The organism is Streptomyces sp. NPDC013455, from assembly GCF_040632975.1.
Lineage (GTDB): Bacteria > Actinomycetota > Actinomycetes > Streptomycetales > Streptomycetaceae > Streptomyces.
The window spans coordinates 400,493-447,293 of record NZ_JBEYCX010000001.1 but is presented as its reverse complement, the minus strand read 5'-3'; the positions used below and the strand labels follow the sequence as shown (position 1 = coordinate 447,293).

General features: G+C 73.7%; 47 protein-coding genes, 1 other RNA gene, 2 pseudogenes and 1 riboswitch (1 of these 51 only partly in view). Of the genes and pseudogenes, 29 read left to right on the top strand and 21 right to left on the bottom strand.

What is annotated here, in order from left to right; genetic code table 11:
- Positions 1-241: 241 nt before the first annotated feature.
- From ABZ576_RS01980 to ABZ576_RS01970, 3 genes are all read right to left on the bottom strand, one after another.
- Positions 242-880, bottom strand: coding sequence for an SCO2322 family protein (locus tag ABZ576_RS01980; RefSeq protein ID WP_360734742.1), 639 nt, complete (start codon positions 878-880; stop codon positions 242-244).
- Positions 877-2,100, bottom strand: a complete 1,224-nt coding sequence (locus ABZ576_RS01975) for a prenyltransferase/squalene oxidase repeat-containing protein (protein ID WP_360734739.1) — start codon at positions 2,098-2,100, stop codon at positions 877-879. Before ABZ576_RS01975 ends, ABZ576_RS01980 begins: the two co-directional genes overlap by 4 nt.
- 350 nt (positions 2,101-2,450) lie before the next feature.
- Complete coding sequence (locus tag ABZ576_RS01970; RefSeq protein WP_360734737.1) at positions 2,451-3,497, bottom strand: hypothetical protein; 1,047 nt, start codon at positions 3,495-3,497, stop codon at positions 2,451-2,453.
- A gap of 252 nt (positions 3,498-3,749) precedes the next feature.
- Here ABZ576_RS01970 and ABZ576_RS01965 point away from each other — a divergent pair, with 252 nt between their 5' ends.
- From ABZ576_RS01965 to ABZ576_RS01945, 5 genes are all read left to right on the top strand, one after another.
- Positions 3,750-4,343: a helix-turn-helix transcriptional regulator gene (locus ABZ576_RS01965; RefSeq protein WP_360734735.1), complete on the top strand. Its 594-nt coding sequence runs from the start codon at positions 3,750-3,752 to the stop codon at positions 4,341-4,343.
- Positions 4,336-4,914 carry a hypothetical protein gene (locus tag ABZ576_RS01960; RefSeq protein ID WP_360734732.1) on the top strand — a complete coding sequence of 193 codons (579 nt, stop codon included), beginning with the start codon at positions 4,336-4,338 and terminating at the stop codon, positions 4,912-4,914. The genes ABZ576_RS01965 and ABZ576_RS01960 overlap by 8 nt, the downstream gene beginning before the upstream one ends.
- On the top strand, positions 4,914-6,119 hold the full coding sequence (locus tag ABZ576_RS01955; RefSeq protein WP_360734729.1) for an MAB_1171c family putative transporter: 1,206 nt from the start codon (positions 4,914-4,916) through the stop codon (positions 6,117-6,119). The genes ABZ576_RS01960 and ABZ576_RS01955 overlap by 1 nt, the downstream gene beginning before the upstream one ends.
- Positions 6,112-7,524 carry an FAD-dependent monooxygenase gene (locus tag ABZ576_RS01950; protein WP_360734726.1) on the top strand — a complete coding sequence of 471 codons (1,413 nt, stop codon included), beginning with the start codon at positions 6,112-6,114 and terminating at the stop codon, positions 7,522-7,524. Before ABZ576_RS01955 ends, ABZ576_RS01950 begins: the two co-directional genes overlap by 8 nt.
- 211 nt (positions 7,525-7,735) lie before the next feature.
- Complete coding sequence (locus ABZ576_RS01945) at positions 7,736-8,599, top strand: tetratricopeptide repeat protein (protein ID WP_360734723.1); 864 nt, start codon at positions 7,736-7,738, stop codon at positions 8,597-8,599.
- A 40-nt stretch (positions 8,600-8,639) separates the two neighbouring features.
- Positions 8,640-8,860: riboswitch (TPP riboswitch) on the top strand.
- A gap of 217 nt (positions 8,861-9,077) precedes the next feature.
- On the opposite strand, the gene ABZ576_RS01940 is transcribed toward ABZ576_RS01945, so the two are convergent.
- Positions 9,078-9,698, bottom strand: a complete 621-nt coding sequence (locus tag ABZ576_RS01940) for a TetR family transcriptional regulator (RefSeq protein WP_360734720.1) — start codon at positions 9,696-9,698, stop codon at positions 9,078-9,080.
- A gap of 218 nt (positions 9,699-9,916) precedes the next feature.
- Between ABZ576_RS01940 and ABZ576_RS01935 the strand changes: the two genes are divergently transcribed.
- The 3 genes from ABZ576_RS01935 to ABZ576_RS01925 are packed head-to-tail and all read left to right on the top strand — an operon-like array spanning position 9,917 to position 13,199.
- Positions 9,917-11,386: a glycosyltransferase family 4 protein gene (locus ABZ576_RS01935; RefSeq protein WP_360734717.1), complete on the top strand. Its 1,470-nt coding sequence runs from the start codon at positions 9,917-9,919 to the stop codon at positions 11,384-11,386.
- Positions 11,380-12,132, top strand: a complete 753-nt coding sequence (locus tag ABZ576_RS01930; RefSeq protein ID WP_360734714.1) for a class I SAM-dependent methyltransferase — start codon at positions 11,380-11,382, stop codon at positions 12,130-12,132. Before ABZ576_RS01935 ends, ABZ576_RS01930 begins: the two co-directional genes overlap by 7 nt.
- Positions 12,129-13,199 carry a prenyltransferase/squalene oxidase repeat-containing protein gene (locus tag ABZ576_RS01925; RefSeq protein WP_360734711.1) on the top strand — a complete coding sequence of 357 codons (1,071 nt, stop codon included), beginning with the start codon at positions 12,129-12,131 and terminating at the stop codon, positions 13,197-13,199. The genes ABZ576_RS01930 and ABZ576_RS01925 overlap by 4 nt, the downstream gene beginning before the upstream one ends.
- Positions 13,200-13,290: 91 nt before the next feature.
- On the opposite strand, the gene ABZ576_RS01920 is transcribed toward ABZ576_RS01925, so the two are convergent.
- The 7 genes from ABZ576_RS01920 to ABZ576_RS01890 form a co-directional block, all read right to left on the bottom strand.
- Entirely contained in the window at positions 13,291-13,584 is a 294-nt protein-coding gene (locus ABZ576_RS01920; protein ID WP_360734708.1) for a hypothetical protein, read from the bottom strand.
- Positions 13,585-13,741: 157 nt separating this feature from the next.
- Positions 13,742-14,575 (bottom strand): hypothetical protein, encoded by an 834-nt coding sequence (locus tag ABZ576_RS01915; protein WP_360734705.1) that lies wholly within the window; start codon positions 14,573-14,575, stop codon positions 13,742-13,744.
- Between the two features lie 83 nt (positions 14,576-14,658).
- Complete coding sequence (locus ABZ576_RS01910) at positions 14,659-15,630, bottom strand: N-acetylmuramoyl-L-alanine amidase (RefSeq protein ID WP_360734702.1); 972 nt, start codon at positions 15,628-15,630, stop codon at positions 14,659-14,661.
- Positions 15,631-15,652: 22 nt separating this feature from the next.
- Positions 15,653-16,303, bottom strand: coding sequence for a class I SAM-dependent methyltransferase (locus ABZ576_RS01905; RefSeq protein ID WP_360734700.1), 651 nt, complete (start codon positions 16,301-16,303; stop codon positions 15,653-15,655).
- 288 nt (positions 16,304-16,591) lie between these two features.
- Positions 16,592-18,334 (bottom strand): MFS transporter, encoded by a 1,743-nt coding sequence (locus ABZ576_RS01900; protein WP_360734698.1) that lies wholly within the window; start codon positions 18,332-18,334, stop codon positions 16,592-16,594.
- Between the two features lie 646 nt (positions 18,335-18,980).
- Positions 18,981-19,145 (bottom strand): hypothetical protein, encoded by a 165-nt coding sequence (locus tag ABZ576_RS01895; RefSeq protein WP_360734696.1) that lies wholly within the window; start codon positions 19,143-19,145, stop codon positions 18,981-18,983.
- A 96-nt stretch (positions 19,146-19,241) separates the two neighbouring features.
- Positions 19,242-20,552, bottom strand: coding sequence for a hypothetical protein (locus ABZ576_RS01890; RefSeq protein WP_360734694.1), 1,311 nt, complete (start codon positions 20,550-20,552; stop codon positions 19,242-19,244).
- A gap of 187 nt (positions 20,553-20,739) precedes the next feature.
- Here ABZ576_RS01890 and ABZ576_RS01885 point away from each other — a divergent pair, with 187 nt between their 5' ends.
- The 3 genes from ABZ576_RS01885 to ABZ576_RS01875 are packed head-to-tail and all read left to right on the top strand — an operon-like array spanning position 20,740 to position 23,942.
- Positions 20,740-21,576, top strand: a complete 837-nt coding sequence (locus ABZ576_RS01885) for a Nif3-like dinuclear metal center hexameric protein (RefSeq protein ID WP_360734692.1) — start codon at positions 20,740-20,742, stop codon at positions 21,574-21,576.
- A 17-nt stretch (positions 21,577-21,593) separates the two neighbouring features.
- Positions 21,594-22,337: a C4-type zinc ribbon domain-containing protein gene (locus tag ABZ576_RS01880; RefSeq protein WP_360735493.1), complete on the top strand. Its 744-nt coding sequence runs from the start codon at positions 21,594-21,596 to the stop codon at positions 22,335-22,337.
- Between the two features lie 12 nt (positions 22,338-22,349).
- Positions 22,350-23,942, top strand: coding sequence for a bifunctional RNase H/acid phosphatase (locus ABZ576_RS01875; RefSeq protein ID WP_360734691.1), 1,593 nt, complete (start codon positions 22,350-22,352; stop codon positions 23,940-23,942).
- Here the strand turns inward: ABZ576_RS01875 and eda are convergent.
- Entirely contained in the window at positions 23,914-24,576 is a 663-nt protein-coding gene (eda, locus tag ABZ576_RS01870; protein WP_360734688.1) for a bifunctional 4-hydroxy-2-oxoglutarate aldolase/2-dehydro-3-deoxy-phosphogluconate aldolase, read from the bottom strand. The two genes, ABZ576_RS01875 and eda, sit on opposite strands and share 29 nt — an antisense overlap.
- An 84-nt stretch (positions 24,577-24,660) precedes the next feature.
- Complete coding sequence (gene yaaA / locus ABZ576_RS01865; RefSeq protein ID WP_360734685.1) at positions 24,661-25,443, bottom strand: peroxide stress protein YaaA; 783 nt, start codon at positions 25,441-25,443, stop codon at positions 24,661-24,663.
- 164 nt (positions 25,444-25,607) lie between these two features.
- On the opposite strand from yaaA, the gene ABZ576_RS01860 reads away from it, so the two are divergent.
- The 3 genes and pseudogenes from ABZ576_RS01860 to rnpB all read left to right on the top strand — a co-directional run bounded on the left by ABZ576_RS01860 (position 25,608) and on the right by rnpB (position 27,751).
- On the top strand, positions 25,608-26,429 hold the full coding sequence (locus tag ABZ576_RS01860; RefSeq protein ID WP_360734682.1) for an AraC family transcriptional regulator: 822 nt from the start codon (positions 25,608-25,610) through the stop codon (positions 26,427-26,429).
- A 22-nt stretch (positions 26,430-26,451) separates the two neighbouring features.
- Positions 26,452-27,231 (top strand): annotated as a pseudogene (locus tag ABZ576_RS01855) (EamA family transporter); the annotation flags it as partial.
- 115 nt (positions 27,232-27,346) lie between these two features.
- An RNA gene (rnpB, locus tag ABZ576_RS01850) (RNase P RNA component class A) lies at positions 27,347-27,751 on the top strand.
- Positions 27,752-27,918: 167 nt separating this feature from the next.
- Here the strand turns inward: rnpB and ABZ576_RS01845 are convergent.
- A complete protein-coding gene (locus ABZ576_RS01845) occupies positions 27,919-28,440 on the bottom strand; it encodes an NUDIX hydrolase (RefSeq protein WP_360734679.1) in 522 nt (173 codons plus the stop codon).
- On the bottom strand, positions 28,437-29,702 hold the full coding sequence (locus ABZ576_RS01840; RefSeq protein ID WP_360734676.1) for an XRE family transcriptional regulator: 1,266 nt from the start codon (positions 29,700-29,702) through the stop codon (positions 28,437-28,439). Before ABZ576_RS01840 ends, ABZ576_RS01845 begins: the two co-directional genes overlap by 4 nt.
- Positions 29,703-29,932: 230 nt before the next feature.
- Here ABZ576_RS01840 and ABZ576_RS01835 point away from each other — a divergent pair, with 230 nt between their 5' ends.
- From ABZ576_RS01835 to tgmC, 5 genes and pseudogenes are all read left to right on the top strand, one after another.
- Positions 29,933-30,361: an ATP-binding protein gene (locus ABZ576_RS01835; RefSeq protein WP_360734674.1), complete on the top strand. Its 429-nt coding sequence runs from the start codon at positions 29,933-29,935 to the stop codon at positions 30,359-30,361.
- Positions 30,362-30,769: 408 nt separating this feature from the next.
- On the top strand, positions 30,770-31,036 hold the full coding sequence (gene tgmA, locus ABZ576_RS01830; protein ID WP_360734671.1) for a putative ATP-grasp-modified RiPP: 267 nt from the start codon (positions 30,770-30,772) through the stop codon (positions 31,034-31,036).
- Positions 31,036-31,278: pseudogene (locus ABZ576_RS01825) on the top strand (MvdC/MvdD family ATP grasp protein); the annotation flags it as partial. The gene tgmA and the pseudogene ABZ576_RS01825, both read left to right, overlap by 1 nt.
- 16 nt (positions 31,279-31,294) lie before the next feature.
- Entirely contained in the window at positions 31,295-32,002 is a 708-nt protein-coding gene (locus tag ABZ576_RS01820; protein WP_360734669.1) for a hypothetical protein, read from the top strand.
- A gap of 58 nt (positions 32,003-32,060) precedes the next feature.
- Positions 32,061-33,122 (top strand): ATP-grasp peptide maturase system methyltransferase, encoded by a 1,062-nt coding sequence (gene tgmC / locus ABZ576_RS01815; protein WP_360734668.1) that lies wholly within the window; start codon positions 32,061-32,063, stop codon positions 33,120-33,122.
- Positions 33,123-33,401: 279 nt separating this feature from the next.
- On the opposite strand, the gene ABZ576_RS01810 is transcribed toward tgmC, so the two are convergent.
- Together ABZ576_RS01810 and ABZ576_RS01805 are read right to left on the bottom strand one after the other, a co-directional pair.
- Positions 33,402-33,620: a DUF6087 family protein gene (locus ABZ576_RS01810; RefSeq protein WP_360734665.1), complete on the bottom strand. Its 219-nt coding sequence runs from the start codon at positions 33,618-33,620 to the stop codon at positions 33,402-33,404.
- A gap of 59 nt (positions 33,621-33,679) precedes the next feature.
- Positions 33,680-34,297: a TetR-like C-terminal domain-containing protein gene (locus ABZ576_RS01805; protein ID WP_360734663.1), complete on the bottom strand. Its 618-nt coding sequence runs from the start codon at positions 34,295-34,297 to the stop codon at positions 33,680-33,682.
- Positions 34,298-34,365: 68 nt separating this feature from the next.
- Between ABZ576_RS01805 and ABZ576_RS01800 the strand changes: the two genes are divergently transcribed.
- From ABZ576_RS01800 to ABZ576_RS01790, 3 genes are all read left to right on the top strand, one after another.
- A complete protein-coding gene (locus ABZ576_RS01800; RefSeq protein ID WP_360734660.1) occupies positions 34,366-35,700 on the top strand; it encodes an alpha/beta hydrolase in 1,335 nt (444 codons plus the stop codon).
- Positions 35,697-35,885 carry a hypothetical protein gene (locus ABZ576_RS01795; RefSeq protein ID WP_360734658.1) on the top strand — a complete coding sequence of 63 codons (189 nt, stop codon included), beginning with the start codon at positions 35,697-35,699 and terminating at the stop codon, positions 35,883-35,885. The genes ABZ576_RS01800 and ABZ576_RS01795 overlap by 4 nt, the downstream gene beginning before the upstream one ends.
- Before the next feature lie 77 nt (positions 35,886-35,962).
- On the top strand, positions 35,963-36,424 hold the full coding sequence (locus tag ABZ576_RS01790) for a hypothetical protein (protein WP_360734656.1): 462 nt from the start codon (positions 35,963-35,965) through the stop codon (positions 36,422-36,424).
- Between the two features lie 151 nt (positions 36,425-36,575).
- Here the strand turns inward: ABZ576_RS01790 and ABZ576_RS01785 are convergent, their stop codons facing one another.
- Positions 36,576-37,121, bottom strand: coding sequence for a DoxX family protein (locus ABZ576_RS01785; RefSeq protein WP_360734653.1), 546 nt, complete (start codon positions 37,119-37,121; stop codon positions 36,576-36,578).
- Positions 37,122-37,248: 127 nt separating this feature from the next.
- Here ABZ576_RS01785 and ABZ576_RS01780 point away from each other — a divergent pair, with 127 nt between their 5' ends.
- Positions 37,249-37,575, top strand: coding sequence for a nuclear transport factor 2 family protein (locus tag ABZ576_RS01780; RefSeq protein WP_360734650.1), 327 nt, complete (start codon positions 37,249-37,251; stop codon positions 37,573-37,575).
- A gap of 242 nt (positions 37,576-37,817) precedes the next feature.
- Positions 37,818-39,041 (top strand): D-alanyl-D-alanine carboxypeptidase, encoded by a 1,224-nt coding sequence (locus tag ABZ576_RS01775; RefSeq protein ID WP_360734648.1) that lies wholly within the window; start codon positions 37,818-37,820, stop codon positions 39,039-39,041.
- A 340-nt stretch (positions 39,042-39,381) separates the two neighbouring features.
- On the opposite strand, the gene ABZ576_RS01770 is transcribed toward ABZ576_RS01775, so the two are convergent.
- Both ABZ576_RS01770 and ABZ576_RS01765 read right to left on the bottom strand, forming a co-directional pair.
- The gene (locus ABZ576_RS01770) at positions 39,382-40,140 is read right to left on the bottom strand and encodes an SDR family oxidoreductase (RefSeq protein WP_360734645.1); all 759 of its coding nucleotides are present in this window, start codon (positions 40,138-40,140) and stop codon (positions 39,382-39,384) included.
- A 56-nt stretch (positions 40,141-40,196) separates the two neighbouring features.
- Complete coding sequence (locus ABZ576_RS01765) at positions 40,197-41,213, bottom strand: Gfo/Idh/MocA family oxidoreductase (RefSeq protein ID WP_360734642.1); 1,017 nt, start codon at positions 41,211-41,213, stop codon at positions 40,197-40,199.
- A 90-nt stretch (positions 41,214-41,303) separates the two neighbouring features.
- Here ABZ576_RS01765 and ABZ576_RS01760 point away from each other — a divergent pair, with 90 nt between their 5' ends.
- The 5 genes from ABZ576_RS01760 to ABZ576_RS01740 all read left to right on the top strand — a co-directional run bounded on the left by ABZ576_RS01760 (position 41,304) and on the right by ABZ576_RS01740 (position 46,257).
- The gene (locus ABZ576_RS01760; RefSeq protein WP_360734639.1) at positions 41,304-42,608 is read left to right on the top strand and encodes a multidrug effflux MFS transporter; all 1,305 of its coding nucleotides are present in this window, start codon (positions 41,304-41,306) and stop codon (positions 42,606-42,608) included.
- Positions 42,548-43,729 carry a serine hydrolase domain-containing protein gene (locus tag ABZ576_RS01755; protein ID WP_360734636.1) on the top strand — a complete coding sequence of 394 codons (1,182 nt, stop codon included), beginning with the start codon at positions 42,548-42,550 and terminating at the stop codon, positions 43,727-43,729. The genes ABZ576_RS01760 and ABZ576_RS01755 overlap by 61 nt, the downstream gene beginning before the upstream one ends.
- A gap of 23 nt (positions 43,730-43,752) precedes the next feature.
- Positions 43,753-44,748: a small ribosomal subunit Rsm22 family protein gene (locus ABZ576_RS01750; protein ID WP_360734634.1), complete on the top strand. Its 996-nt coding sequence runs from the start codon at positions 43,753-43,755 to the stop codon at positions 44,746-44,748.
- A gap of 32 nt (positions 44,749-44,780) precedes the next feature.
- A complete protein-coding gene (locus ABZ576_RS01745) occupies positions 44,781-45,395 on the top strand; it encodes a TetR/AcrR family transcriptional regulator (protein WP_360734631.1) in 615 nt (204 codons plus the stop codon).
- A gap of 124 nt (positions 45,396-45,519) precedes the next feature.
- Positions 45,520-46,257 carry a bifunctional DNA primase/polymerase gene (locus tag ABZ576_RS01740; protein ID WP_360734629.1) on the top strand — a complete coding sequence of 246 codons (738 nt, stop codon included), beginning with the start codon at positions 45,520-45,522 and terminating at the stop codon, positions 46,255-46,257.
- A 39-nt stretch (positions 46,258-46,296) separates the two neighbouring features.
- Here ABZ576_RS01740 and ABZ576_RS01735 read toward each other — a convergent pair whose 3' ends face one another.
- Positions 46,297-46,801, bottom strand: partial view of a hypothetical protein gene (locus ABZ576_RS01735; RefSeq protein ID WP_360734626.1) — the 3' portion only. 488 nt of this gene lie beyond the right edge of the window; 505 of the gene's 993 nt are visible here — the last part of the coding sequence; its start codon lies off the right edge, out of view; the stop codon is at positions 46,297-46,299.

Sequence of the window (46,801 nt, the reverse complement as noted above, 5' to 3'; positions counted from 1 at the left end):
GGCAGGCTGCCCGCAGTCACGGTGCGATGGCGGTTGCGGCGACCGCGACTCCCCAGGGGCGCGGGGAAGTGCGCGACCAGCCACGACGGGCCCGCACGCGACGCACTTGTCCCCGCACGCGGCAGGCTGCCCGCAGCCACGGTGCGATGGCGGCTGGGGCGAGTGCGACTCCCCAGGGGCGCGGGGAACTGCGCGACCAGCCACGACGGGCCCGCACTGGCACTCGTCCCCGCACCCACACTCAGCCGGACGCATTGCGACGCCGCCTGGTCTGCCACACCGCCGCGCCCGCCAGGAGGGCGACCACGCCGGCGCCGATCGGCAGGCCCAGGGAGGGCCCGCCGTCGGACCCGGTCGCCCCCTTCGCCGTACCGCCGGCCGCCACCCGCTCACCGCAGCCCGCCCCCGGGTAACCGGCGATCGCGCACAGCAGGGCGTTGGCGTCGTAGCGGAGCGGCTTGGCGACGGCGGCCAGCGCGTCCGCGCCGCTCGCCTCGGGGGACACCCGCGCGCACGCCGTACGGCGGGCCGGCGGCACCTCACCGGCCGGCGCGTCCGCCGGCGTACCGAAGTCGAGGACCAGAGCCACCCGCTTCGTACCGGACTTCGCGGGCGTACCCGCGCAGATCGTGTCGAAGTCCGCCGCACCCCGCGGCTGTTCCGCGTCCGCGGAATCCGCGCTCACCGCGAACCGGAAGCCCTGGACCGCGCCGTCGTCGGGACGGACCGACGACGGTCCCTGGGTGGCGTACGTCCAGTGGCCGGCGTCGCGCTCCCAGAAGGACCAGTAGCGGTAGCCGGTGGCACCGGCCGGCGCCGCGGAGCCGAGCAGCAGCAGCGCGGCGGCGAGCACCGGCAGGGCACGGCGGACGACGGTCACGGCTGCCGCTTCTTCCGGCCGCTGAGCAGGAAGCCGATGCCGATGCCGGCGACGAGACCGGCGCCGACGATCCACCAGACGCCGCTGCCGGATTCCTCCGAGTCCGCCTCGTTCGCCGCCGACTCGTGCGCGGCGGAGTCCATCCGCGGTGCCGGGCCGAGTGCGTTGAGGGAGCGGACCAGGCTGGTGCCGTCGAAGTCGCCCGGCTGCTCACCGACGGCGTGCGCGGCGAGGATCAGCTGCGCGTACGCGGCCGGGCCACTCTGTGCCGCCCACGGACCGGCGTTCTTCTCCAGCCAGCCGTACGCCTTCTTCGCCGGCTCGGTCCGGCCGTTCGCGGCGAGCGCGACGACGGCGTCGGCGGTGTTGCCGAAGTCGGGCTGGTCCTCGGCGCCGGCCAGGGCCGACTTCAGGTGACCGGTCTTCGCGACGGCCGCGGCCAGGTAGGCGCCGGCGTTGTCGGCGACCTGCTCCCGGGTGGGGTGGCCGGCCCGGGCGCAGGCGTCCTGCGCCGGCGCCCCGCCGGCCTCCGTCACGAAGCCCTTGCCCAGCGCGCCGAGCAGACCGGCCGCCGTCGCGTCGGCGTTGGCGAGCAGCTCGCCCTTCTTGCCGGGCTGGTAGGCGAGGGCGCCGCCGCCGTCCTGGTCGCACGGGATGGACCGCGCGGCCAGCAGGTCGTAGGGCGTCTTCTCCCCGGTGCGCACCCGCGCGGGGTCCTGGCCGGCCGCGGCGAACGCGCCGATGACGACGCCGGTGGAGTTGGTGTCGCTCGGTCCGCCCGGCGAGTAGCCCCAGCCGCCGTCCTTGTTCTGGGCGTTCGTCAGCCAGACCAGGGCCCGGCGGACCTCCTTGTCGTGCCCGCCGACCGCGCGCAGCGCCTGGACGGCGGCGGCCGTGCTGTTGGTGTCCCGCACCACCTTGCTGTCGCAGTCCCTGGCCGGGGCGGCGCGGAACGCGGCGAACCCGCCGTCGCCGCACTGCTGCCCGACCAGCCAGTCGACCGCCGAGGCGGCCGGCCGGTAGCCGAGCGTGCGCTGGGCGAGCAGGGTCAGCGACTGCCGCCACACACCGTCGTACGTCGGGTCCCCCTTGCCGTACAGCCCGGACGGAACGGTCACCTTCGGGGAGGCGGACGGGGACGGGTCGGCGGCCGTGGCGGGCGCGGCGGCGGCCAGCACGCCTACGGCGGCGAGAGCCGCGGCACTGCGGCGGACGTTCATGGTCGGCGACTGCCTCTCCTGTGGGGAACCGGCAGCGCACGGGAACACCCCGGGCGGCTCGGCTCCGTGTACCTCGACGGTGCCGTGCGCGGCGGGCCGCCGACGCACGCGAGCCGGTCAACGTCCCGCCCGGGGCAGTCCGGCGCACCGCCCTCGGGACGGCTCACGGACCGGGGTGTCCCCGGTTCGAGCGAAGTCGAGAACTCGGGAAAGGGTCAGCGCCGGAATTGCACCGGCTTCCCCCCGTACGGGTGTGATGACGACCCCGTTCACTTTACCGGCCACCCTCACCCGGGCTGCGGGGTGGCCGGGGATACGGGGGCGCGGCGAGCGGAGTCACGGCCGGCGCCTCAGGCCGCGTACGTGTCCGCCGTGGGGGTCACCGTCGCGGTCAGGTGGTCGGCCATGCGGCGCAGGGCCTCGCGGCAGTCGGTGGAGTCCTCGCCCGTCACCACCCAGTGGGCGAGGCGGTCGGAGGTGTCCGCGTGGGGAGCCGCCGTCACCGGGTCGCCGGTCCGCCGGGTGAGGACCATGCGTTCGGCGGACGGCTCGTGTTCGGCGGCGGGGTCCAGGCGCAGGTGGGTCAGGCGGCCGGTCACGGCCGGGTAGGCGAACTGGACCGCGGCGGCCCGCTGCCGGGTCGGGGTCAGCTCCGGGCACCGGCCGGTGGCCAGCGCGGCGGCGGCGCGGGCCAGGTCGACACCGGTGGCCCGCTCCACCAGCAGCGGGATCAGGTCGCCCGGCAGGTGCGGGGCGACACCCAGGACGCGGGGGCCGCGGGCGGTCAGCCGGAGGGTGACGTGGACGACCGTGTGGTTCAGGCCGAGGGCGCGTACGGCCCGTTCCACGCACTGGCGCAGGAAGCGGTTGTGCAGCTCCCCGTCGTGGGCGTGGACGCAGTGCCGCAACGGGCGGCGGGCGGGCGCCGGGCCCGGGGTCGTCCGGGTGAGGGCCACGATCCGGACCTCGTCGTCCAGGACGACGGCCTCGGCGGACACCAGCGGCCCCTCGGTGTCCTCGGGGCCTGCCGCCGGCACCCGGTGCCGCAGCAGCAGCGCCCGTGACTCGGCGGGCTCGGCGCAGACCACGGCCGTCTCGAACGGCAGGCCCGGTAACCCGAGCCGGCCGGTGATCCGCGCGGCGGTGACCAGATGCTCCCGGCACCAGGTCAGCACACCCCCGACCGGTCGCCCGGCCGCGTACCGCAGCACCGCCTCCGCCGTCTGCGCCTCGCGGGCCGGGTCGACGGCGAGGTGCCCGGCCAGGTACGGGCGCGCCCAGGCGGGCGGTTCCGGAGCGGCCAGGACCACCGGGCGGACCGCGGCGATCCGCGCCAGCGGGAACGCGCCGCACGTCTCCAGGCGGCCGGCCCCCAGGAGGACGACGGGCTGCGCCATGGGTGCGCGCACCTCCACTCGGGGGCAAGGCGGACGAGATACACCCCGGGTGCCGCTCCCCCATCGGCGGCACCCGGGGCGGGTCGGATCTTGCTCTCCGTGCCGTGATCCTCACCCACCGCGCCCCCAACTGTCAACGATTGCTGCGTAATTCCGCAGGGAGCCTTGTCACGTCTGGTCGGCGCACGGGCGAGCGGGTAGCCTCGCGTCAGCCCAGCCACCGAACGGACGACACGCCCAGGGGGGACCTCGGTGAGTGACTCCTACGCCTCGCTGGCCGATCTCCTGGACCGGCTGGGCGAGTTGACCGGCCGCCCCGGCCGGCTGCCGGAGACCCTCGACGTGGCCGGCCTCTCCTACCGCACCGGAATCCCCGTCGGCGTCGTCGTCGAACTGCTCTCCGGCGGCCGCGCCCCCGATGCCTGCCTGGCCCAACGCGTGCGCCAGCGGCTGGACTTCATCCGGGAGAGCCGGCGCCGGCCGGACGGCAAGCGGTACTCGCTGGACGAGCTGGCCCGGATCGCCGGCACCAGCCGGCAGTGGCTGAGCGAGTGGCGCAAGAGCGGCATGCCGAGCCTGGAACACGCCGACCGGCTGCGCCGGTTCTTCGGCCTGCCCGCGGGCTTCTTCACCGCGGACGAACCGGAGGCCCTGCACGAGGCGCTCCAGCCGGTGCTCCAGAGCCTGGAGGCCGAGGCGGACCCGCTGCTCCGGCTGCGCGAGAGCGGGCTGGTACGGCTGGCCGCCCGCGCCCCGCAGATGAACGCCCGGCAACTGGCCACCCTGGCCGACCTGGCAGAGATGATCATCGCCTCGGAACGGGCGGGGGACGCCGGGCGTGTCTGAACGGAAGCATTCGAGGTCGCCGAAACGCTTCCTCGACCGGCTCGTGCGCGACACCGCCCGGACCCTCACCCCGCCGACCACGCCGACCGCGTTCCTGCACGCGCTGTGCGCCACGCTCAGCCCGCAGCTGGACCGCCCGGTCCGGCTGAAGTTCGTCGCCTTCCCGCCGGGCCTGGACGTCTCCGGGATCACCCTCGCCCGGGAGGACGACTACATCGTCGTGGTCGAGGAACGGGCCCCGGACGCGCACAAGTTCGTCATCGCCGGACACGAGATCGGCCACATCCACTACGGCACGCTGGACGTCCACTACCCGGCCGGCCTGCCCGCCGCCGCCCGCCGGCTGCTGGCCCGCGCGGACGACGACATCCCCTGGGAGCGGGTGGTCGCCATGGCCACCCGCTCGCCCGCAGCGACGGCGGCCGAGGCCGAGTGGGAGGCCGAGGAGTGCGGGCTGCGGCTCGCGGCGAAGTTCCCCAAGGTCGTCGGTCCGGGCGCGGCCGGCCGGATGACCCAGGACACCCTCACCGACCGGCTCTCGTCCTCGCTCGGCAACATCGGCGGCCCCTGATGCGCTGGGACATCGCCGGCTCCTTCGCCGCCTACACCGTCCCGGCCGCCCTGCTGGCCGTGGCCTTCGTGATCAAAGTGCCGCTGCTGCGGCGCGCGTGGCAGGACCCGATCCTGCGCGCCACCGCCCTGCTGCTCGGCATCGGCGCGGTCACCTTCGCCTCGCTGCCCCCCGCCAACCTGCACCGCATCAACGTGCTCACCGGCATCCCCAACTTCGCGGGCCTGTGGGTGTACTCGCTGCTGACCGCCTACTGCGGCGCGTGCCTGTGGCTCATCATCACCTGGCGCGAGCCGCCGTCCCCGGCCCGCCGCCGGCGCACCCGCCTGGTGTGGGTGGCGTACACCGTCATCATCCTCGGCCTGTGGACGACGTTCCTGCTCGGCGACCACCACGAGGAGCGGCTGCGCGACCTCGACACCCACTACGCCGGCACGCCCTGGATGCGGGAGTTCGTGCTGCTCTACCTCGTCGCCCACCTGGTGTCCGCGCTGGTCGCGGCCGGCATGCTGTGGGCCTGGTACCGGGAGGTCGAGGACACCTGGCTGCGCCGGGCGGTGATCTTCCTCCAGGAGGCGTACGCCCTCGGGCTCCTCTTCGACGTCGCCAAGCTCGCGGCGATCGGCGCCCGCTGGAGCGGCCGGAACTGGGACTGGCTGTCCACCTACGTCGCCCCGCCGTTCGCCATCGCCGAGGCGGGCCTGGTGGCCGTGGCCTTCATCGCCGGCCAGGCCGGTCCGCTGGTGGCGGAGCGCCGGCGGCTGGTGCGCACCCACCGGCGCCTGAAGCCGCTGTGGCAGATCATGCTGACCGTCACCCCGCCGGCGGCGCCCGCGACCGGCCGGGTCAGCGGCGCCGCCCTCCGCCTCGAACTGCGCCGGGCCGCCATCAACGACGGCCTGCTCAAGCTCGGCCCGCACCTGTGCGCGGACCGCCGCGAGCGTGCGGGGCGGGCGGCGAGGACGGCGGGCCACCCGGAGCCCGTCGCGCGGGCCATCGCGGCGGCGGTGGACATCGTCGCCGCCACCGAGGCGCTGCGCGCACCCGGGGACCCCGAGGCCACGCCCGCCCGGCGTCCCGGGCCGCCCGGCGTCCCGGCGAGCGAACTGGAGTGCGTGGCGAACGCATTCCGGCTGCACGCCGCGGACATCGACAGGTTCCGCCGGGAGGCGGCCGCCACGGAAGGTTCCACCACACGTGCCTGACAGACCCACCGCCCGCCGTACCGCACTGGTCATCGGCGGCAGTACGGCCGGCCTGCTCGCCGCGTCCGTGCTCGCCGCCCGCTTCGACGAGGTGACGGTCGTGGAGGCCGACCGGCTGCCGGCGGGCCCCGAGCCGCGCAGGGGCCTGCCCCAGGCCCACCACGCCCACCTGCTGTGGTCCGGAGGCGTGGCCGCCCTGGAGGAACTGCTGCCGGGGATCACCGGGGAGCTGACCGCCCAGGGCGCCGGACTCCTCGGCGCGATGCGCGACCTGGTCAGCAAGGCGCCGTCCGGGCAGTGGTTCCGGCGGTTCACCGACTCCCGGCACCACATGATCGTGTGCAGCCGGGACCTGCTGGACGCGGTGATCCGCGCCGACGTCCTCGCCCGGCGCCGGATCACGCTGCTCGACGGCGTCCGGGTGGCGGGACTGTCCGGCGACCGCCGCCGGGTCACCGGCGTCCGCCTGCCGCCCGGCCCGGACGGCCGGCCCGCCACCCTGCGGGCCGACCTGGTGATCGACGCCAGCGGCCGCGGCTCCCAGGCGGACCACTGGCTGCGCGCGCTCGGCCACGCCCCGGTCGAGGAGCGGGTGGTCGACGCGGGCGTCGCCTACGCCAGCCGCGTCTACGCGGCTCCCATCGACGCGGGGCTGCTGCGCTACCCGGTGGTGAACGTCCAGGCCGACCCGCGGGACGCGCCCGGCCGCGGCGGGATCGTCGTACCGATCGAGGGCGACCGCTGGCTGGTCACGCTCTCCGGCACCCGGGGCGGCCGGCCCACCGCCGACCCGGAGGCGTTCGAGCACTTTGCGCTCACCGGTCTGAAGGACCCGGTCATCGGCCGGCTCCTCGCCCGGGCGAAACCGCTGACCGACCCGGTGACCACCCGCAGCACGGCCAACCGCCGCCGCTACTACGAGAAGAGCGAGACCTGGCCGGAGGGGTTCGCCGTCCTCGGGGACGCCGTCGCCGGCTACAACCCGGTCTACGGCCACGGCCTGTCCGTCGCCGCGCAGAGCGCACTCGCCCTCGGCCGGGCCCTGGACCGCCACGGCCCCACCGCCCCCGGCACCGCCCGCCGCGTCCAGCGCGCGGTGGCCCGGCCCGTCGGCAACGCCTGGAACCTCGCGGTCGGCCAGGACGCCTACTACCCCGGGGCCGCGCCCCAGCCGCCGACCTTCGTCGAACGCCTGCTGACCGCCTACGTCGACAAGGCGGTGGCCGCCGGCTCCGAGAATCCGCACGCCCTGCGCGGCCTGCTCGACGTGATGAGCCTGCGCACCCCGCCTGCCCGCCTGTTCGCCCCCGACATGCTGTGGCACGTGGTCACCGGCCCGCGCAAGGGGCCCCTGCCCGGCCCACCACTGACCGAGGCGGAACGCGAGGCGGCGGGCCTGGACTGACCTCGGCCACGGCCGTCCTGCGCTGCGCCGCGACCGCCACCGCCCGTGCGGCCGGTGAGCGGTTCCACGGAGCGCACCCGGAGCACAGGACGGTCCGCCTCCCGGCCGGGGCCCAGCCCGTGGGCGCCCGCCGGCACAGGGAGGGCCGGCCGAGCCGCGGGGTACGCTCCTGCGGTTTTCGACGAGCTACCGACCGGGTGAGGAAGACAGCGTGCACACGTCCGAGGCCGAGCAACTGATCGAGCAGGCGTACCAGGCGTGGGACGCCGAGGACTGGCCGACCGCGGCCGGTCTCCTGGAGCGGGTGCTCGCCCACTTCCCCGACGAGGAGCGCAGCGCGGTGTGGTGGTACGACGCCGCGCTCGGCCACAAGTTCCTGCGCAACTGGGCGAAGGCGTACGAGCTGGGCCGGGAGGCCGCCGCCCGCGCCCCGCGCGGCGAGGGCGATCCGGCGTTCTGGAACCTGGGCATCGCGGCCACCATCCAGCGGGACTGGGCCACCGCGCGACAGGCCTGGGAGGGCTTCGGCATCCGGCTGCCGCAGGGGGAGGGCCGGATCGACGGCCGCTTCGGTCCGGCCTGCGTGCGCCTGGACACCGGCGGCGAGCGGGAGGTCGTCTGGATCGACCGGCTCTGCCCGACCCGCGGCCGCGTGATGAACGTGCCCGTCTCCGGCGGCCGCCGCTTCGGCGAGATCGTCGTGCACGACGGCGAGCCGACGGGCCGCCGGGTGGTCGACGGCCGTGAGTACCCGGTCTTCGACGAACTCCTGCTCTTCGAAGCCTCCGACCTGCCGACGCTGAGGGTGACGGTGCATGCGGGCGAGGCCGCCGACGTCGAAGCGCTGGCCGACTTCTTCGGTGAACAGGGATACGGCGCCGAGCCCGCGAGCGGCTTCGAGCTGCTGTGCGCCTGCTGCAGCGAGGGCACGCTGGAGCAGGCGCCCAGGACCCACGCGGGCACCCAGCAGGTGTGCCTTGCGGCCCCGGAGGAAGAGGCCCGCCGCCTGCTCACGGAGTGGGCCGGCGGCAACGGCACAGGCAGGAGCTGGAGCGGCTTGGCGCCGGTCGACTGAAGAGTCCGGCCCCGGCGTTGGCAATTGGTGGGAAATGATGGGTTCAGACAGGGGGTGCCCGTTGTATCCTGAAATCAGCCTACGAGGCGAGTGAGGGAGTCCCACCGGAGTAGCCGACTCAGGCGAGATGCGCAGGTATCCGCCCGGGCCGACAGCGACGGTAGGGCTGAGAGGTCGAAAGGCAGCAGTCAGGCCGGACGACGACCCCCATTACCTGATCCGGACCATACCGGCGAAGGGAACCCGTCTCGTAGGTCTTCTCGTGCCCGGGTCTTCTCGTGCCCCGGTTTTCTCGTGCCCCGGTTTTCTCGTGCCCCGGTTTTCTCGTGCCCCGGTTTTCTCGTGCCCGCCGGCCTTCCGTTTCGCCGGCGGGTTTTTCCGTGCCCGCAGGCCCGCCCGGCGCAGCGCGGCGCGCGCGGTGCCCGGACAGGTGTCCGGACAGGTGCCCGGGGTGCCGCGGCGGCGCGGGCGGCGGTGGTCAGGGACCGGTGGCCGGGTCCGTCAGGTCGATCAGGCGGCAGGCCGTCTCGATGTCCCTCTTCACCTGGGCGATGGAGGCGCGGCCCGAGAGCCAGGTGATGAGCGCCGAGTGCCAGGTGTGCTCGATGACCCGGACCGCGGAGAGCTGCTCGGGGCCGGGGTGCTCCAGCCCCATCGCGTCCAGGATGATCGCCGTCGTCTGGCGGGAGACCTGGTCGACCTCGGGCGAGACGCTCCGGTCGGCGAACGTGAGGGCGCGGACCATCGCGTCGGCCAGCTGCGGCTCGCGCTGGAGGGCCCGGAAGGCGCGCATCAGGGTCTCCGCGACCCGCTCCGCCGCCGTGTCGCCCGCCGGGGGCTTCTTGCGCAGGGTGCCGTGCATCTGCTCCAGCTGGTCCTGCATGGTGGCGACCAGCAGGTGCACCTTGGACGGGAAGTAGCGGTACAGCGTGCCGAGGGCGACCTGCGAGGACTCGGCGACCTCCCGCATCTGCACGGCGTCGAAACCGCCCCGGCCGGCCAGCTGCGCGCTCGCTTGCAGGATCCGGCGGCGGCGGGCCGCCTGCCGTTCCGTGAGGGCCGGCGAGGCCGGGCGGGAGGAGCTGGCTTCCGCGGGCATGGGTCCCGTCCATGGCAGTCGGTGAGGCCGTTCGCGGGCTCGCGGTCACCCGGCGCGGCCGGGTCGCCGGCCGTGGCGCGAATCACCTGATCCACTGCTCACAGCACCCCTACCTGCCGGTAGATTCAGAGCCTCTTGAACGATCAAGTCTGAAACTTGTTCTAGATTAGCGTCCCGTCGTAGTCTCGCGGGGCAGTGCTGGCAGAAGGGGGCACGGAGTGACCGCTGAGGCCCGGGAAGCGGGCGCCCAGGAGGACCCCGCGGCCGGTGGGCGTCCCTCCCGTCCAGGCGCGGCCGGCAGGGGAGAGGAACGACCGCTCAACATCGCGCTCCTCACCTACAAGGGCAACCCGTTCTGCGGCGGCCAGGGTGTCTACGTACGGCACCTCTCGCGCGAACTGGCCCGCCTCGGCCACCGGGTGGAGGTCATCGGTTCCCAGCCGTATCCGGTGCTCGACGACGGCTACCCCCGGCTCACCCTCACCGAACTGCCCAGCCTGGACCTCTACCGCCAGCCCGACCCCTTCCGCACTCCGAAGCGGGACGAGTACCGGGACTGGATCGACGCCGTCGAGGTCGCGACCATGTGGACGGGCGGCTTCCCCGAGCCGCTGACCTTCTCGCTCCGCGCCCGCCGCCATCTGCGCGCCCGCCGCGGCGAGTTCGACGTCGTCCACGACAACCAGACCCTGGGCTACGGGCTCCTGGGCGACATCGGCGCACCCCTGGTCACCACCATCCACCACCCCATCACCGTCGACCGGCAGCTGGAACTGGACGCGGCCGCGACCTGGCAGCGCCGCTACTCGGTGCGCCGCTGGTACGCCTTCACCCGCATGCAGAAGCGGGTCGCCCGCCGCCTGCCCTCGGTCCTCACCGTCTCCGGCTCCTCCCGCCAGGAGATCGTGGACCACCTCGGCGTCCGCGACGACCGGGTCCACGTCGTCCACATCGGCGCCGACACCGACCTGTTCGCGCCTGATCCGGCCGTCCCCGAGGTGCCGGGCCGGATCGTCACCACCTCCAGCGCGGACGTGCCGCTGAAGGGCCTGGTATTCCTCGTGGAGGCGCTCGCCAAGGTGCGCACCGAGCACCCGGCCGCCCACCTCGTCGTCGTCGGCAAGCGCCCGCAGGAGGGCCCGGTCGCGCGTGCCGTCGAGCGGTACGGCCTCCACGGCGCCGTCGAGTTCGTCAAGGGCATCTCCGACGCCGAACTGGTCGACCTGCTCCGCTCCGCCCAGGTGGCCTGCGTGCCCTCCCTCTACGAGGGCTTCTCGCTGCCCGCCGCCGAGGCCATGGCCACCGGCACCCCGCTGCTCGCCACCACCGGCGGCGCGATCCCCGAGGTCGCCGGCCGCGACGGCGAGACCTGCCTGGCCGTACCGCCCGGTGACGCGGGGGCGCTGGCCGCCGGCCTCGGCCGGCTCCTCGGCGACCCGGAGCTGCGCATGCGGCTCGGCCGCGCCGGCCGCGAGCGGGTGCTCCGGCACTTCACCTGGGCACGGGCCGCCGAGGGCACGGTGGCCCGCTACCGCGAGGCCATCGCCCGCTCCGCGGGCCCCCGCCGCGCGGCGGCGGGCGACAGCCCCCTCGCGCCCGGCAACTCCCCCGTACCCGACAGCCCCGGCCGTCCCCCGGCCCCGGCAAGTGTTGCAGGCGTCTCCTCCGAAAGCAGGGCCACGTGCTGACCGTCGACTTCTCCCGGTTCCCGCTCGCCCCGGGCGACCGTGTCCTGGACCTCGGCTGCGGGGCCGGCCGGCACGCCTTCGAGTGCTACCGGCGCGGCGCCCAGGTCGTGGCCCTGGACCAGAACGGCGAGGAGATCCGCGAGGTCGCCAAGTGGTTCGCGGCGATGAAGGAGGCCGGGGAGGCCCCCGAGGGCGCCACGGCCACCGCGATGGAGGGTGACGCGCTGGCGCTGCCCTTCCCGGACGAGTCCTTCGACGTCGTCATCATCTCCGAGGTGATGGAGCACATCCCCGACGACAAGGGCGTGCTCGCGGAGATGGTGCGCGTGCTCAAGCCGGGCGGGCGCATCGCCGTCACCGTGCCGCGCTACGGCCCCGAGAAGGTCTGCTGGGCGCTGTCCGACGCCTACCACGAGGTCGAGGGCGGCCACATCCGCATCTACAAGGCCGACGAACTGATCGCACGGATCCGCGAGGCGGGCCTCAGGCCGTACGGCAGCCACCACGCGCACGCGCTGCACTCGCCGTACTGGTGGCTGAAGTGCGCGTTCGGCGTCGACAACGACAAGGCGCTGCCGGTGCGGGCGTACCACAAGCTGCTGGTCTGGGACATCATGAAGAAGCCGCTCGCCACCCGCCTCGCCGAGCAGGCGCTCAATCCGCTGATCGGCAAGAGCTTCGTGGTCTACGCGACCAAGCCGCACCTGCCCCGCCTCGCCGAGAACGCCGGGGTGGCCGGCCGGTGACCACCCCCCGGACGGAACACCTGGTGCTGCCCGGGGTCCTCACCGCAGAGCAGGCCGCCGCGACCGTCGCCGGCATCCTCGCCGTACAGCGGGAGGACGGGGCGATCCCGTGGTTCCGGGGGCACCACCTGGACCCCTGGGACCACACCGAGGCCGCCATGGCCCTGGACGCGGCCGGTGAGCACGAGGCCGCCGAGCGGGCGTACGACTGGCTCGCCCGGCACCAGAACGAGGACGGCTCCTGGTACGCCGCCTACGCCGACGGCGCCCACGACGACGTCACCGACCGCGCCCGCGAGTCGAACTTCGTCGCCTACATAGCCGTCGGCGTCTGGCACCACTACCTGTCCACGGGCGACGACACGTTCCTGGACCGCATGTGGCCGACCGTCTACGGGGCCGTGGAGTGGGTGCTGCGGCTCCAGCAGCCCGGCGGCGAGATCGGCTGGCGCCGCGAGGACGACGGTACGGCCACGACGGAGGCCCTGCTCACCGGCAGCTCCTCCATCCACCACGCGCTGCGCTGCGCCCTCGCCATCGCCGAGCAGCGCGAAGAGCCGCAGCCGGACTGGGAGTTGGCGGCCGGGGCGCTGCGCCACGCGATCCGCCGGCACCCCGAGCGCTTCCTGGACAAGGACCGTTACTCGATGGACTGGTACTACCCGGTCCTCGGCGGCGCCCTCACCGGGGTGGAGGCCAAGGCCCGCATCGAGGAGTCCTGGGACCGCTTCGTCGTCCCCGGCCTCGGCGTGCGCTGCGTGGTCCCCAACCCGTGGGTGACCGGCGGCGAGTCCAGCGAACTCGCCCTGGCCCTGTGGGCGGTGGGCGAGTCCGACCGGGCCCTGGAGATCCTCCAGTCCATCCAGCACCTGCGGGACCCGGAGAGCGGCCTGTACTGGACGGGCTACGTCTTCGACGACGACGCGGTCTGGCCGCGTGAGCTGACCACCTGGACGGCCGGCTCCCTGCTGCTGGCCGTCGCCGCACTCGGCGGCCACGACGCCACCTGCGCGGTCTTCGGCGGCGAACACCTGCCGGCCGGCCTCGACCCGGAGTGCTGCACCTGACCACGGGACCGCCTCCGGGGGGTGCCCCCGGACCCCCGGGTCGTGCGACCACGGTGTTCCGGGGGTCCGGCGGGGTGTGTTGTTCGGCCGTTCAGTGCCGGTGCATGCGGTTGGCGATGGCGTGGCCCACGAAGAGGTAGACCACGGCGGCCAGGCCGTACCCGGCCACCACCCGGGCCCACGCCGCATCGAAGGTGAACAGGTCATGCGACCACCCGGCCAGCCAGGAGGCCGCGTCATGGACGAACTGCACCAGGTCGTTGCCCCGGTTCGCGTCCAGCAGGTACATCAGGATCCACAGGCCGAGGATGAGGGCCATGATGTCGGCGACGACCGCGATGACCGTGCCGGCCTGATTCGCGCCGTTGCGATATCGAGGAGACATACCTTGCGGGTTGCCGGGCGACGCACCGTGAAACCCGGCCGCCGCTTCCCCCCGGCGTCCACCTGTTGACGCATCGTCAGACGTCGTGCGTAACACGGCCGTACGGCAACGGCCCCCCGCCCAGAAGGGCGAGGGGCCGGTGTGCTTGCGGGCCGGGTCAGCCGCGCTGGATGCCGGACGTGTCCTGGAGCACGCCACGGCGGCCGTCCTGGGTCTGGGCGACGAGCGCGGCACCGCGCTGCTCGACGGCCAGGTACCAGGTGCCCGGCGCCAGTTCGGCGATCTGGTTCTGCGAGCCGTCCTCCGCGAACAGCGGGCGCTGCACCGGCACGGCGAACCAGAAGGGGGAGAACTCACCGGCGGTCGGCTGCGGCGCCGGGGCACCCTGCGGCGCCGGCGGCTGCTGACCGTACGGCTGGCCCGGCTGCGGCTGCGCGCCGTACGGCTGCGGCTGCTGCGGCTGGGCACCCGGGTAGCCGTAACCACCGGGCGGCTGGGCGCCGTAGGGCTGCGGGGCGACCGGCTTGGGGGCCGGGACAAGGGCGGCCTGGAGAGCGGGGACCAGCGGGGTGGCGATGGCAGCGGCGGCCATGACCAGGGTGGCGATGAGTGCGAGGATCAAGCCCGTGCCGGCGCTCGGACCGTCGCTGGAGCCGCCGCCGACGTTGTTCGCACCGCCGGACGGGTCGAAGATGTTGCCGAGCGCGCTCCACGCGGCGAACACCGCGAACGCGGCGCCCAGCGTTCCGAGTTCGAGACCGGCCACCTTGCGCGGCTGCGGCAGCGACCGGGCGAGGACGATGAGCACGGCGCCGAAGATCCCCGCCAGCACGACGCTCATCAGGACCGGTCCGCTTGCCCAGAGGTTCGGGAGATCGTAGTCGTCCGGGGCGCCGTCCACGGAGTAGTTGTCGAGGAACGACGCGATGAACAGCAACACCGCTGCTCCGATCACCACGCCGTCGCCTCTAGTGAGGGAGCGGATATTCACTTCAGGTCCTTCGTAGGTCGTCTCGTCGTCGGTAGACACTACCGTCCGCAAGATCCGGCTGTCCGGCCGGTTCCGCCCACCGGTCAGGACCGACGCAGGAAACTCACGATTCCCTCAGACATCCCTTGCGCCGCCTTCTGCCGCCAGGCTCCGCTGGTCAGCAGTGCCGCGTCCTTGCTATCGCGCATGTTGCCGCACTCGATGAACACCTTGGGAACCGTTGACAGATTGAGACCACCCAGGTCCGTACGCGTGACGAGACCGGTACCTTCGCCGAGGTAGTTGGAGGGCGGCTCACCGGTCTCGCGCAGGAAGGTGCCCGCGATGCGCACCCCGAGGTCGTGGGACGGGCCGACGATGGCGCGGGTGTCGGCGGCACCGGCGTGCACCGATCCCGGCAGGATGACGTGGAACCCGCGGTTGCCCTCGGCGGAGCCGTCGGCGTGGATCGAGATGGCCGCGTCCGCGCGCGCGGTGTTGCCGATCCGCGCCCGCTCGTCCACGCACGGACCCCAGGCCGGGCTGTCGCCGTCGCGGGTCAGCTTCACCGTCGCGCCCTGCTTCTCCAGGAGCGTGCGCAGCCGGTGGGCGACGTCGACGGTGAACTCGGCCTCGGTGTAACCGTCGTTGGTGGAGGTCCCGGTGGTGTCGCACTCCTTGCGGTTCGTGCCGATGTCCACCTGGCGGTTGATCTCGGCGGTGTGCCGGAAGTTGCCCGGGTTGTGCCCCGGGTCGATGACGACCACCTTCCCCTTGAGCGGCCCGGAGCCGCCCGGCTCGGCCGAGGGCGACTTCGACGGCGAGGCGGACACCTTGCCGTCGTCGCTCGGGGAGGAGGCCGGGGCCGAGGACGCCGGGGAGGACCCGGCGGCGGTGCTGGAGGCCTTCGTGGGGGAGGCCGTACGGTCCTCGCCGTCGGGCCCGCCGCCCACCGCCTCGTACACCAGCCAGCCGAGCAGCGCGCCGGGCACCAGCGCCGCGAGTGCCACGGTCAGCGGGCCGCGCCGGGTCCGGCGCTGCTGCGGGGGATCGAAGTCCGGTCCTGTGTACGACACGTCTGCGACTCTAACCGGAGCCTCAGATCCCCGCCCCCGTTCGCCGCAGGACACGCAGCGAGCCGGCCACCGCCACCTCCGTGAACGCCCCGGATTCCAGGGCCCGCAGGTACACCCGGTACGGAGCCTGGCCCGTGAACTCGTCCTCCGGATGGGGGAAGACGTCGTGGATGACCAGCAGGCCGCCCTCGGCCACGTGGGGGGCCCAGCCCTCGTAGTCGGCGCTCGCGTGCTCGTCGGTGTGGCCGCCGTCGATGAAGACGAGGCCGAGCGGGGAGTTCCAGATCTCCGCGATCTGCGGGGAGCGGCCGACGAGGGCGACGACGTGCTCCTCCAGGCCCGCCCGGAACAGCGTGCGCCGGAAGGCGGGCAGCGTGTCCATCAGCCCGATCTCGGGGTCGACCGTCTCCGGGTCGTGGTAGTCCCAGCCGGGCTGCTGCTCCTCGCTGCCCCGGTGGTGGTCGATGGTCAGTGCCGTGACGCCGGCCGCGCGGGCCGCGTCGGCGAGCAGCACGGTGGACCGGCCGCAGTACGTGCCGACCTCAAGCAGCGGCAGCCCGAGCCGCCCGGCGCCGACGGCGGCGTCGTAGAGGGCGAGCCCCTCGTCCAGGGGCATGAACCCCTTCGCCGCCTCGAACGCGGCCAGGATCTCGGGCTGGGGAGCGGCGGGCATGGGGCGCCTTTCGGTCGTACATCAATCCGACCGCCCATGCTGCCGCACCCCCCGCCACCCGGGTGACGGGGGGTGCGTGCAGCGCCCGGAAGGAGTGCGGCGAACGGCGCGGCAGCCCGCGCCGCAGCCGCAGTCGCAGCCGCGAGGGGCCATCGCGCGGCAACCCACGATGTAGCCGTAGCCGTAGCCGTAGCCGTAGCCGTAGCCGGAGCCGTAGCCGTAGCCGCGGCGGCATTCCGCAGTCGCAGTCGCAGCCGCGCGATGCCGTTGTGCGGTACCGCGCAGGAGCTAAGCGGTCACCGTCTCACCCGGCAGGGAGAGATCCAGGTCCACGGCCCGCTCCTCACCGGAGTGCGTGGCGGACGAGGCGAGCGGCGCATGGCCGGAGGCCGTCGCGGCGAGCACGTAGGCCCCCTCGCCCGGCACCGCCAGGACGTAGCTGCCGTCCGTGCCGGTGAGCGTCGCCCCCGCCTGCCGCCCCCGCCGGTCGATCAGCGTGACCTTGGCCCGCGCCACCGGGACGCCGTCGGCGCCCAGGACCCGTCCGCGGAAGCCCCGCAGTACCTCCTCGGCCCGCTCCAGTGCCGCGTCCTCCTCGCTGGCGGCCCGCAGCTGCGTGTGCTGCGCCGGGCGGGGGGCCTTCGGCAGGAAGACCGCCAGCAGCAGGCCCACCGCCACCGCGGCGGTCGCGATCAGGAACGAGACCCGGAAGCCGTGCATGGTCGGGATCTGGACGCCGCCGACGTCGTTCGCGGTGTTGGCCAGCACCATGCCGATGACGGCGCTCGACACCGAGGTGCCGATGGACCGCATCAGGGTGTTCAGACCGTTGGCCGCGCCGGTCTCCGAGGCCGGGACCGCGCCGACGATCAGCGCGGGCAGCGAGGAGTAGGCGAGGCCGATGCCGGCGCCGAGGATGACGGAGGTGACGATCGTCTGCCAGGCCGCGTCCATCAGGCCGAGGCCGCCGCCGTAGCCGAGCGCGATCACGAGCATGCCGATGATCAGGGTGACCTTGGGGCCGTAGCGCGCGGACAGGCGGGCGTAGACCGGCGCGGTGAACATCATGGTCAGGCCGAGCGGGGCCACGCACAGGCCCGCGACGACCATGGACTGGCCGAGGCCGTAGCCGGTGGCGGAGGGCAGCTGGAGCAGCTGGGGCAGGACGAGCGAGACGACGTAGAAGCTGACGCCGACCATGATCGAGGCGAGGTTGGTGAGCAGCACCTCGCGGCGTGCGGTGGTGCGCAGGTCGACCAGGGGTGCCTGGACGCGCAGCTCGTACAGACCCCACAGCAGCAGGACGACGACGGACGCGGCGAACAGGCCGAGCGTCGTACCCGACGACCAGCCCCAGTCGCTGCCCTTGGTGATGGGCAGCAGGAGCAGGACCAGGCCGGTGGAGAGGCCGAGCGCGCCGAGCAGGTCGAAGGAGCCCGCGGCGCGCATCGGGGACTCGGGCACGACGAGGAGCGTGAGCGCGATCGCGAGCGCGCCGAGGCCGGCGGCGCCGTAGAAGAGGGCGTGCCAGTCCGCGTGCTGGGCGACGAGGGCCGCGGCGGGCAGCGCGAGGCCGCCGCCGACGCCGATCGAAGAGCTCATCAGGGCCATGGCCGAGCCGAGCTTCTCGCGCGGCAGCATGTCGCGCATCAGGCCGATGCCGAGCGGGATCGCGCCCATGGCGAAGCCCTGGAGGGTGCGGCCCACGATCATGGTGAGCAGTTCGCTGGTGAGCGCGCTGACCAGGGCGCCGACCACCATGACGGCGAGGCTCAGGACGAGCATGCGGCGCTTGCCGTAGAGGTCGCCGAGCCGGCCCATGATCGGGGTGGCGACGGCGCCGGACAGCAGCGTCGAGGTGAGCACCCAGGTGGCGTTGCTCGGGGCGGTGTCCAGCAGCTGGGGCAGGTCCTTGATGACCGGCACGAGCAGGGTCTGCATCACCGCGACGACGATGCCCGCGAAGGCGAGCACCGGGACCACGGCCCCGCCTGCTCTCCGGGCGGGCTGGTCGGTCGTCGTGTCTGTCATGGGTTGAGGCCTTCCGCGTGTCATGGGTGCCGGGTAAACCTCGTATGCACAGGCAACTATTCCGTTGCTTCGGGCCCCTAATGAATTCTTGACCGATCCATGGGTTTCTGAGGGAGTGTCAGGGCGGGGGAGTGTTCCTGAGGGGTTGGGAGGAGTGCCGTCGCCGCCACGGTCCATCTCGGCCGACACGGTGTCAGGAGCCTTCACGGCCGCGGAGGGCTCGGCTATGCAGGGGAGGCCGGGCTGGAACGCGTTCTGGATCGGCCCGAGGCGACCCCGGTGCGGCCGACGGTGCGGACGTCCGCGCCGGCGTCTTCTGCCGTCATCGGCCGTCATGAGTCTTATGAGCCGTCATCAGCCGTCATCAGCCGTCATCGGCCGTCATGAGCCGTTGTGGGCCGTCGTACGCCGTCACCGCCCAGGAGCCGCACGTCCTGCCGAGCTTCGTCACCGTCGCCGGCCGAGCAGTGGGTGCGGGGCACGGTGGGCGCGGTCGAGCGGGGCGACGCGCCGGTCCTCGAGGATGCCGTCGCGGAGCACCTTTGAATCCGGCGTTCGCCGGGGCCAAGGCGCCGGGGCCGCGGCGCGGCCGGGGTCCGGGCATGGAAAAGGGGGGCGCCCGCATCGCGGGCACCCCCCTGCTCACTTACCGCCAGGCGCCTGCCTCGGCCGTCTCCTGGGCCGGCTTGCGGTGCCGGCCGTGCGGAGTCGTCTCGCTTTCCTGGGCCGCGACCGGGCCCCGGTGCCGGCCGTGGCCGGCGGTCTTCTGAGAGTCGGCAGACAGCTGCTCCGTCGTGCTGGTGTCGCTCATCGGACGTATTCACCCCGTCAACATGATCTTTCGTACAGCCGGGCGAGTTTAACCGGCGCACCACGGGCCGAATCCAGGCGCACACGCCAACCGGCACTACTTCGTTACAAGACGCCCCAGAGGCGCCTGCTGCAACGGCACGGGACGCGTCATCGGCGGTACGGCAGAAGCGAGTTCACCCGCTTCGCCCGTCGGCAGCGGCACTTCGGGTGCCGCCGGGACGACGGGTTGTGCCGCCGGGACGACGGGTTGCGTCGCCGGGTGAAGCGCTTCGGCAGGGTGGGGTGCCGGGTGGGGTGTACGGGGTGCGGTCGGTGCTGCCGGTGCGACCGGTGCCGGTGGTGTGCCGTCCCCCGCCGGCCCGGTGCCGGCGCTCGCCGCTTCTCCCGGTGCCGGCACCTGCGCCACGCCGCACGGAGTCGTCGAGGTGGCGTACGGCAGGCGCAGGACGCCGTCCGCCGTCCACAGCCCGGCGCCCGCCAGCCAGCCCTCGGGCGCCGGGAGGTGCCGCAGCCGCCGTTCGGCCGGCCGCCAGGTGCCCACCCAGCTGCCGAACGCCCCGTCGACACGCAGCGCCACCCCGCAGCTCTCCGGCACCAGCACCTGCCCCGGCTGGATCGCGAAGGGAGTCACCGTGCACTCCGGCACCCGCAGGCACTCCGGGAACCGCACCGGCAGGGTGCTGCCGAGCACGCCCCAGCCCAATCGTTCCTGCCCGGGCGACGGCGCGTCGGAGGAGATCAGCAGCAGTCCGCTGTCGGGATCGGCGAGCAGCAGCCGGTCGTCGCTGCCGTCCGCGATCTGCAGCAGCGGCGAGACCTCGCCGGCGCGCCCCAGGTCCACCACGACCGTCTTGGTACGGCCGCCCAGCTGCCGGTCGAGCGCCAGCAGCCGTCCGTCCCGGTCCAGCCAGACCCCGCCCGAACAGCGCCCCGGCACCTCCGCCAGCCGCTGCGGGCCGAACGCCCCGCCCGCCACCAGCCACACCGCACTGGAACGCGGGCCGGCGGCGAGGGCGTACGCCTTCGTGCCCCCCGGCGCCGGCGGCAGCAGCCCGAGCCGGGTGCCCGGCTCCGGGCACTCCACCGAGCCCAGCGGCAGTTCTCCGGTACCGGGCCCGGTCGGGTACAGCAGCGAGAAGGCGTGCCGCCCGTCCACCAGACGGTGGATCAGCACCCGCCCGTCGCCCATCGGCTGCACCCCGGTGCCGGGCTCCTCCGGCTGGTTGCCGGGCAGCGGCACCGCGTAGGGCTCCGGTCCGTCCAGGGTCCAGCGCTCCGGGAACCAGGAGTCACCCTCCCGCGCGAGCCGGGCCGCGTACGCGCCGTCCGCCGTGATCACGCATCCCGCACCCGGCGCGCCGTCGGCCCCCCTCGTGGAGGGGGGGTCGATCGCACAGACCGTCATCGTTCGGTCACCTCCGGCGACGAAGCTAGTTTTCGCACGCACAGGCGGGGGACCGGCCGTCCACCGCTTCACACGTACGGGTGGCGCAGAAGCGATTCACCAGAGGAAACCGGGGCTTGTGTGCTGACCGGGGCCAGACCGGGCCGATGCGGTACAGCCCCGCCGATCAGCCAGGTAGCCTTGCCCCGTGCCCCGTCTGTCTGAAGTCATCGCCGCGCTGGAGAACCTGTGGCCCGCCGAGCGGGCCGAGTCCTGGGACGCGGTCGGCACGGTGGTGGGCGACCCCGAGCAGCAGGTCACTCGGGTCCTGTTCGCCGTCGACCCCGTCCAGGCGATCGTCGACGAGGCGGTGCGGCTCGGCGCCGATCTGCTGGTCACCCACCACCCGCTCTACCTGCGCGGTACGACGACGGTCGCGGCCACGCACTTCAAGGGCCGGGTCGTGCACACGCTGATCAAGAACGACATCGCGCTGCACGTCGCCCACACCAACGCCGACACCGCCGACCCGGGCGTGTCCGACGCCCTCGCCGGCGCGCTGGACCTGCGGGTCGTACGCCCCCTCGTGCCGGACCCCACCGACCCGCACGGGTGCCGGGGCCTCGGCCGGGTGTGCGAGCTCGACCACCCCCTCACCGTCCGGGAACTGGCCGCCCGCGCCGCCGAGCGGCTGCCCGCCACCGCGCAGGGCATCCGGGTGGCCGGCGACCCCGAGGCCGTCGTCCGCACGGTCGCCGTCAGCGGCGGCTCCGGAGACAGCCTCTTCGACCGGGTCCGCGAGGCCGGCGTCGACGCCTTCCTCACCGCCGACCTGCGCCACCACCCGGCGTCGGAGGCGGTCGCCCACAGTCCGCTCGCGCTGCTCGACGCGGCGCACTGGGCCACCGAGTGGCCCTGGTGCGAGCTGGCCGCGAGCCAGCTGGACGAGATTTCCGACCGTCACGGCTGGGACCTGCGCGTCCACGTCTCCAAGACGGTCACCGACCCCTGGACCGCCCACGCGGCGTCCACCCCTACCGACTAACCCCTGGGAGCCCCCAACTGAACGCCGCGCCCGCCGACCAGATCCGACTCCTCGACGTCCAGGCCCTCGACGTCCGTCTCCAGCAGCTCGCGCACAAGCGGAGGTCGCTTCCCGAGCACGCCGAGATCGAGTCGCTGACCAAGGACCTCACGCAGCTGCGCGACCTGCTCGTGGCCGCGCAGACCGAGGAGAGCGACTGCGCCCGCGAGCAGACCAAGGCCGAGCAGGACGTCGACCAGGTGCGCCAGCGCGCCGCCCGCGACCAGCAGCGCCTGGACTCCGGCGCGGTCAGCTCGCCGAAGGACCTGTCCAACCTGCAGCACGAGATCGTCTCCCTCGCCAAGCGGCAGGGCGACCTGGAGGACGTCGTCCTGGAGGTCATGGAGCGCCGCGAGGCCGCGCAGGAGCGGGTGAACGAGCTGACCGAGCGGGTCTCCTCGGTGCAGTCGAAGATCGACGACGCCACCGGCCGCCGGGACGCGGCCTTCGAGGAGATCGACACCGAGACCGCCTCGGTCACGAAGGAGCGCGAGGTCGTCGCCGCCTCCGTGCCCGCCGAACTCCTGGGTCTCTACGACAAGCTGCGCCGGCAGCAGGGCGGCATCGGAGCGGCCAAGCTGTACGCCCGCACCTGCCAGGGCTGTCGGCAGGAGCTCGCCATCACCGAGCTGAACGAGATCCGCCGGGCCGCGCCGGACACCGTCGTGCGCTGCGAGAACTGCCGCCGGATCCTGGTGCGTACGGCCGAGTCGGGTCTGTAGGGGGCTTTCGGGGTGCGGGAGTTCATCGTCGAGGCCGACGGCGGGTCACGGGGCAACCCCGGGCCCGCGGGCTACGGCAGCGTGGTCCTCGACGCGGTGACGGGTGAGACCCTGGCGGAGGCGGCGGAGTACATCGGCGTCGCCACGAACAACGTCGCCGAGTACCGCGGCCTGCTGGCCGGGCTCCGCGCGGCGCACGCCCTCGACCCCGGTGCGGCGGTCCACGTCCGGATGGACTCCAAGCTCGTCGTCGAGCAGATGTCGGGCCGCTGGAAGATCAAGCACCCCGGCATGAAGCCGCTGGCGGCCGAGGCACGCACGGTCTTCCCGCCGGAGCAGGTCACCTACGAGTGGATCCCCCGCGAGCGGAACAAGCACGCGGACCGCTTGGCCAACGAGGCGATGGACGCGGGGGCGAAGGGCCGGCAGTGGTCGCCGTCGGCGTCCCGCGCGGACCTGGACACCCCCGCCGTGCCCGAGCCGTCGGGTCCGCCCGGGGACGCGGCGGCGGGCGCGGCGAAGGCCCGCGCGGCCCTGGCGGAGGGCCGGGCCGCGGCTCCGGTACGGCCCGCGGCTCCGGTACGGCCGGTGGCCGCCCCGGCCGCGGACGACGTCGAAGCGGAAGCGGTGCGTCAGGTCGAAGCGGAGGCGGCACGTCGGGCTGAAGCGGGGGCCGTGCGTCAGGTCGAAGCGGAGGCGGCACGTCAGGCCGAAGCCGAGGCGGCACGTCAGGCTGAAGCGGGGGCAGCACGTCAGTCCGAAGCCGAGGCGGCACGTCAGGCCGAGGCGGGGGCAGCACGTCAGTCCGAAGCGGAAGCGGTGCGTCGGACGGAGGCCGCCGCGGGTGGTCGTACCGCCGGGGCGGCGTCCGTCCCGCGGGGCGCGGCACCCGCCGGGGAGCGGCCCGCCGGCCCCGACGGCGCGGCCCCGGGCGAGCAGCGCACCAGTGCGCCCGGCTGGAGCGCCGCCCCCGACCTCGGCGCCCCCGCCACCCTGGTCCTGCTGCGCCACGGCGAGACCCCGCTGACCCCCCAGAAGCGCTTCTCCGGCAGCGGCGGCACCGACCCGTCCCTGTCCGCCGCCGGCCGGGCACAGGCGCAGCGCGTCGCCGCGGCCCTGGCCAGGCGGGGCACCGTCCAGGCCGTCGTCACCTCCCCCCTCGCCCGCACCCGCGAAACCGCCGCCATCGTCGCCGGCCGCCTCGGCCTGGACGTCACCGTCGAGGACGGCCTGCGTGAAACGGACTTCGGCGCCTGGGAGGGCCTCACCTTCGGCGAGGTCCGCGAGCGCTACCCGGCCGACCTGAACGCCTGGCTCGCCGACCCGGAGGCCCACCCCACCGGCGGCGGCGAGAGTTTCGCCGAGACGGCCACCCGGATCGCCGCCACCCGCGACAAGCTGGTCGCGGCGCACGCCGGCCGCACGGTCCTGCTGGTCACCCACGTCACGCCGATCAAGACCCTGGTCCGTCTCGCGCTCGGCGCCCCGCCCGCGGCGCTGTTCCGGATGGAACTGTCGGCGGCCTCCCTGTCGGCGGTGGCGTACTACGCCGACGGCAACGCGAGCGTACGGCTCTTCAACGACACGTCCCACCTGCGGGGCTGAGCCCGGCCGCGGCCCGCGCCAGCTCCTCGATCCGGCCCCAGTCCCCGGCGGCCACCGCCTCCGCCGGGACCATCCAGCTGCCGCCCACACAGCCGACGTTGGGCAGCGCCAGGTACTCCGGCGCGGTCCGCGGGCCGATCCCGCCGGTCGGACAGAACCGGGCCTGCGGCAACGGACCGGCGAGCGACTTCAGATAAGCCGTACCGCCCGCCGCCTGCGCCGGGAAGAACTTCATCTCCCGCACCCCGCGCTCCAGCAGCGCGACGACCTCCGAGGTGGTCGACACCCCCGGCAGGAACGGCACCCCGGCCCCGCGCATCGCCGTCAGCAGGGCCTCCGTCCAGCCGGGGCTGACCAGGAAGCGCGCCCCGGCCGCCACGCACGCGCCCACCTGCTCCGGCGTGATCACCGTGCCCGCCCCGACCACGGCCCCGGGAACCTCGGCGGCGATCGCCCGTATCGCGTCCAGCGCGGCCGGGGTCCGCAAGGTCACCTCGACCGCCGGCAGCCCGCCCGCCACCAGCGCCCGCGCCAGCGGGACGGCGTCGGCCGCGTCGGCCAGCACCACCACGGGGACGACGGGCGCGAGGTCCAGCACGGAGGCGGCCGGGAAGGAGGGCAGCGGCGAGGTCATGCCCTCATCGTGCCCAGCCCCCGCACCACTCGCAATGAGCGTTGCGCATGCTGCAACGCATGGGGGCGCCGGTCGTGCCCGTCCTCAGTGCACCTCGTCCACCAGCACGTCCAGCGACCAGGCCTTGCCCGCCCTGCCCGGCGCCTCCGCCTCCACGGCGTACCCCAGCTCCCGCAGCGCCTCCACCAGCTCAGCGGGGTCCCGCGGCGCGTTCCCGGACGTCAGCAGGCCGCGGACGATCCGCCCCTTGGTCGCCTTGTTGAAGTGGCTCACGACCTTCCGCGTCGGCGCGTGCAGCACCCGCACGGTCGCCGTCCGCCCCGCCACCTCGCCCTTCGGCCGCCAGGCCGCCGCGTAGGCGGAGGACCGCAGATCCAGCACCAGTCCCTCGCCGGCCGCCTCCGGCAGCACCTCGGCCATCGGCGCCCGCCAGTGCCCGGCCAGCGCCCCGAGCCCCGGCAGCTTCACCCCCATCGAGCAGCGGTAGGAGGGGATCGGGTCCGTCACCCGCAGGGCACCCCACAGCCCCGAGAAGACCAGCAGCGACTCCGCCGCGCGCCGCCGGGCCGCCGCGTCCAGTGTGGCCAGGCCGAGGGCGTCGTACAGGACACCGGTGTAGATCTCCCCGGCGGGGCGGGTGCCGGCCGTGCGCAGCCCGGCGTTCTTCGCCACCTCGCCGCGCAGCCCCTCGCTCAGCCCGAGCACCTCGCGGGCCTTGCCCTCGTCGCCGGAACACAGCTCGACCAGCTCCCCGAGCACGGCCTCCCGCGCGGCGGTCAGCCCCGGCAGGGACAGCGACCGGAGCTCCAGCGGGGCACCCTCGCCCGAGTTCGCCTTGCCTTCGGAGGGCGGCAGCAGGACCAGCAACACGTACTCCTTACGTAGACCTCCGCGCCAGGGTACGGCGTACCACCCGCCCGCCCCCGACCCGCGCGCCCCGCAGCCCGGTCGCCCCGGCCCGGCCCCGGCATGGATGCGGGGCATCCGCGCGTTGCACCCTGAACAGGCGGTACGGCACGGGGGGAGTCGTCATGGGGGAACAGGCACGGTGGACGCGCGCCCGGCTGGGCCGCTGCGGGCCTCCGCTCGACATGCTCACCGCCAGCTTCCGCCGGCACGTCTACGCCCCGCACGCGCACGAGGAGTACACGATCGGCGTCTGCGTCGGCGGCTCCGAGATCATCGACTACCGGGGCGGCCGCATCCGCACCGGGCCCGGCACGATCGTCGTCCTGGAACCCGGCGAGACGCACACCGGCGGCCCCGGCAACGCCACCGACGGCTACGCCTACCGGGCCCTGTACGCCGAGCCGTCCCTGCTGGCCGACGGCACCCTCGGCGGCCTCCCGCACTTCCGTGAACCGGTCCTCGACGACCCCGCGCTGGCCCGCGCCCTGCGCACCGCCCACACCGAACTCAGCGCCTGCCCCGACCCGCTGGAGACCGAGTCGGTCCTGCCCTGGCTGCTGACCGCCCTGGCCCACCGCCACTCCGCGGCACGGCCGGCCCCCGGCCGCGTCCCCGGCGCGGACGCCATAGCCCGCACGGTCCGCGACCGGCTGGCCGGCGAACTCACCGACCCGCCCTCCCTCGCCCTGCTCGCCACCGACCTCGGTCTGTCCCGCTACCAGCTCCTGCGCGCCTTCCGCACGACGATGGGCCTGCCCCCCTACGCCTGGCTCGCCCAGTACCGGGTGGCCAGGGCGCGCCACCTGCTGGAGACCGGTCTGCGCCCGGCCGACATCGCCCCCCTCGTCGGCTTCGCCGACCAGGCGCACCTGACCCGCTGGTTCCGCCGGGTGCTCGGGGTGACGCCGGCGGCCTACCGCAACAGCGTTCAAGACACCCCTTGAGGCGGCGGCCGAGACTCACCGCATGACTGCACGCGGCTGGTTCCTGTTCTCCCTGATGGGAGTGGTCTGGGGCATCCCCTATCTGATGATCAAGGTGGCGGTGGACGCGGTGTCCCCGCCGGTGGTGGTGTTCACGCGCTGTGCGCTCGGCGCGGTCCTGCTGCTCCCCTTCGCCCTCCGCCAGGGCGGCTTCGCCACGACCGTACGGGTCCACTGGCGCCCCCTGCTGGCCTTCGCGTGCCTGGAGATCATCGGCCCCTGGTTCACCCTCACCGACGCCGAACGGCACCTCTCCAGCTCGACGGCGGGCCTGCTCATCGCCGGAGTGCCGATCGTGGGCGTGATCGCGGCCCGCCTCCTGGGCGACACGGAACACCTGGGCGTCCGCCGGACCGCCGGTCTGGTCCTGGGCCTCGCCGGCGTGGCGGTCCTCACCCTCCCGCACCTCACCGGCGGGGACACCCGCTCGCTGGCCGAGGTCCTGCTGACCGTCCTCGGCTACGCCACGGCCCCCCTCATCGCCGCGCGCCGCCTCAAGGAGGTTCCCTCCCTCCACCTGACGGCCGCCTGCCTCACCCTGGCCGCCCTGGTCTACGCCCCCGCGGCCGTCCTGGTCCGGCCGTCCGCCGTCCCCGCCCCCACCGTCCTGGCCGCGCTGACCGGCCTCGGGGTGATCTGCACGGCGGTGGCCTTCGTGGCCTTCCTGGAGCTGATCAAGGAGGTCGGCCCGACCCGTTCCACGGTCATCACCTACGTCAACCCGGCGGTCGCGGTGACGGCGGGCGCCCTCTTCCTCGACGAGCCGCTCACCCTTCCCGTCCTGGCCGCCTTCGCGCTCATCCTGGCGGGCTCGGTCCTGGCGACGGCCACCGGTCCACGGCGGCGCGGTCGCCCGGTACCATGGTCCACACGGCAGACGAGCCGGGCGGACGGCCGCGTGGAGTCCCCCTAGGGGGCTTCCCGAGGAACGTCCGGGCTCCACAGGGCAGGGTGGTGGCTAACGGCCACCCGGGGTGACCCGCGGGACAGTGCCACAGAAAGCAAACCGCCCAGCACCTCGGTGCTGGGTAAGGGTGAAACGGTGGTGTAAGAGACCACCAGTGCCCAGGGTGACCTGGGCAGCTAGGTAAACCCCACCCGGAGCAAGGTCAAGAGGGGCGCCGTCACAAGCGCCCTGCGCGGACGTTCGAGGGCTGCCCGCCCGAGTCCGCGGGTAGACCGCACGAGGCCGGCGGCAACGCCGGCCCTAGATGGATGGCCGTCGCCGGCGGGCCCGCGAGGACCCACCGGAACAGAACCCGGCGTACAGCCCGACTCGTCTGCCGCTTAGGGCTTCTGGCCAGCGAAAACGCAGGTCAGGGGCCCTTTGTCGCGTGCTGGCGGGCCTCGCTGCCCTCTGGTCCGCACTGGTGCGAACGGGATCGCACGGCGACGTACGCAGCCATGAAAGCAGCCAAGCCTCGGGCGCCGGAGCTGGGCGACGTGATCGTCATATGAAGAGTGCGCCGTCGTGGAGGTACAGCGGGTGGCCCGCGTCCAGTGCCTGCAGAGCGTGCTCGAACCGGCGCCGGGTGCGGTCACGGAGGCGACCGGCGGCTTCGGTGGCCGTGACGAAGGCGGCTTCGGACAGCTCGTCGTCCCGTGGCCGTAGCCGGCCGGCCTGCTCCTCGTCCAGGGTGCCGCCGTCGAAGATGAACGCGAGCTGATCGTCCCAGGGACCGTGCGGGGCCACCCAGTCCACCACCAGCAGACTGTGCAGCGTGACACGTAGGCCGAGTTCCTCCATCAGTTCACGGCGTACGGTGTCCTCTGGCGGCTCGTTGGCCTCCGCCATCCCGCCGGGCAGATCCCATCCCGGTTTGTAGGTGGGGTTCACCAGGAGCACACGGCCGGACGGGTCCCGCAGCAGCACATCGGCCGCCACGCGCTTGCGGGCCTGCTTGGCGTTGCCCTCCGCGAGGTACGCGTTCCACGCGTCGGTGTCGGCGGGATCGGGTGTCGTGGGCCTCATGCGGTGGTGCCTCCCGGGGGTGGCGGAATCAGATCGGCCAGCAGGAGCATTCTGGCGCGGCGTGCATCATTGAACCGAACCAGGTACTCCCGGACCGGCCGGTACCCCCGGTGCGGCTCCAGCAGCCGTCGTAGCCCGTCAAGCTGCTGCACCACCCGGACCGAGCCGAGGGTCGGGCTCGTACTGAGCAGGTCGTGGCCGACGCTCACCGCAGCGTCCAGGTCACCTCGGCGCACGTGGATGTCCACCAGCATGATCCGGCTGAGGGCCAGGGACCGCGCCCGCCCCGCCTCGCGCAGCGCAACAGCTTGTTCGGCGTGCGACAGGGCATCGTCGTACTGCTCCAGGTCACGCAGGACCAGAGCTGACTCGCTGGCCAGCGCGGCGGCGTCGAACGGGCTCAGCCACGGGTGATCAGCAGCGGACGAAGCCTCCAGGTCGCGGTGCGCGGCCTCCAGCGCGTGGGTGGCCGGGGTGCGCTGAGACGCGACCGCCAGTGCACGGCCCTGCATGGTGTGCAGCCGCGCCGTCAGCGCGGGAATCCGAGGCCCCTGCGCGGCGAGGTCGAGCCCGGTCCGCGCCCAGCCGACGGCCCTGGCCGCATCCCCGGTCTCAAGGGCGAGGTGGCTGCTGCTCGCTGCGACGTGCGCGGCCAATGGGAGATCACCAGAGGTGCGGGCCAGAGGGAGAGCGCGGGCGAAGTGCCGGGCCGCGCGGTCGTCATGACCGGAGTCGTGGGCCATCCAGCCCGCCATCTCGGTCAGCGCGGCTGCGGCGGCGAACACCTGCGGACCGCTGCCGATGTCGACCAGCCGGGGCGCCACCCGGTCCGACAGGTGCCGGACGACAGCCCCGTACAACCTGCCGCCGCCGGTCTGCCGGTCAGCGCTGCGGAAGTGATCCATCGCCACCAGGTCGTCACCGTCGGGCGGAGGCCGGTCCGTCCGCTCGTGCTCGGCGGTCGCCGGCGCGGGCTCCCACGAGCGTCGAGCCAGCCCCAGTAGATGGCCAGGGATGTGGAAGGCGTCGGCGATCTGCTCGAACAGGGTCAGCTTCTCCACCCGGCTCTTGCCGTTCATGTAGTCGTACAGCCGCCCCTGCGTGATGTCGACGGCGGCAGCGATGCGCCGCGTACTGACACCGCGCGCATTGAGCAACCGGAACACAGCGCCCATGTCCCGCTCGGCGCATGCACGGAGCAGACGTTCATCCCCGAGCAGACCGGCGACGACCTCACACGGATCCGGTGACAGACGGTCCATCTGCAACTCCCCCGGGTAGCGAATGGAACCGATGCTAAGGCCAACCCCGCTGACCTGACTCCGCGTTGGAGTCACCTTCTGGAGTCTCCCCATCCCCTTCTCGGCGCGTTGACTGTCAGCCGCCGGGAGGCGCACCCGTGAACGCACCTCGGCGCCGCCCCGCCCGCAGGCTTCTCCCCCGAGGCACGCGGGCGGGGCCTCCCCCCAGCCGCCCAGACCAAGGCGTGACGATGACCATGACCAACGAGCGAGTGAGACCAGGCCAATACCCGCGCCAGAGCGCCACCCTGGCGAGCGAGGCCGCCGCTGTTCCGGTGGCGCGTCAGATAGTCCGGGAGGCATGCGCGGAGTGGGGCATGGACCAGGATGCCGTAGAGACCGGCACGCTCCTGATCTCCGAAATCGTCACCAATGCAGTCCGCCACGGTCGCTCTCACAGCGTCCGGGTGATCGCCGAGCAGCCGCGCTCCGACCGGCTCCGCGTCGCCGTGGTCGACAAGTCCCGCCGCATGCCCGAGCTGAACATCGTTGGACCAGACGCCATCGGCGGCCGTGGTCTCCTCCTGGTCGACGCCCTCTCCGACCGCTGGGGAACCGATCTCTTTCCCTGGGGTAAGCGCGTCTGGGCCGAGATCGCGATCAAGGTCGGCGACCAATGACCGGCCGCCACCGCATGCTGCAAGCCGACGGGGTAACCGCCGGCACAGGGCTCCTGGGAGCCGTCGCCGTTGGGCTCGGGCTGGTGGTGTCCATGGTCTTCGACGAAGTCCACACGGATTCTGCCCCGAATACCTACTCCGTTCCCGACAAGGAGCCGCACGTGGCGACTCTCGCCACACCGGACCGCCCCCATAGCCGTCCCTGGCCGGTGTGCGCAGCGGTCCCTCAAACGCGAGGGGGACCGCAACGGCCGCCCGCCCTGTCTCCTGGGGCGGATGGCCCAACTACTGCCCCAGCCGGGGCACAACGCTCGTTCACATCCACTGCCCCGGCCGAGCCCCTCTCGCCGTCCGGAAGCTCCGGGCGGCGGCTGCCACTGTCGGATCACCTGAGAGACGAGGAGACTCATGCAACAGCCCCTGACATCACTGGACCAGGTCAAGCCCTGGGGACTCGGACGCATGCGGCCCTACCCGACTGCGGCCGTCCTCTCCGCCGCCCGGCCCGTCCTCGACCCGCACACGCAGGTCCCCGCGTGGGTCGGCCCCGACAGCGCACCGCTGACGGCGGAGGCCAAGCACAAGCGGTCGGAGACGTCGCAGGAGACGAGCACGAAGACCAGCCTGGACGGCACCCCGGACCAGGGCAGCGACCAGAACGGGGACTCTGACTGATGGCTGTGGGTGGGCCGCCCGTCCTCGTCGTCACGCGCCTGGACGACACGACCGCGGATGAAGTGATCACCGAACTGAACCGGCGTCGCGTGCCAGTGGTTCGCCTGGACCCCGGCGACTTCCCCCGCGAGGTGACTCTGTCCGGCACCTTCGACAGCATGGGGACCGGCGGCACTCTCGCCACCGCGTCCCGGAGCATCGACCTGGGGAACGTCCGCTCGGCGTACTGGCGGCGGCCCACCCCCTACACCGCCGACCTTGCCATGGACGAGCAGACCGGCCGATGGGCCGTCGAAGAAGCCTTGCTACGGGCTCGGCGGCATCCTCGCTGCTCTCGCCGGCGCGCACTACCTGAACCACCCATGGCGCAACCGGGACGCCGAGTACAAGCCGGCACAACTGGCCACGGCTGCCGCCTGCGGCTTCACCGTGCCACCCACGCTCATCACGAACGACCCCGACCGCGCCCGCGCCTTCGCCGCCGAACATGGGCCGGTCATCTACAAGCCGCTCAGGCAAACCGAGTACACCGACGACACCGGCCGCGCGCTGACCGTCTGGATCGAGGACGTCACGCCAGGCCAGATCGACAACCATCTACGCCACACCGCGCACCTGTTTCAGCAGCGCGTCCGCAAGTCCGCCGACGTCCGCCTCACCGCCGTTGGCGACCACCTCACCGCCGTCCGCATCGACGGTTCACCCGGCGTGGACTGGCGCCGTCATTACGACCGACTCACCTACACACCCGTGCCCGTCCCCCCGGCCATCGTCAAAGGCGTGCGCGCCTACCTCGATGCTTTCGGACTCACCTTCGGCGCCTTCGACTTCGGTCTGGACCGTGAGGGCGTCTGGCACTGGTATGAGTGCAACCCCAATGGTCAATGGGCCTGGTTCCCAGGCCACATCACTGCTCCCATCAAGCACGCCATCGCCGACCGCCTACAGCACGGAGCCCTCGCATGACCGACCCCGCCGAGCTGCGCCGCCAACTCGCCGCCGCCGTCCCCGTGGACGACCCGGCATGGCGCACAGCCCTCGAAACGGTGCCCGCGAACTCTTCCTTAGCAACGGCCTGTTCCAGTTCGACGGCCGCCAGTGGACCCCCGTGCACCGTGACCGGACCGATCCCGGAAAGTGGCTGGGGCTCGTTTACCAGGACACCACCTGGGTCACCCAGGTCGACGGCACCACCGCCGTCGACGCCACCGGACCCGTCACCGGCCGCCCCACCTCGTCCGGCACGCTGCCCTCCCTGATCGTGCGCATGCTCGACGTCGCCGGGATCAGCGAGGGTCACAAGGTGCTGGAGATCGGCACCGGTACGGGCTATTCCACCGCCATCCTGTGCAGCCGCCTCGGCGACAACAACGTGTACTCCATCGAGTACGACCCGGGCCTGGCCGCCGCGGCGGCCGACCACATCCACGCCGCCGGGTATCACCCCACGCTGATCACCGGCGACGGCCTAGCCGGGCACGAGGACGACGCCGAATACGACCACATCGTGGCCACCTGCGCCGTCCGCCACATCCCCCCAGCCTTGCTGTACCAAGTGCGCGCCGGCGGAACCATCACCACAACCATCAGCGGATGGATGCTCGCCTCCGGACTCGTCCGCCTCACCGTCCAGGACGACGGCACCGCCACAGGCCGCTTCCACCCCGACGAGATCGGCTACATGCTCGCCCGCCCCCACGAACGCCCTCCCCGACCCACCTTCCGCCAGTATCCCGGCCACACCCGCGCCACCCGCGTGAACCCCGCACTCCTGGACGACTGGACCGGGCAGTTCCTCGCTCAGCTCGCCGCACCGTCCGCCGAACTCATGACCACCGGCACGGGCGTGATCCTCGTGGACGTCGCCACCGGATCACAGGCGTGGACCGAACCGGACGGATACGGCTGGACGGTGCACCAGCACGGCCCTCTTCGTCTCTGGGATCAGGTGGAAGACGCTCTCACTGCCTGGCTGGACGCGGGCTCACCCCCACACTCCGACCTCGGCCTGACCGTGGACCCGGACGGTACCCAACAGGTGTGGCTCGGAGCACCCGACGGCCGCTCCTGGAACCTGCCGGTCTGACCCACCGATCGCAAGAGCGTCCGTCACAAGCTGGGGGCGGGTACCGTCCGGACGGCACCGGGGCTGGGGCCACTCGTTACGCAGCCAACAAGGTAGCCATCAAAGCGCCCTTCCTGGACGTCTGTGCAGGTCATTGCGATGTGGTGACTCTCCCCGGCGTACAGCCCGACTCGTCTGCCTCCCAGGGGCTGCGTCGGTTGACCATCAGGGCGCCGGAGGCTTCCGGTGTCTGCCCGTCCCGGGACCGAGCTTCGGTGTGATCTCAGGGGCGGGGGCAGCCTAGGTGCGGGGAAACAGGATGCGTCTTGCCTCCGCGAGGTCCGCCGCGAGGCCGTGCGGCTCCCACAGGTGTCCGATCCACCGCTGGATCGCGCGCGGCGCGTCGGGGTTCAGATGCGATGCCCTCGGGCCGTCGCCGCTCCCCAACGGTACGGCGCGGAGCTGCCCGATCCTCGTGTCCCGGCGCTCGGCCCACTGCGAGAGCGGTTCGTCGTCCATGGCCGGAGGGTAGTGCTCCGGCCGGAATCGGGAGAGCCCGGATACCGGCCCCGATCCTGTCACCGAGCGAGTTCGGCCTGGCGAAGGCTGCGGAACACCTCCGCGGTCGTCCATCCGCGCAGCGTGGCGTGGATCGACGAGCGGAACGCGGCCTCGGCCGTGGTGGCGTGGAGGGCCCCGGCCAGTTCGAGAGTCACGAGCCCGTGCAGGGTGGCCCAGATCGCCAGGGCGATCGCCGTTGCGTCGCCGGCGAGGACGGACGCCGTCAAGGCGCGATCGATCGCCGCGAGGAGCGGACGGACCGGGTCGACGGCACCGACCTCTCCCGACGGGTCGAAGGACTGCACCCCACCGAACAGCACCGTGTACAGGTGGCGGTGTCCGCACCCCCATCGGCGGTAGGCGACGGCCAGCGCGTAGAGGTCGGCGAGGGGGTCCGCGGAGGTCTGCACCGCCGACAACTCCTGGAACAGGCCGACGACGGCTCTGTCGCGCACAGCGCCGATCAGCCCGTCCTTACCGCCGAACAAGGAGTACACCGCCGTCGTCGACGCCTCGGCGGCAGCGGCCACGGCGCGGACCGTGACCGACTCTCGCGGACGGGTGGCGAGCATCTCGGTCGCGCACTCCACAAGCCGCTCTTTGACGGCCTCGTCGTTTGTTCTGGGCCTGCCCACGGTCAGCAGCCTACCTCCTCTGATAACGTCGTTTTGAAACTGCGTTCTGAAACTCTCGGAGGCCCGCCGTGCCCACGTCCGCCCTGCGCCTCGTCCGCTTCGCCGGACGCTTACTGCCGGCCCTGGCCGCCGTCGCGACGCTGGTCGTCGTCTTTCTCGCACTGATCGCCCTCACGGACGGGGCGGGGTCGGGGCTTGCCGCGTGGTCGACGACCTTCGGTGCCGGGACTGTCCTCGCGCTGTGGCGAGGCCGGCACCGCACCTGGCCGGTGCGGCTCGTGCCGTTCCTGCCGGTGATCGTCGCGGCGGCGCTGACGGCGACGGTCTGCATCCCGACCGTGCCGACGGCCCGGCACTACCCGCCCCCGCTGCCGTTCGTGTCCACTCAGCACTGGAACCTGGCCACGGGCAGCCGGGTCGCGGTGTATCACTACGCGCCCGCGAACCCCGGCACCCGGCATCCCGTCCCGCTCGTGTACCTCCACGGAGGACCCGTCCGCGGCATCTCGGTGCAAGACCACCGGTTCCTGCGACTCCTGGCACGCCAGGGCCACGACGTCTACGCCTACGAACAGGCCGGCGGCGGACGAAGCGACCTGCTCCCGATGGACCAGTACACGATCTCCAGGTCGGTCCGTGACCTCGCCGCCTTCGTCGACCGCCTGGACAAGGGAAAGGCCGACATCCTCGGATTCTCCGGAGGCGCGGTCGTGCTCACCCGGGCCCTGGCCGACCCTGGAGTCGCCGCTCGCCTGCACCGGGTGGTCATCGCCGAGCCAGGGCCCATGGACGGCCCCACCGCACACCTCGGCGGGCACAAGGGCCGAGCGTCCGCACGGGGCCTCGCGCCGGACCCGACCGGACCGCGATCGACGCACGTTCCCCGGTACGCCGTGGCGTTCGGCCTCATGCGACTCGGACTTCTCACCCCCGACACCGGACTGATCGGACAGGCCGAAGGCGACAACGCCTTCACCGCCGCCGACCTCGGCAGCGACACCGCATCCGCCTACTGTGCGCGCGACGCGCACCGCATCCCCACCGAGGACACCGTACGGAACTTCTCCTTCAGCCCCGCCGCCAGCCTCCGCGTCCAGCAGACAGTCAAGGATTCGCCCTCCATAGCCCCGCAACTGAGGCAGGCCCGGACCCCCGCGATGCTGATGATCGCCGAGTGCTCCTCCCAGGTCCGTCAATGGGCGACCGCCGTCCTTGCCAACGCCCCCGCCATCCAGCGCACGCAGTACATGCCCGGGGTCGGACACCACATGTGGAACGGTCTCGACGACAACAACGACCGGGCCGCCGCCGTGATCACTGCGTTCCTCCAGGACAAGCCGGCCCCCCTGCCGAACCACCCGACCCGCGACGAGATCCCTGCCTTTCTGCGCGACCACGAATGAAGACGTGGCAGGCCATCCACACCAGGGCGCCGAACGCCAGGGTGGTCCTCATGGGCTGCCCGCAGCTGGTGGAGGACGACCACGGCTGTCTGCCCGGCGCCTGCGAGGACGTCGAGGCCCAGTGGGTCGTGACGCTGGGGAACACCCTCGCGGCCGAGATGAAGGGAGCCACCGAGGGGCTGTGAGCAGCATGTGATGTGTCCGAGGGGCCTGAGTACCCGTGCTCAGGCCCCTGCTGCCGGCGCTTGAAAGGCTTACCGGCATGGAACCCCCCACCACCGGACCCCGGCCGGTGATCACGCAGGCGGCCGGAGCGGCCGTCACCGGCGCGGTGCTGTCCTTCGCCGCCTGCCGGGCACTGGACGCGACCGCGCGCCACCGCGAACAGGCGTGCGCGACGACCGACGGCATGTGCTTCACCTGGTGGGACGTGGCCGTCCTCCCCCTCCTCTTCGCGGTGGCCGCGGTCGTCCTGGCGCTCGTCTGCAAGCGCCTGGGCACCGGCCCCAGGATCGCGGTCGTCCCGCCGAGCCTGCTGCTCGCGCCGCTGCCTCTCGCCGCCGCGCAGTCGGCCGGCGGCTGGGCGGCCGCCACGGTGGCGGGCGGAGCATGGGCCTGCTCCCTCACGCTGGCCGCGCGGGACCGCCACCGGGCGCTCGGCCTCATCCTGGCGGCCGCGCTCCTGCTGGCCTCCCTGATCGTCCTGTACCGCCCGGGCGGGTGATCCGCGCCCTCCTCCCCGGCGGTGTGGCGGTTGCCCCGGGGCGAGCCCGGCTCGCCCGCCTTCACCACCCCGTCCGCCGTCACCACCCCGTCCGCCGTCACCACCCCGTCAGGGCAGGCGCCCCGGCCAGGCGTTGGCGCGGAGGCGCCCGCTACTCCTCGAACAGCACTTCCTGTTCGCCCTCCCGGCCGGCCCGTAGCCGCTTGTTGCGGGCGCCGATGACCACGGCCGTCGCCGCCGCCGTCACGCCCAGGGCGACCGGGACCATCCAGCCGCGGTCGAGGACATGGCCGAGAGCGTGGTCGAGGGAGAGGCGGCCGGGGCCCGCGACCGCGAGGCCGGCCGCGGTCAGGCCCAGGCTCGCCGCGTGCTCGTAGCCGCCCTCCTGGGCGAAGAAACCGCTCGGCAGGTGGACCGCCGCCGCCCCCGCCATCGCGCCGGCCGCCGCCGCGCCCGCCGCCGGGGTCGCCAGGCCCAGCGCGAGCAGCACACCGCCGCCCGTCTCCGCCAGTCCCGCCGCCGTCGCGCTCGCCTTGCCGGGCGCGTAGCCGACGGACTCCATGAACTGGCCGGTGCCCGTGAGGCCGTGGCCGCCGAACCAGCCGAACAGTTTCTGCGCGCCGTGAGCCGCCAGTACCCCGCCGGTGCCCAGCCGGAGCAGCAGCAGGCCCAGATCACGTCGGTCGTAACAGCTCACGGTGACTCCCATGCGGCAGGCGGACGGACAGACCCCCTGCTCCCACTCTGGCACCCGGGGCCCCGTCCGGCCCCTTCTGGCTGCCGTTCGGGTGGCGGGCGCGCGGGGGCGGTGTGAGCCTGGCGCCATGACGATTCAGCCAGCCAAGCTCAGCGATCCGGCCGTCCGGGCCTTCGTCCACGCCGTCAACTCGCACGACCGCGAGGGGTTCATGTCCCTGCTGGCGCCCGGCGCCACCATGTCCGACGACGGCTCCGACCGTGACCTCGCCGACTGGATCGACCGCGAGATCTTCTCGTCCCACGGCCACATGCAGGTCGACAACGAGTCCGACGGCGGCCGCACCGTCCTCGCCCGTTACAGCAACGACACCTGGGGCGAGATGCGCACCAAGTGGCGCTTCACCGTGGACGACGACGGCCGGATCTCGCGGTTCGAGACCGGGCAGGCGTGAATCCGGCCCGGTCCCGCCCCCCGTCCCGCCGGCGGCTCCCCCGCGGTTCCCGGGTGGTTCCCGGCGCCCGCCGCGGGCGCGGGCACGGGTTGCGGAGGAACCGGTGAGCGGCCCTGGGGGAGAGGGGTGCGGGAGCTGAGGGAAGGGGGGTGACTCATCGGATTCTCATCACGCGGCAAATTCCGCGCCGTACCGGCCCACGAAGCGCGAAACCCCTGCTCGGCGCGGTGTACGGTCCCCGAGTGCGTGAATGTTCCCGGCTCAGCCGACGTGCCGTCCTCGGGCTGACGGCCGCCGCCCTGCCCCTGTCCGCGGCCACCGGAGCCGCCGTCGCGTCCCCCCGGCTCCCGGCTCCGCCCGAGCGGGGAAGCGCCCGCATCGGCGGCGAGCGCCTGGCCCGCCCCGGCGTCCAGGTACGGGGCGCCGCCCGACCGCCCGAGAAGCTCACCGCCCGCGCCTGGCTGGTCGCGGACTGCGTGAGCGGGGAGGTGCTCGCCTCCTTCGGCGCGCACCGGCGCCTCGCGCCCGCGTCCACGCTGAAGATGCTGTTCGCGGACACCCTGCTGACGAGGTTCGACCTGACCCGGCGTCACCGGGTCACCGACGCCGATCTCGCCGACGTCCCGGCCGGCTCCAGCCTGGTCGGCATCAAGCCCGGCATCACCTACACCGTCGAGCAGTTGTGGCAGGGCGTGTTCCTGCGCTCCGGCAACGACGCCGTGCACGTGCTGTCCCGCATGAACGGCGGCATCGCCAGGACGGTCGCCGAGATGCAGGCCCAGGCGGTGAGCCTGCAGGCCCTGGACACCCACGTGGTCAGCCCGGACGGTTTCGACCACAAGGGGCAGCTCTCCTCGGCGTACGACCTCACGCTGTTCGCCCGGCACGGCCTGAAGGACGCCGACTTCCGCCGCTACTGCGGCATGAGGACCGCCGACTTCCCGGCCGGCGGCAAGAAGACCTTCCAGATCCAGAACACCGACCGCCTGCTGACCGGGGCGTGGGGCCTGGAGCCGTACGACGGGCTCTTCGGCGTCAAGAACGGCTACACCAGCCACGCCGGCAACACCTTCACCGGCGCCGCGACCCGCGGCGGGCGCACCCTGCTGGTCACCGTGATGCACCCCGACTCCGGCGGCAACGCCGTCTACGAGGAGACCGCCGCGCTGCTCGACTGGGGCTTCGCAGCCGGGCGTTCGGCGCGGGCGGTGGGCACCCTGGCCGAACCGCTCGGCGAGGGCGGGGCGGGCGGGAGTCCGGCGTCGCCCGCGGGCGGGACCGTGCAGGCCGCGGCCGGGCCGCCCGGCGCGGCGTCCGCGGGCGGCTCGGGGTGGCACGCGGTCGAGGGCGCCGCCGGGGCGCTGGCGCTGCTCGGCGCGGGTGCCTGGGCCCTGCGCCGCCGGGCGCGGACGGCGGGCGTGCCGCAGGAGGAGGGCCCTGCCGCCGGATCCGGACGCCGTCACTGAACGGAGCCTGTCCCGGGCGCCGTGCCCGACGGCCGGTGCCGTGCCCGACAGTCGGCGTCCTGCCCGTCGTACGGCGTCCTGCCCGTCGTGCGAGGGCGTGCCCGTCGTACGACGTCGTGCGGCGGCCGTCGCACCGGCCGGCGTGTACCGCGCGGTCAGCCGCGAGGTCCACCCCCTACTCCGGCCCGGTGGAACGGCCGCCGCTCCCCCCTCGGAATGGTCGCGGAACCTTTGTGCTCCAACTGTGAAGCTGTGGTGGAGGGAAGTTGAGCACAGGTCCGTGACTGGCCGCAATAGTGCGGATGTTGGAGTTCCGCTTGTGCGGCCCGGAACCCGCGGCTCAGCCCCGCCCGATGTACGGCATCGTCGTCGCCAGTACCGTCGCGAACTGCACGTTCGCCTCCAGCGGCAGCTCGGCCATGTGCCGGACGGTGCGCGCCACGTCGGCCACGTCCATCACCGGTTCCGGGGCTACCTCCCCGTTTGCCTGGAGGGCACCCGTCTGCATCCGGGCCGTCATGTCGGTCGCCGCGTTGCCGATGTCGATCTGCCCCACCGCGATGCGGTACGGCCGCCCGTCCAGGGACAGCGACTTGGTCAGCCCGGTCAGCGCGTGCTTGGTCGCGGTGTAGGCGGCCGAGTGCGGGCGGGGGGTGTGGGCCGAGACGGAACCGTTGTTGATGATCCGGCCGCCCTGCGGGTCCTGCTCCTTCATCCGCCGGTAGGCCGCCCGCGCGCACAGGAACGCCCCGTTGAGGTTGGTGTCCACCACGTGCCGCCAGGCGTCGTAGGACAGCTCCTCGACCGGCACCCCGCCGGGCCCGAAGGTGCCCGCGTTGTTGAACAGCAGGTCCACCCGGCCGAACCGCTCCGCGGCCGCGGCGAACAGGGCGTCCACGTCGTCGGGCACGGACACGTCGGTGCGCACGGCGAGCGCGGCCCCCTCCGGCGCCAGGGCCGCCGTCTCCTCCAGCGTCTCGGGGCGCCGGCCGGCCAGCGCCACCGACCAGCCGTGGCGCAGCAGCTCCACGGCGACGGCCCGGCCGACACCGGAGCCGGCGCCGGTCACCACCGCGGTCTTCGATTGCCTGTCAGTCATGGCTCCGCAGCCTAGGTGCGGAGTCCGTCATGCGGAATCAGATGTCCGCCATACGGTTACCTGGTGAGAGCGGCCGCGTCCTCACCCGGGTAGCGCACTCCGATCCGCTCCCGCACCGCGTCCAGCGTGCGCATCACCGCGAGCGTGCCCTCCAGCGGCACCAGCGCGGACTCCTTCTCGCCCGCCCGCAGCGCCCGCATGACCTCCAGCGCCTCGTGCCGCAGGCTGGTCCGCGGCCCGTCGGCCGGGTCGGCGGTGAACTCCTCCGGGTCGCGGCCGTCCCGGTGCAGCACGAACCGGTCCGGGTGGAAGAAACCGGCCGGGACGTCGATGCGGCCCCGCGTGCCGGTGACCGAGGCGGTGACGGCCGTACCGCCCACGATCGAGCAGTGCACCGAGGCCAGCGCGCCGCTCTCCCATGACAGCACGGCACCGGTCTGCAGGTCGACGCCCTCCGGGGACAGCACCGCGCTCGCCGCGACCCCGTCCGGCTCGCCCAGCAGCAGCTGCGCGAACGACACCGGGTACACGCCCAGATCCAGCAGCGCCCCGCCGCCCAGCGCGGGGTCCCGCAGCCGGTGCGCCGCCGGGAAGGGACCCGCGAGACCGAAGTCCGCGTGCACACTGCGCACCTCGCCGACGGCCCCGTCCGACACCAGCGCCTTCAGCCGCCGGACCAGCGGATTGCAGTACATCCACATCGCCTCCATCAGGAAGCGGTCCCGCTCCCGGGCCAGCGCGACGAGCTCCTCCGCCTCCCGCAGGTTCAGCGTGAACGGCTTCTCGCACAGCACGTTGCGCCCCGCCTCCAGGCACAGCCCGGCCGCCGCCCGGTGCGCGACATGAGGAGTGGCGACGTACACCACGTCGACGTCCTCGTCCGCCGCCAGCGACTCCCAGTCGCCGTACGCCCGCGGCACCCCGAACCGCTCCGCGAACGCCTCCGCCGACTCCCGGCGGCGGGAGGCCACCGCCACGATCTCCGCGTCCGGCAGATCGACCAGATCCGCCGCGAACGCGGCCGCGATCCCGCCTGTGGCCAGGATCCCCCACCGCACGCTCCGCTCCGCCATCGCGCCCCGCCCTCGCTCGTGTGTGCCTCGGCAGTGTGTACGAGCTGAGAGCATAGGGGCCCGGTCCAGTACGAGAGGGAGGGACGACCCATGCCCGAGCACCGGGCGGCATCGACACCGCAGACGGAGCACGAGTCCGGCGCCGCGCGGCCCCCGGCCACCACCCGCCGTACCGGCCTGCTCGTCGTCCTCGTCCTCGGCGGCCTCACCGCCACACCGCCGCTCGCGATGGACATGTACCTCCCGGCCCTGCCGGAGGTGACCCGCTCGCTGCACGCCCCCGCCGCCACCGTCCAGCTCACCCTCACCGCATGCCTGCTGGGCATGGCCCTGGGGCAGCTGGTGGTCGGCCCGATGAGCGACCGCTGGGGCCGCCGCCGGCCGCTGCTGACCGGCCTCGCCGTCTACCTCCTCGCCACCGCCCTGTGCGCGGTGGCGCCGGACGTCGAGACCCTGGTCGCCCTCCGGCTGGCCCAGGGCCTCGCCGGCGCGGCCGGCATCGTCATCGCGCGGGCCGTCGTACGCGACCTCTACGACGGCGTGGCCATGGCCCGCTTCTTCTCCACCCTGATGCTCGTCTCCGGGGTCGCCCCGATCGTGGCGCCGCTGATCGGCGGACAGGTCCTCCGGGTGACCGACTGGCGCGGCGTGTTCGTCGTCCTCACCGTCGTCGGAGTCCTGCTCGGCGCCCTGGTCTGGCTGCGGCTGCCCGAGACGCTGCCGCCCGCCGACCGGCACGGCGGGGGAGTGGGGCAGGCCCTGCGGTCGATGCGCGCGCTCCTCGCCGACCTGCCGTTCACCGGCTACATGCTCGCGGGCGGCTTCGCCTTCGCCGCGCTCTTCGCCTACATATCCGCCTCCCCCTTCGTCGTCCAGGAGATCTACGGCGCCTCCCCGCAGACCTTCAGCCTGCTGTTCGGGCTCAACTCCGTCGGCCTGGTGGTCGCCGGCCAGGTCAACGGCAAGCTGCTGGTCGGCCGGGTCAGCCTGGACAAGGTGCTCGCCACCGGCCTGACCGTGATCGTGCTCGCCGCGACCGCCCTGCTGCTGATGACCTCCGGCGTCCTCGGCGAGCCCGGTCTCGCCCCCGTCGCCGCGGCCCTGTTCGTGCTGATGTCCGCCATGGGCATCACGCTGCCCAACGCCCAGTCCCTCGCCCTGCTGCGCACCCGGCACGCCGCCGGCTCCGCCTCCGCGCTGCTCGGCACCTCCTCCTTCCTCGTCGGCGCGGTGGCCTCCCCGCTCGTCGGCGTCGCCGGGGAGGCCACCGCCGTGCCCATGGCCCTCGTCCAGCTGGTGGGAGCACTGGTCGCCGCGGCCTGCTTCGTGGGAATGTGCCGTCCCTGGACACCACGGGGAACCATCCGTGCCGGCTCGGAGGGAGACGAGAGCTGAGCGCCCCGCGACTGCGCGCCGGCACACCGGAACGCGCCGGGCTGGACCCCGGCGAACTCGGGCGGCTGGTCGGCGCGGCACACGCCCTGACCGCCGGCGAGCGCCCCTGGGCGGCCGGTGCCGTCGTGCTGGCCGGCCGCGGCCCCGTGATCGCCGTGGCCGAGGCCGCGGGCTGGGCCGTGCGCTACGCCTCCTACGACCCGGAGACCGACAACGGTGTCGAGCTGCCGCCCGACGCCCGCGTCCCGGCCACCCTCGACACCCGCTTCGACCTGGCCTCGCTCACCAAGCTGTTCACCTCCGTCGCCGCCGTGCAGCAGATCGAGCGCGGCACCCTCGGGATGGACGCCCGGGTCGGCTACTACCTGCCCGAGTTCGTCGGCGCCGCCGCCTACGGGGTCACCGTGCGGCAGCTGCTCACGCACACCTCCGGCCTGCGCCCGGAGCTCCCGCTGTACGCCTGCCCGGACGACCGGGCCCGGCTCGCCCTGTTGCGGGCCGAGGCGCCGACGGCGGAGCCGGGCACCTACCGGTACTCCGACCTGAACATGCTGCTGCTCCAGTTCGTCCTGGAGCGCATCACCGGCCGGACCCTCGACGTCCTCGTCCACGACGGCATCACCCGGCCGCTCGGCATGACCGCCACCGCGTTCGGGCCCTGCCCCGGCGCCGCGGCCACCGAGGACCAGCGGCGGCCGTGGGCCAAGGCCGACCGCGGCATGCTGCGGGGCGTGGTCCACGACGAGAACGCCTGGGCGCTCGGCGGGGTCGCCGGGCACGCGGGCCTCTTCTCCACCGGGCCCGACCTGGCCGTCTTCTGCCGCGCCCTGCTCGCGGGCGGCTCCTACGGCCCCGCGCGCATCCTCGGCCCCGACTTCGTGGAGCTGCTCCTCACCCCGCCCGGGCTGGGCTTCGCCCTGGACCAGCCGTACTTCATGGGCGAGCTGGCGGGGCGGGGCGCGGCCGGTCACACGGGCTTCACCGGCACCTCCCTGGTCCTGGACCCGGCCACCGACACCTTCCTGATCCTGCTGGCCAACACCGTCCACCCCCGCCGCCGCCCGCCGGACAGCGGACCGCGCGCGGCGCTGGCGACCCGGCTCGCGCGGGCGGTGATCTGAGCACGGCCTCTTACAATCGGCAGGTGAACCACCCCGCACCCCCGGCCGAAACCCTGCGCGCCGCCCTCGCCGACCTGCTCGCCGGGCTGCCGCCCACCCAGGTCGCCGGAGCCGTGGACCGGCTGATCGCCAACTACCGGGGCGACACCCCGACCCACGCGCCGATCCTCCGCGACCGCGCCGACGTCGCCGCCTACGCCGCCTACCGGATGCCCGCCACGTTCGAGGCCGTCCGCTCGGCGCTGGCCGCCTTCGCCGACGCCGTGCCCGGCTGGACCCCCGGCAGCCACGTCGACGTCGGTGGCGGAACCGGCGCCGCCACCTGGGCCGTCACCGCGACCTGGCCCGGCGAGCGCGCCGTCACCGTGCTGGACTGGGCCGAGCCCGCCCTCGCCCTCGGCCGGGAGCTCGCCGCCGCCCACCCGGCCCTGAAGGACGCCCGCTGGCGGCGCGCCCGGATCGGGACGGACCTCACCCTGGACGCCACCGACCTCGTCACCGTGTCCTACGTCCTCAACGAGCTGGCCGAGCCCGACCGCGCCGCCCTGGTCGACGCCGCCGCCGGCGCCGCGCGGGCCGTGGTCGTCGTCGAGGCCGGCACCCCGGCCGGCTACGAGCGGGTGATCGAGGCCCGCGACCGGCTGATCCGGGCCGGCTTCCACATCGCCGCGCCCTGCCCGCACAGCGCCGCCTGCCCCATCGCGCCCGGCACGGACTGGTGCCACTTCTCCGCCCGGGTCGGCCGCTCCTCCCTGCACCGCCAGGTCAAGGGCGGCTCACTGGCGTACGAGGACGAGAAGTTCGCCTACGTCGCCGCCACCCGGCTGCCCGCCGAACCGGCCACCGCCCGGGTGGTCCGGCGCCCGCAGATCCGCAAGGGCCAGGTGCTGCTCGACCTGTGCGAGGCGGAGGAGCGGCTGCGCCGTACGACGGTCACCAAGCGCCACGGCGACCTGTACAAGGCGGCCCGGGACGCCGACTGGGGCGACCCCTGGCCGCCGGACGACTCCGCGTCGTAGACCGCCGTCGCCCGCTTGTTACTTTCGTGTCCATGGTCGACAAGCCCGCCCCCGACGCCACCCGCCGCAGCGAGAAGTCCCGCCGGGCGATCTACGCCGCCGCCCTCGCCCTGGTCGGAGAGGTCGGCTACCCGAGGACCACCGTCGAGGCGATCGCCGCCCGGGCCGGGGTGGGCAAGCAGACCATCTACCGCTGGTGGTCGTCCAAGGCGGACGTCCTGCTGGAGGCGTTCCTGGACCTCGCCGAACAGGCGGCCCAGGCGGCGGGGCACGAGCCGGACGCCATCCCGGACACCGGCGACCTGGCCGCCGACCTGAAGGCGGTGCTGCGGGCCACGGTGGACGAGCTGCTCGACCCGCGCTTCGAGGCGCCGTCGCGGGCGCTGGCCGCGGAGGGCGTGGTCAACGAGCAGCTCGGCCGCGAGTTCGTCACCAAGCTCCTCGAACCCCAGCTCCGGCTGTACGCGGCCCGCCTGCGCGCGGCACAGGCCACGGGCGCGGTACGGGCCGACGTCGACCCCCGCATCGCGCTGGAGCTGTTCGTCTCCCCGCTCGCGCAGCGCTGGCTGCAGCGGACCGGGCCGGTCTCCTACGCCTACACGGACACCCTCGTCGAGTACGCCCTGCACGGGATCGCACCCCGCTGAACCGGCCGCCGGCCCGTCCGGGACGGCCGTCCTTCCCTTCGGCGACCCCCGGAGCACCGGAAGATGGGACGATGAGGCATGCTGTCCGCACAGCAGCGAGGCGACCAGCGGACCGAGGGGATAGATGAGCGCGACGTTCGGCGGCCGGTCCGGCCGGCAGGGCAAACTCTCCCAGTGGCTGCTCGGACGCCGCCCGAAGGAGGCCGCCGCCGACGAAGGCGGCCGTGAGGCCCTGCTGCTCGCCGCCGCCGGTGCGGGCCTGCCGCTCGCCCCCGCGGCGCACCCCGCCCCCGGCTACCGCTGCTCCTGCGACCGCGTCGGCTGCCCCACCCCGGCCCGGCACCCGGTGTCGTTCGCCTGGCAGACGCAGTCCACCACCGACCGCGCCCAGATCGAGCGCTGGGCCCGGAACCAGCCGCAGGCCAACTTCATCACCGCCACCGGCATGGTGCACGACGTCCTGGACGTGCCCCTGGAGGCCGGGCGCGAGGCGCTGGAACGGCTGCTCGGCTCCGGCGTGGAGGTCGGCCCGGTCGCCGAGAGCGACGACGGGCGGATGCTGTTCTTCACCCTCACCCGCGGCACCCCCGAGGACGAGGACGAGTGGTGGCCCTGCGAGCTGGACTGCCACCCCGAGACCATGGACGAGCACCCCGGCCTGCGCTGGCACTGCCGTGGCTCCTACGTCCTCGTGCCGCCCGCCCGGCTGCCCGGCGACGACCAGCGGGTGCGCTGGGTGCACGGCCCGGAGCACCCGCTCCCGGACCCGCTGAGCCTGCTGGAGGCGCTCACCGACGCCTGTGCCCGGCACGTGGGCACCGAGGCCGGCCAGGACGGCGCGGCCTGGCCCCTGCGGCACTGAGCCGGGCGGTCACCCGGCCCGCGGCACCCAGCCGGGCGGTCACTCGCCCTGCGCGGACGTCAGTCCCTGGATCCGCCCCAGCATCCGCACCGGCCCGCTGCCGGCCGGGTCCAGCACGGCCTCGTTGGCGATCGACTCCAGCGTCAGGGACTGCTTCACCTCGCCCTTGACGAGCGCCTGCACGTCCTTCTTCGGGGCCGGCACGGTGGCGCCCGCGGAGGCGGTCTGCTTCTCGAAGTGGTGCGTGGTGAAGAAGACCAGGGCGCCGCCGTCGGCCGTGCGCAGCGCGAGCGGCGCGTAGTCGCCGTGGGTGAGCGGCTCGTCGATGAACTGCCGGACCAGACCGGGCTTCTCGGCCGCCTTCGCGCGGTCCGCGCGCAGCCCGCTGGTGTCGCGGCCGTCCGCGAAGGTCCGCCCGCCGCTCTTCAGGTAGGCGGCGTACGTCCTGCTCAGGTCCGCGGGCCGGACCGCCAGTTGCGTGGTGTCGGCCGGAACGGCCTCGGCCCAGCCGTCCTCGTCCGTCCTGAACTCGGGGACCGTGCCG

Coding starts and splice junctions, on each gene's coding strand:
- ABZ576_RS01940 (WP_360734720.1), bottom strand. CDS start 9,698: ATGCCCGCGGAAGCCAGCTCCTCCCGCCCGGCCTCGCCGGCCCTCACG.
- ABZ576_RS01895 (WP_360734696.1), bottom strand. CDS start 19,145: ATGAGCGACACCAGCACGACGGAGCAGCTGTCTGCCGACTCTCAGAAG.
- eda (WP_360734688.1), bottom strand. CDS start 24,576: ATGACCTCGCCGCTGCCCTCCTTCCCGGCCGCCTCCGTGCTGGACCTC.
- tgmA (WP_360734671.1), top strand. CDS start 30,770: ATGCAACAGCCCCTGACATCACTGGACCAGGTCAAGCCCTGGGGACTC.
- ABZ576_RS01905 (WP_360734700.1), bottom strand. CDS start 16,303: ATGCCCGCCGCTCCCCAGCCCGAGATCCTGGCCGCGTTCGAGGCGGCG.
- ABZ576_RS01890 (WP_360734694.1), bottom strand. CDS start 20,552: ATGACGGTCTGTGCGATCGACCCCCCCTCCACGAGGGGGGCCGACGGC.
- ABZ576_RS01765 (WP_360734642.1), bottom strand. CDS start 41,213: ATGGCGGAGCGGAGCGTGCGGTGGGGGATCCTGGCCACAGGCGGGATC.
- ABZ576_RS01970 (WP_360734737.1), bottom strand. CDS start 3,497: ATGGCGCAGCCCGTCGTCCTCCTGGGGGCCGGCCGCCTGGAGACGTGC.
- ABZ576_RS01745 (WP_360734631.1), top strand. CDS start 44,781: ATGGTCGACAAGCCCGCCCCCGACGCCACCCGCCGCAGCGAGAAGTCC.
- ABZ576_RS01740 (WP_360734629.1), top strand. CDS start 45,520: ATGAGCGCGACGTTCGGCGGCCGGTCCGGCCGGCAGGGCAAACTCTCC.
- ABZ576_RS01840 (WP_360734676.1), bottom strand. CDS start 29,702: ATGGACCGTCTGTCACCGGATCCGTGTGAGGTCGTCGCCGGTCTGCTC.
- ABZ576_RS01860 (WP_360734682.1), top strand. CDS start 25,608: ATGGGGGAACAGGCACGGTGGACGCGCGCCCGGCTGGGCCGCTGCGGG.
- ABZ576_RS01975 (WP_360734739.1), bottom strand. CDS start 2,100: ATGAACGTCCGCCGCAGTGCCGCGGCTCTCGCCGCCGTAGGCGTGCTG.
- ABZ576_RS01835 (WP_360734674.1), top strand. CDS start 29,933: ATGACCATGACCAACGAGCGAGTGAGACCAGGCCAATACCCGCGCCAG.
- ABZ576_RS01795 (WP_360734658.1), top strand. CDS start 35,697: ATGAAGACGTGGCAGGCCATCCACACCAGGGCGCCGAACGCCAGGGTG.
- ABZ576_RS01760 (WP_360734639.1), top strand. CDS start 41,304: ATGCCCGAGCACCGGGCGGCATCGACACCGCAGACGGAGCACGAGTCC.
- tgmC (WP_360734668.1), top strand. CDS start 32,061: ATGGCGCACAGCCCTCGAAACGGTGCCCGCGAACTCTTCCTTAGCAAC.
- ABZ576_RS01845 (WP_360734679.1), bottom strand. CDS start 28,440: ATGAGGCCCACGACACCCGATCCCGCCGACACCGACGCGTGGAACGCG.
- ABZ576_RS01955 (WP_360734729.1), top strand. CDS start 4,914: ATGCGCTGGGACATCGCCGGCTCCTTCGCCGCCTACACCGTCCCGGCC.
- ABZ576_RS01900 (WP_360734698.1), bottom strand. CDS start 18,334: ATGACAGACACGACGACCGACCAGCCCGCCCGGAGAGCAGGCGGGGCC.
- ABZ576_RS01780 (WP_360734650.1), top strand. CDS start 37,249: ATGACGATTCAGCCAGCCAAGCTCAGCGATCCGGCCGTCCGGGCCTTC.
- ABZ576_RS01770 (WP_360734645.1), bottom strand. CDS start 40,140: ATGACTGACAGGCAATCGAAGACCGCGGTGGTGACCGGCGCCGGCTCC.
- ABZ576_RS01810 (WP_360734665.1), bottom strand. CDS start 33,620: ATGGACGACGAACCGCTCTCGCAGTGGGCCGAGCGCCGGGACACGAGG.
- ABZ576_RS01920 (WP_360734708.1), bottom strand. CDS start 13,584: ATGTCTCCTCGATATCGCAACGGCGCGAATCAGGCCGGCACGGTCATC.
- ABZ576_RS01790 (WP_360734656.1), top strand. CDS start 35,963: ATGGAACCCCCCACCACCGGACCCCGGCCGGTGATCACGCAGGCGGCC.